This is a genomic window from Leisingera sp. ABM4_101, from assembly GCF_056158725.1.
The window spans coordinates 483,685-539,179 of sequence record NZ_JBSWTV010000002.1 but is presented as its reverse complement, the minus strand read 5'-3'; the positions used below and the strand labels follow the sequence as shown (position 1 = coordinate 539,179).

Below are 55,495 nucleotides of genomic sequence, written 5' to 3'. Positions count from 1 at the left end.
CCGGTGACCGTATACATCGTCTCTCTCCTGTTGTGTGCAGCTAAGATGAACTGCTCAGAGGAGCGGATCAAGGCAAGGCGGCCGGGTTAGCGGGCGCGACTCAGCATGGCAAGACGGATCAGGGCGCGCTCCATCAGAGCCAGCGCAGGGGCGGTCTGCCCCGCTGAACGTAGGGCAAGATCGGTGTCTGTGATGATCGTGAGCGCGGTTTCCAGACGGTTTGCACCCCAGTTTTGCGCTTGCCGCAGCATCCGGTCGCGGCGCTTTCCGTAGAGCGGCGGGCGCAGCTGGCCGATGCCTTGGGCCGGGCCGCCGGGGGCCGCGGCGATGGTGTACAGCGTGCGGAAATGCCGGGTGGCCCCGATACAGAGGGTCACCGCATTGGTGCCCTGCGCCTGCAGTCGGCGGATCAGCGGGCCGATTTCGGGGCTGCGTCCCTCGGCCACCACGTTCAGCACGTCATCCAGCGCGGCCTCGGTCGATTGCGGGGCCACGGCGCCGATGTCGTCCAGCGACAGCGGGCTGGTGTCGCCGTGTTTGTAGAGCGCCAGCTTCTCGATCATGCGGGAGAAATCGCCGGGACCGATGTCGTTCGCAATGTCTGACAGCGCCGACATGCTGTCGCCAGGAACATCGCGGATACCGACCTCTCCCAGGATCCGTTCGATTTCGGCGCGCGAGGGAGGGTCGTCATAGATCCCAACCGCATAGGCGTTGTTGTGGCCTTCAAACGCTTTGCGCAGCTTGGAGGTGGCCTTGAGCTGCCCGGCCGTGACCACGATCTGCGCGTCGCCCGGCTGCCATTCCTCCAGCGCCGCAGTGATCGCAGGTGTCGCGGTGTCATTGGCGCCTTCGACAAAGACCGCACGGACGCCAGGGAAGAAACCCACGGCCTTCACTGCATCCAACAGCTGCGCAGGGTCCTTGCGCAGGTCGCCGCCGGGCAGGCGGCTGAGGCGCATTTCCTCCTCGGCCCCAGGGCCAAGCAGGGCCGCCAGCACCTGCTGCCGCTTGAGTGACACGCGCATTGCATCGGCGCCATAGATCAGGATGCCGGTCTTGCCCGGATCGGGCTTGGCGAAATAGCCATCCGCCTCGCGCGGCGAGAGTTTCATTCGACAAGTGCGGAGAGATCCGCAGTTGCTAGGATCTGCGCAGTGATCTGATCGGCCAGAATCACCATCAGTCGCTCATGCGCGTCGCGTTCGCCCGCCAGGGTCTCCACGGTGGAGCCGGTGGCGGAATAGCCGGTGAAGTTCTGCACCGTGCCACTGGAGGCGACCTTGCCATCGGCCAGGCGGGTCAGCGAATAGCCAGCCGTTCCGATCACCGAATAGCGAGTAATCTCATTGTCTGCGGTAATCGCCTGGCCTTCTTCCTGCGTGCGCAGCGTCAGGTCGAGCTTGTATGCTGCGCTGCCGCCGCGGCCCAGGCGCTGTTCCAGGTTCTGCACCAGGAAATAGGCATCCGTTCCGCTGGCTGTCTTGACCTCTTCCGGCGCCTGAACCACGATCTGGCCATGCAGCGCGGCGCCGGTGCCGCCGGGGGCATACACCGGGGTAAAGCCGCAGGCCGCTGCCGTCAGGGGCAGGGCCAGCAGCAGGGTTCTGCGGTCAAGCAACGACATTCACAATCCGGCCCGGCACCACGATCACCTTCTTCGGCGCGCCGCCATTCAGCGCCTTTTGCACAGCTTCGTGCGCCAGAGCGAGTTTTTCAACCTCTGCCTTGTCCAGATCCTTAGCAACTTCGATTTCGCCGCGGCGTTTACCGTTGATCTGGATCGGCAGGGTGACGGTGTTCTCGACCAGCATCGCCTCATCCGCGACCGGCCAGGGCGCGGTGGCCACCAGGCCTTCGCCACCCTGATGGTTCCAGATATCCTCCGCCAGATGCGGTGTCATCGGCGCCATCAGCTGGGCCAGGGTCATGATCGCCTGTTTCTGCACCTTGGCGCTGGCCTTGGATTTGGCGAGCGTGTTGGTGAAGGCGTAAAGCTTGGCAATTGCCGCATTGAAGCCAAAGGAATCGACACCCAGGGTCACGTCGCGGATGCATTTGTGCATCTCGCGCAGCAGATCCTCGTCGCCTTGGCCTGCCGCTTCCGGATCCATCTCGCCAATCCGGTCGCACAGGTTCCAGACCCGGTTCAGGTGCTTGTAGGCCGCTTCGGCCCCGGCTGCGGTCCATTCCACATCGCGCTCGGGCGGCGAATCGGACAGAACGAACCAGCGCGCGGTGTCGGCGCCGAAGGACGAAATGATGTGCAGCGGGTCGACTACGTTGTTCTTGGACTTGGACATCTTGGCCGACGGGATGATCTCCACCTCGGTGCCGTCCTTCAGGAAGCCCTTGCCGTCGCGCAGCTCCACTTCCTCGGGGTAGTGGTAGACCGGGCGGTGGTTGTCGCCGGTGGTCTTGTAGATCGCGTGGGTCACCATGCCTTGCGTGAACAGTGCGTCGAAGGGTTCTACCGATTTCTGGGGCAGGTGGCCGCAGATCTGCATCGCGCGGGCAAAGAAGCGCGAATAAAGCAGGTGCAGAATCGCATGCTCAATGCCGCCGATGTATTGGTCGACGTTCATCCAGTATTCGGCATCGGCCATATCGGTCGGAGTTCCGGCGCGCGGGGCGGTGAACCGGGCAAAGTACCAGGACGAATCGACAAAGGTATCCATGGTGTCGGTTTCGCGCTGCGCAGGCTTGCCGCAGGAGGGGCAGGCGCAGTTGCGCCAGCTTGGGTGGCGGTCGAGCGGGTTGCCTGGCACCGAGAAGTCGATGGCTTTGCCATCTTCATCATAGGGCAGGGCGATCGGCAGGTTCTCTTTCCTCTCCGGCACCACGCCGCAGTCTTCGCAGTGGACCACGGGAATCGGGCAGCCCCAGTAGCGCTGGCGGGAAAGCCCCCAGTCGCGCAGGCGGTATTTAGTGACGCCCTGGCCCCAGCCGGCCTTTTCCGCAAAATCGACGGTGGCATTGATTGCTTCCTCGCCGGTTGCCTCGGTCAGCCCGGCAAAGTGGTCAACCCACCGGACCTTTTCGGTCTTCGGCGGGACAAAGGCCTCGTTTGCGACCGGGGAATCATTGTCCAGCGCAAAGAAAGTATCTGTGACCGGCAGGTTATACTTGCGGCAGAAATCCAGGTCGCGCTGGTCATGGGCCGGGCAGGCGAAGATTGCGCCGGTGCCATAGTCCATCAGGATGAAGTTGGCAATCCAGACCGGCAGCTCCCAATCCGGGTTCAGCGGGTGCTTCACGCGGATGCTGGTGTCATAGCCCAGCTTTTCAGCGGTCTCGATGGCTTCCTCGGTGGTGCCGCCCTTGCGGCACTCAGCAACAAAGGCTGCAACTTCTTCCAATTCGGCTTCCAGAGCCTTGGCAATCGGGTGGTCTGGCGAGATGCCGACAAAGGACGCGCCCATCAGCGTGTCGGGGCGGGTGGTATAGACTTCAATCGGCTCGCCGCCATCGGTGCGCTCAAACGAGAACTGCAACCCGCGCGACTTGCCGATCCAGTTTTCCTGCATCAGGCGGACCTTGGCAGGCCAGTTCTCAAGCGTATCCAGCGCCGACAACAGCTCCTCGGACATATCCGAGATCTTGAAGAACCATTGCGTGAGCTCGCGACGCTCCACCAGCGCGCCGGAACGCCAGCCGCGGCCGTTCTCGACCTGCTCGTTGGCCAGAACGGTCATGTCGACCGGGTCCCAGTTCACTACCGCGTTCTTGCGGTAGACCAGGCCCTTTTCCAGGAAATCGAGGAACAGCGCCTGCTGCTGGCCGTAATACTCCGGATCGCAGGTGGCAAACATCCGGGACCAATCAAGCGACAGGCCCAGCGGTTTCATCTGCTCGACCATGGTGTCGATGTTCGAATAGGTCCAGTCCTTCGGATGCCCGCCCGAGGCCATCGCGGCGTTTTCGGCCGGCATGCCAAAGGCGTCAAACCCCATTGGGTGCAGCACGTTATGGCCGGTCGACAGCTTGTAGCGCGCGATCACGTCGCCCATGGTGTAGTTGCGCACATGGCCCATGTGCAGCTTACCTGACGGGTAGGGGAACATCTCCAGCACATAATACTTTGGCTTATCGCCGGTGCGCTTGGCCTGGAAAATCCCGGCCTTGTCCCAGGCTTCCTGCCATTTAGCTTCGATTTCCGTGGCGGAGTAACGCGACATCAGAGCGGTCCTTTGCATGAAAACGCCGGGCTTCGGGCCCGGCGCTTCTGATAATGGGGTTTGGCTGGCGATTCCAGAGGGCAGCGGGTCAGAGGTTCTTATCCGCAATCCTTAGCTGCCGGGCACGGGAGAGAATCGCATCTTCAACCGCGCGTGTGGTGCTGGCGCTGACCGGGCCACCTTTGGACTGCAGGGCAACATTCAAAGACCGCGCATCCAGTGCTGGATCTTTAATGTGCACGGTCGCCCGGTAGGACTTGCCTCCGCCGGGCGGCGTGCCGTAGCCTGTGATGATGACACCTGTGAACGGATCCACGGATTGCACCGGGAGGAAGCTCAGAACGTCCAAGCTGGCGGTCCAAAGGTAGCGGTTCACCTGCACATTTTGATCAGGCTTGCCACGGAACACGTCCCAGATAGAGGATTGCTTGCCTTGGGCCGCGGCCTCATCAACCGGTAGGCGGTCCTTGCCTAGTTGCGTGCCGTCCGGGACCCGGTCTCCGCTGCCGCCGCACGCGGCCAGAGTGAAGCATAATGCGCCGGCCAAATTTGCCTGCAAGGTTTTTGTTCTGATCATAACCGCTCCCGGAGCCAATATCTGGATCTGGGCGAACACCTAGCGCAAGCGGCGCAGGCGGAGCAAGTGCCTTGCTCCTTATATGGATGCCGTGAGGCGGCCAGGTAAGCCAGGCCGCTGTTCAAAGGTGGTTTCAGGCAACTCCTCCACTGTTTGTACTGTCCTGAGGGAGTTGTGATGAGGTGGACTGTGGCAAAGCTGCACCATCCCGGACTGCATCGTTTACCTCAACTTTCCCAAGACTTGCCAAAACGGGGGCGAAAGAGCGAAACCCCTTGGCATACCCACGCCGGATTCCCCGGTTTGGGCTTACAGATTAGAAAACCGAGGGAAAAACTATGAAAAAGGTTCTCTTCGCGACCACCGCGCTGATCGCCACCGCTGGCATGGCTGCGGCTGAAGTCCGCCTGTCCGGCTACGCACGTTTTGGCCTGGACTACAACGAAGCCAACAAAAACGTTGTTGGTACCTCCGACACCAACATCACCAGCCGTTTCCGTCTGACCATCGACGCGTCGACCGAAACCGACAGCGGCGTGACCGTTGGTGCCCGTCTGCGTGCACAGAGCCGTGACCGTGACGGTGGCGATGCCCGTCGTCAGGCAACCTTCAACAACCCTCAGTTCTACGTTGCTTACGGCGGTCTGCGTGTGAACGCTGGCCAGCTCTGGGGCGCAGTTGACAGCGTTCGCGGCCTGTACATCAACAGCCTGTCTGTTGGCACCGGCATCGACGGCATGGACTTCAACTCGGTCGCAATCAAAGGCGCAGGCTGGGACTCCTTCACCTCCGCGGCGATCGGCCCGGTTGGTGTTGAAGCCATCTACTCCGCAGGCGGCTTCACCGGCCACATCTCGCACTCGCAGCGTAACGGCGGCACTGTTGCTGGTACCGCAGGCGGCGAATCGCGCACTGCAGTCGCTCTGTCCTACTCCTTCAACGATTTCTTCGTTTCCGGTGCATACCAGTCGTCCTCCGACGGCCCGACCATCACCAAGAACGGCGCAACTGTTGAAGCAAACGACGACGTTGTGTTCGTTGCAGCTGGCGCAGACTTCGGTCAGTTCGGCGCAACCGTTTCTTATGGTCAGACCGAGCGCGCAGACAGCGTTACCCTGGCTGGTGAAGCAGAGATCGGCGCTTCTTCGAACCTGATCGCATGGGTTAACTCCGCAGACGTTGACGCTGGTGTGGCAGCAGCTGACCAGACCGTGACCGATGGCACCTCCTTCGGCATCAACTACGAGTATGACCTGGGCGGCGGCGTGACCTTTGTTGCCGGCTATGTGAACTCGGCAGCTGACGACGACGATCAGCAGGTTCAGGCAGGTCTGCACTTCAGCTTCTAAGCTGAAGCACGCCTAGCGTGATTTGGGGCGGGTTCTTTCGGGGGCCCGCCCTTTTCTTTTGCCTCTTAACATTTCCTGGCAAACAGTGTTCTTTGCGGCCAAACAGATATGAGGCCCATCCAATGCCGCTTGAAGATATCAAATCCAAGATTGCCAAGGCTGAAGCGAAAGCCGGACGTGCTGCAGGCAGTGTTCAGCTGATTGCGGTATCCAAGGTGCAGCCGAATGAGCGTGTGGAATCCGTTTTGCAACAGGGACACCGCTGCTTTGGCGAGAATAAGGTGCAAGAGGCCGCAGGCAAATGGCCTGGCTTCGCACAGAATTTTGACGGGATTGACCTCCATCTGATCGGCCCCCTGCAGACCAATAAGGCCCGCCAGGCGATGGAGCTGTTCGATAGCATCCATTCGTTAGACAGGCCCAAGCTTGCAAAAACGCTGGCCCGGCTGGCGCAGGAACTAGGCAAATGCTCTGAGCTGTTTGTTCAGGTCAACACCGGTGAAGAAGAGCAGAAAGCGGGTGTCCTGCCTGCCGACGCAGATGCTTTCATTGCGGAGTGCCGTCAGCTGGGCCTGCCCGTCAAAGGGCTGATGTGCATTCCGCCTGTCGACGAGGAGCCGAGCCTGCATTTTGCCCTACTAGCCAAGATTGCTGAACGAAACGGGCTGCAAGGCTTATCCATGGGCATGAGCGGAGATTTCGAGAAAGCAATTGCCCTCGGTGCCACTCATGTGCGTGTCGGTTCTGCTATTTTCGGTGACCGCACGTATTGAGGCGCAAAACTCTTTGAAGAGTTTTGCCAAGACTTTTTAAAAAGTCTTGGTCCCGTCAGGCGCTGGCCAAGGGCGGCACAAGGACCCGGGTGCCGGGCTGCACCCAGGCAGCAAGCCAATGCAGATCGGCGCGGGAGAAGGCAATGCAGCCCTCAGTCGGGTAACCGGGCCGGCGCCATTGGTGGATGAAAATGGCTGAGCCCCTGCCAGGAACGGCATTTGGCCAGTTCCAATCAGTGAACAGAATGAGATCATACATCGGGTCTGCCCGGCGCAGGTGCTCATGGCTGAAGCCGTATGGTGCCCGTACATGCCGGTTGTAGTCCGTATCACTTTGATCATCGGACCAAAGATCCCTTGGGCCAATCGATTTGGCCCAAGCTGCGGGGCGCGCGAGCCTGTCAGGACGGTAGAACATGCCTGCTATGCGATGCAGGCCAACAGGAGTGGCGCCATCCCCTTCCCGCTTGCCGGCAGACAGCCCGCCTTTGCCGATCGTGCAGGGCAACAGCCGCCCCATGAAGCGCACGCCGCGCGGTGTCAGAACCAGATCCGCAGGCGATATCACAGCATATGGCCGGATTTACGGGCCTTTGTGGCCAGATAGTGCTGATTGTGAGCGTTCTCACCTACTTTCAGCGCCACACGCTCTGCCACCTTTACTCCGGTCTTTTTCATCATTGCGATCTTGTTGGGATTGTTGGTCAGCAGCCGGACCTGGGAAAAACCCAGCTTCTGAAGAATAGCGGCGCCTAGGCGGAAGTCACGCTCATCATCCTCAAATCCAAGCCGGTGATTGGCCTCCACCGTATCAAATCCCTGATCCTGCAGGGAATAGGCCCGCATTTTGTTGGCAAGGCCGATGCCCCGGCCCTCCTGGTTCAGATAGAGCAAAACGCCCGCACCTTCTTCACCCATCTGTGCTAAGGCACCGCGCAGCTGCGGCCCGCAATCGCATTTGAGGGAGCCGAGAACATCACCGGTGAAACAGGCGGAATGCAGCCTGGCCAGTACAGGTTTTGACCGGTCCGGACGGCCGATTTCCACCGCGTAGTGCTCTTCGGCGCCATCTTCCGGGCGATAGATATGCAACCGGCCTGCTTCGGCTGCGTCCATTGGCAGCCGGGCCGCAGCAACCGGATGAAGGGGCGAGCTTTCGCTGAGCAAGGGCCCTGCAGCAAGGCGCGACAGGGCAGTAAGCCCGTGAGCGGCGGCAAATCCGGATGCATCACTGATGGGAACAAGCGCGGCCGCAGGCAGCAAACGAGCAGACTTCACCAGAGCAATCGCCAGCCTATGCAGCTCGGCAGAACCGCCGCGAAGGCTGGAAACCGGGCCTTTCATCGGTGTGTTCAGATCGTCTGCCGGATCTGCCAAAGACTGAATCCACTTCAGATCTTCCGCGGCCGGAACCTCGATACGGGCAATGTCCTGGTCATATACACGTGCTTTCAGCGTTTCCGCCCGCCTGGCGGTCAGCGCCAGCGACAAGCTGCCCAACGCGCGCAAATCTGCAAGGCGCTGGCTGTTCAAGGCTTCCACACTGATCGCCAGAGCAGCCTCCTGCCCATCGGTCAGCACCACCGGAAGGCCCATACGCAGATCAACCCGGGCGCGGGCCAGCAGTTCGATCATAGTGGGCATCAGGCTCATGCGGGGAATCCGGTGTTATTTTGTAACAAAGGCTCGCTGTCTTTACGCCTAAATGCAACGGATGTGAAACATTTTCCATGCCATGGACACGTCGGCGTGAGAGTTTTGCAGCAAATCTTGCCGGCGGCGTGAAGGATACGCATGTGTGGTCAGGAGAACAGGAGGGCGAGCCGATGGCGCAACTGAAGAAAATTTTGCTGGTTGATGACGATGAGGACCTGCGTGAGGCCTTGAGCGAGCAGCTGGTGATGACCGAGGACTTCGATGTCTTCGAGGCCGAAAACGGCCAAAGTGCAATGGAGCGCGCCAAGGAAGCTCTTTATGACTTGATCATTCTTGATGTCGGCCTGCCGGACACCGATGGCCGCGAGCTGTGCCGCCTGATGCGCAAGCAGGGGGTGAAGGCGCCGATCCTGATGCTGACAGGCCACGACAGCGACGCTGACACCATCCTGGGGCTGGATGCAGGCGCCAACGACTATGTCTCCAAACCGTTCAAGTTCCCGGTGCTGCTGGCCCGTATCCGTGCCCAGCTGCGCCAGCATGAGCAATCGGAGGATGCGGTCTTTGCCCTGGGACCGTATACATTCAAACCGTCGATGAAGCTCCTGATCACCGAAGACGACCGCAAGATCCGGCTGACCGAGAAGGAGACCAACATCCTCAAGTTCCTCTACCGCTCCAGCGACGGGGTTGTGCCGCGCGATGTGCTGCTGCACGAGGTTTGGGGCTACAACGCGGGTGTCACCACCCACACGCTGGAAACACATATCTACAGGCTGCGGCAGAAGATTGAGCCCGATCCGTCGAATGCGCGCCTGCTGGTGACGGAATCAGGCGGATACCGCCTGGTGGCCTGAGCTATAGGCCTGTTGACGCAGATCAAAGAGGCAACTGCACCGCATCTTTAGACTGCACATGATCCCGCGCATATCCGGGTTACGGTATGCACCTCCCTGTTGGACTTGGCCGGGCTGCGTGCCCGGCCTCTTTTTTGCCAGGGGCACATGGAAAGTTCCGACCCGGGCGCATAATCGCCTCTGGCCCTTCCTTGCCCGGACAGGCAGTATCGCGCCGGAACCCGGAACACATGATGAGGCGCGCGATGCCATTTACCCTTGCCACCTGGAACATCAACTCGGTCCGCCTGCGCGAGCCGATCGTGCAGAAACTGCTGCAGGAAGAAGGCCCGGATGTGCTGTGCCTGCAGGAATGCAAGAGCCCGGTGGAGAAGATCCCGATGGAGGGGTTCGCGGCACTTGGCTACAGCCACATGATTGCCCGCGGGCAGAAGGGGTATAACGGGGTTGCCATCCTGTCGCGGCTGCCGATCGAGGATATCGGCGACAAGGATTTTGCTGGTCTCGGCCATGCCCGCCATGTGGCCGGGCGGTTGGAGAACGGTGTGGTGATCCACAATTTTTATGTGCCCGCAGGTGGCGATGTGCCGAACCGGGAGCAGAACGAGAAGTTCGGCCAGAAGCTCGACTACCTGACGGACATGCGCGACTGGTTCAAGGCAGAGAAGCCGGAGAAGTCGATCCTGGTGGGCGACCTCAACATTGCCCCGCGCGAGGACGATGTCTGGGACCACAAGAAGCTGCTCAAGGTTGTGAGCCACACACCTATCGAGGTCGAGCATTTTGCTGACGTGATGGAAGCGGGCGGCTGGTCCGACGTGACCCGGAACGACCTCCCCGACGGCCGCCTTTACAGCTGGTGGAGCTACCGGGCCAAGGATTGGGACGCTGCCGACAAAGGGCGCCGTCTGGACCATGTCTGGGCCACGCCGGACATCCGGAATGCGGCCCACTCCAGCCGGATTTTGCGCGATGCCCGCGGCTGGGAAAAGCCCAGCGACCATGCGCCAGTCTTTGCAACATTTGATCTGTGACGGCAGGTGGGGGGCTCCCGCCTGATCCTGGGTCTCCATAGGCGACCCGTCTCAGTTGGTCATGGTACTGCGCTGGCGCGCAGTGCGGGCACACCGCAAGGGTCCTGGCGCAGCCGGGACCCGCTGCCGGTGGCGAGAGCGCTTCGGCTAACGCAGCCAGCTTTTGTATTCCGGGTGCTGGTCCCGCATGTCCTGATAGAGCCCCACCATCCGGTCCACGAACCAGAGCTTGCCGCCTATCATCAGCACCAGCCCGCAAAGGGTCAGCCCCGGGTCAAACCGCCAAAGCCCCAGCAACCAGGGCAGGGCAGCCAGGCCTGAAATCCAGGCCAGCCCCTTTGCCCAGCGGATGTGATGCGCCGGAACCGGCACTTGCCGGCGGTTCAGGAAAACCCGCTCCCCGAATGTTCCGCGGGATGCCCAGCTATCCGTGCCCGCAGGCGGGCCAAAGGCGCGCGGGTTCCAGCACGTCCATGCTAGAACAAGTGCTACGGGCAGCAAAGCCCCCCAGCCAAACCAAACTCGCGACCAGATGGCCAGCGTCATCAGCGGCAGGATCGTCATGCGGCTGAAGACGCTCCAGGGGTTTGCGTGCCGCGCCCAGGCGGCCTCATCCATGCGCATCAGTCTTTCGGAGGCGGCAAAGAGATCGAACCGGCGGCAGGCCATTGGCAAACTCCTCTCTTGGTTTCCGGCGCGCAGGATTCCATATAGGGGGCAAGTTCCTAGCGGAGAACAATCTGATGAGCGAAATTCTTGGCAGTGCCGCACCGGCGGGCGACCTGATCAAAGACGTGACTGAAGCCACCTTTATGCAGGATGTCGTGGACGCATCCATGCAGGCCCCAGTGATCGTGGACTTCTGGGCACCCTGGTGCGGGCCCTGCAAAACACTGGGCCCGATGCTGGAGGCTGCTGTAACCAAAGCCAAGGGTGCGGCCACGATGGTCAAGGTCAATGTGGATGAGAACCAGCGCCTGGCACAGGCCTTGGCACAGCAAGGCCTGCCTCTGCAGTCGATCCCGACCGTTGTGGCCTTCGTTCAGGGGCGCCCGGTCGATATGTTTCAGGGCGCTCTGCCTGCCTCGGAAATTGATGCCTTCGTGAAGAAGGTGATCGAAGCGGCGGGTGGCTCTGCCGACGGAGGCTTTGGCGAAGCGCTTGAAGCGGCAGAACAGATGCTGGCCGAAGGTGCGGTGGCAGACGCGGTCCAGACCTTTGCCGCGATTCTGGGCGAGGACGGCAGCAACGCCGCAGCCTTTGGCGGGCTGGCCCGGGCGCATATCGCGCTGGGTGACTTGGATCAGGCCGAGGCGGTTCTTAACGGCGCGCCTGCAGAAATTGCAGGTGCTGCAGAGATTGAAGCGGTTTTTGCTCAAATCGAACTCGCCCGGCAGGCCGAGAATGCTGGTCCGGTAACCGAACTGCGGGCCGCTGTCGAAGCAAACCCGAATGACCTGCAGGCACGTTTCGATCTGGCGCAGGCGCTTCACGCGGCGGGGGATGCCGAGGCCGCCGTGACGGAATTGCTCGAGCTTTTCCGGCGTGATCGGGAGTGGAATGATGGTGCGGCGAAGGCCCAGCTGTTCACTATTTTCGACGCGCTCAAACCGAATGATCCGGTGGTTCTGAACGGGCGGCGCAAACTCAGCTCAATGATATTTGCCTAAGGCCGGGCCAGCACTACAGTCTGACCCATGATCCAGCCAGCTGATCTGCCGGACACGGTTGCCGTGTTTCCTTTGCCCGGGGCGCTTCTGCTGCCCCGGTCCCGGCTGCCCCTGCATATTTTTGAACCGCGATACCTACAGATGCTCGAAGACACGCTGAAAACGCGTCAGCGTTTGATTGGCATGGTGCAGCCCTGCCATGGCGGGCAGAGCGACGGTGAAAAGCTGCACAGCATAGGGTGCGCCGGGCGTGTGACCCAGTTTTCCGAGACAGAAGACGGGCGTTATCTGGTCACCCTTTCCGGTGTCTCCCGGTTCAGGATTATTCAGGAGGCTGACGGCTTTACTCCCTATCGGCGCTGCGATGTCAACTGGACTGGCTTTGAACGGGATCTTGGCCGGACAGAAGCGGACAAGAGCCTCGACCGTCCCGCGTTTCTGGATCTTCTGGAACGCTTCTTTTCTGCCCGCAGCCTGTCGACGGATTGGGAGGCGCTGAAAGAGGCGGACGATGAGCTGCTGATCAATTCATTGGCGATGCTTCTGGAATTCGATCCCGAGGACAAACAGGCCTTGCTCGAGGCGCCCTGCCTTGCCACAAGGCGGGAAACGCTTGTCACTTTGATCGAGTTTGCCCTGCGCGGCGGCTCCCAGGAGGAAACTCTGCAATGACCGAAACTCAGGCACCTGCCTTTGACCGCCGTATGCTGGAAGCGCTGGTCTGCCCGCTGACCCAGACGGTGCTGGAGTACGATGCCCAGGCGCAGGAACTGGTTTCGCGTGCGGCCAATTTAGCCTTTCCGATCCGCAACGGGATTCCGGTGATGCTGGTGGATGAGGCGCGCGCGTTGGATTAACCCGGCTGGCGCCGCAAATTTCCCCTAGATCGCCTGCCCTTTCAGCAGCCGCGGCAAATCGCCGGTAAGGCCGGCCGCCTCGCGCACGAAACCGCGGCGCAGGCCGGGGATGGCACCTGCGAGCCCCATGCCGATGTCCCGGCCCAGGCGCAGCAGCGGGTTGTCGTTGGAAAACAGCCGGTTGAACACGTCAGTCGCCGCTGCCAGTGAGGCAGTGTCGAAACGGCGCCATTGCTGATAGCGCTCCATCACCAGAGAGGAGCCGATGTCTTCGCCCCGCCGGGTGGCCTCGGTGATTACTTCTGCCAGTGCGCCAACATCGCGCAGGCCGGCGTTCAAGCCCTGGCCCGCAATCGGGTGCATCCCGTGCGCGGCATCGCCGATCAGCGCCATTCGCTCTCCGATGAAGCTGTTGGCGATGGTCAGGTTTAACGGGTAAGTGAAACGTTTCCCGGCCAGGGAAATCTGCCCTAGGAAATCACCGAACCGAGGCCGCAGCGCCTGAATGTAATCCGCGTCATCCAAGGTGTGGATCGCCCTAGCGGTCTCGGTCCGCTCGCTCCACACAATCGACGACCGGTTGCCCGGCAGCGGCAGGATCGCCAGCGGCCCGGGCGGCATGAAGAACTGATGGGCAATGCCGTGGTGCGGTCTTTCATGGTCGATGGCGCAGACCAGCGCGGTCTGGCCATAGTCCCAGCCGGAGCGCTTGATCCCCGCCCGTTGCGCGGTGCCGCTGCGGCGCCCGTCGGAGCCGACCAGAACCTGGCCGCGCAGCTCTCCGCCGTCATCCAGGGTGACTGTCACGCCGGTCTGATCCGGCGCCTGTGCGACCACGGTGCGTCCGGACACCAGAGTAATACCGGGCGCGTCCTCCATCGCCTGCAGGAAGGCGCGGCGCAGGAAACGATCCTCAACCATGTAACCCATCGGTCCTTCTTCCAGCTCAGCATGGTCGAAGTGGATGAAAAACGGCGATGACCCATGGCCCGCGTGGCCGTCGGTCACCTTGATCTCCAGCATGGGTTGCGCGCTGTCTCCAACGTGCTGCCACACACCTATCTGCCGCAGTAGCCGCTGCGAGGCCAGCGCCAGGGCGTAGCCGCGGCCGTCAAAGGCTTCATCAGCCAGCTTGTCCGGGGTCAGAGAGTCGACCACGGTTACGCTGTGGCCGGTTTGAGCCAGGGCCAGGGCCAGGGCCGGACCATTCAGCCCGCCGCCTACGATCAGGATATCGGACGCATTTTTCATGCCCCGCAATATGCGCTTGCTGACGGGATTGTCCATGCAGGAAGCGCGGGATTGTACCTGCGTCCTGCTGCCGCTACCGTCACCATCAGCTGCCAAGGGGAGAGATGCTGATGCAAGACTGGCTAACGATGACTGCCGCCGATCTGGGACGCGGGATTGAGGCCGGTGAGATTAGTCCGGTGGCACTGGTGCGTTGTTATCTGGATGCTATCGACGCGCACCCCCTGAAAGACCGGATCTACGCGCAAGTGACCTATGACCGCGCGCTGGCGGAGGCAGAAGCGGCTGAGCAGCGTGCTGGTCTGGGCTTGCGCCGCTCGCTCTTGGATGGGGTGCCGGTCAGCTGGAAGGACCTGTTCGACAGCGCCGGCACCGCAACCGAATCCGGTTCAGACCTGCTCAAGGGGCGGGTGCCGGATCAGGATGCCGCCGTTTTGACCAATGCAACGCTCATGGGCACGGTCTGCCTCGGCAAAACCCACATGAGCGAGTTGGCGTTCTCCGGTCTTGGCTTCAACCCGGTCAAGGAAACACCACCCTGCGTCAATGACCAGAACGCCGCCCCCGGCGGGTCGTCCTCGGGCGCGGCAGCCTCTGTGGCTTACGGGCTGGCAGCCGGCGGAATTGGCTCTGACACGGGCGGTTCCGTCCGCATCCCTTCCGCCTGGAACGATCTTGTGGGGCTCAAGACAACCTCCGGCCGGATAACGCTGGAGGGTGTTGTGCCCCTGTGCCTGAAGTTCGACACCGTCGGCCCGCTGGTCCGGTCTGTCGAAGATGCGGGGCTGCTGCTGGGCGTGCTGGAAGGGGTCGCGGGTCCAGACCTGCGCAACTCTGGATCCCTGAAAGGCCGCCGGTTTGCCGACTTGCAGAATGTGGCGCAGGAGGATCTCGATCCGAAAGTTGCTGCCGCCCACAGCGAAACGCTGCAAAGGCTGAAAGACTCCGGGGCGGAGATCGTGCCGCTGGAGGTGCCTGCGCTGGACGAGGCGATGGGCCTCAGCCCAATTCTCTACACGACCGAGGCCTATGGCCTGTGGAAGGACGTGATTGAGGCGTCGCCGCAACTGATGTTCCCGGAAATCCTGGAGCAATTCCGCACAGGGGCGCAGTTCAGCGGTTCGGATTATGTCGCCGCTTGGGCCAAGCTGGAGCAGTGCCGCATGACCTGGGATCATGCCGTGGCGGGGTTTGATGCAGTGCTCAGCCCCGTCTCTCCAATTCTGCCACCCAATCTGGACCGGCTGCAAAGCGACCACGACTATTACGTTCGCTCCAACCTGATGGCGCTTCGCAACACCCGGATTGGCAACCTGATGGGGCTGTGCGGCCTGTCGCTGCCCACTGGCACTCCCAGCTGCGGGCTGCAGGTGCTGGGGCAGCCGGACTGCGAGGAAGCTTTGCTGCGCACCGGCGCCGCGATCGAGGCCGCCTTGGCCTGAAAGCCACATTCGGACCAGCGGCCGCATCACCGGGTGGACGCATCCGCCCACCCCCTGTAACCTAAGGCGCAAACGGGGCGCCAATGATCCCGTGACCGAGGCACAAGATATGGACTTTCCTGAGCGGTTTTCGAACCTGCCAGCCTATGCGTTTCCGCGCCTGCGAGCGCTGTTGGACCATCACACCCCTGGCGGGGACGTGGTGCATATGACTATTGGCGAGCCGAAACATGCGTTTCCGGCCTGGGTCACTGATGTCATCGCGGAAAATGCCGCCGGGTTTAATCAGTATCCTAACAACGACGGCACGTCTGAGCTGCGCGGTGCGATTTCGGAGTGGATCCACCGCCGCTATGCTGTGAAAGCGGATCCGGAAACCCAGATCATGGCGTTGAACGGCACACGGGAGGGTCTGTACAATGCCGCCATGGCGCTATGCCCAGAGCAAAAGAATGGGCAAAGGCCGGTGGTGCTGATCCCGAACCCCTTCTACCAGGTCTATATGGTGGCGACGATTTCCGTCGGGGCAGAGCCTGTGTTTGTCCCCGCAACCGCCGCGACCGGCCATCTGCCGGACTATGAGAACCTGCCGGAGGATGTGCTGAACCGCACGACGGTCGCCTACATCTGTTCGCCCGCAAACCCGCAGGGCGCCGTGGCCTCGCGCGACTACTGGACCCGGCTGATTCAACTGGCAGAGAAATACGATTTCCGCATCTTCGCGGACGAGTGCTACTCCGAGATATACCGTGACGACGCCCCCGTCGGGGCGTTGACCGTTGCGCAGGAACTGGGCGCCGATCCCGAGCGGGTGGTGCTGTTCAACTCGCTCTCGAAACGCTCGAACCTGCCGGGGCTGCGATCCGGGCTGATTGCCGGCGGGCCGGAGACTATCAAGCGGGTTAAACAGTTGCGCGCCTATTCCGGTGCACCCCTGCCAGGCCCCTTGCAGGCCGCTGCGGCCAAGGTCTGGGCGGATGAAGCGCATGTAGCAGAGAACCGTGCGCTCTATCAGCAAAAATACAAAATTGCGGATGAGGTCTTTAACGGCCTCAACGGTTACCTGGCGCCCGAGGCGGGCTTCTTCCTTTGGCTCCCGGTGGAAAATGGCGAGCAGGCCGCACTGAAGCTGTGGAAGGAAACCGGGGTGCGGGTGCTGCCCGGCGCCTACCTGGCGCAAGGCGCACCCGGCCAGAACCCGGGCGAAACTTACATCCGGGTGGCGCTTGTCGCCCCTGCTGAGGACACCCGCAAAGCGCTGAGCACGCTGCGCGGCTGCCTTTACTGAATTCTGCTGAGCGGCCCTTGACTGGGGCCGCGCAGCCAAAACCAAGAACGGACAGGCCGGTGACCCCGCGGTGAACAGCGGGGCAGGGGCGAATGAAACGGAACTGAGGTAGGCATGGCATTTCAAACCCGCAGCCGCGATCCGCTGCTCGACAGCAATATGCAGGCGGCCATTGAAAAGCGCGGCAAGGAACTGATCGGGATTGCCCTGATTCTGGTGGGGCTGATGGTTGCGGCTATGCTCGGCTCGTACACGCCCGAAGATCCGAACTGGACGGTGTCCACCGACGCACCGGTGCAGAACTGGCTGGGCCGGCCGGGCGCCTCTGTCTCCTTCATACTGATCACTCTGTTCGGCAAGGCCAGCTGGGCGATGCCGCTGTTTCTGTGCGCCTGGGGTCTGCGGTTCGTGCTGCACAAGGGCGAGGACCGCGTGGTCTGGCCGCTTTTGCTGTCGGTGCCGTGGCTGCTGGTGGTGGCCCTGCACATGGAGACCCTGAATGCCAGCACCAGCTGGCAGCAGAATTATGATTTCGGACTTGGCGGCATGGTGGGCTACACCTTCCTGGGCGCTCTGCTGGCGCTGTTGCCTGTGGGCCTGCACTTCATGGTCAAGATCATGTCGCTGCTGAGCGCCGCAGGCATGCTGGCGCTTGGATGCGTGGTGCTGGGCTTTACCTGGCCCGAGGTTAAAAAGGGACTCCACAAGGTGATGATCGGCCTCATTCTTGGGTATGGAGCCGTCGCTGCCCTGCTTGGGCGTGGTGCCTCCAGCGGGCTGCAGGCCGCTATGACCTACCGGAAGGAACGGGCCGAACGTGCAGAGGGCGGCGACACTTATGCCAATGACGAAGCTGACCCGGACATGTTCGAGGATTACCCGGAAGACGCCTATTCCGCCGATACTTTCGATGAAGAGCCTGAGGCGCCGGCCAAGGGCGGTCTGCTGTCGCGCGTGCCAAGCCTGATCCGCCGTGCCACACCTGCTGTACCGGCACCTGAAGAGGCTTTTGCGGCCGAAACGGGTTATGCGGAGGTACAAGAACCCGTTGATGACAGCGAAGGCGGCGAAGACCGGATCTCCAAGAAGATCGCAAATGCGGTGCGGATCCGCCGTGCTGCCGACACACCGCCAGAGATGGATCCGAACCTGCCGCTGACCAAGGGCCGCGGGCAGCGCCCGGCACCGCTGATCTTTAATCCCGCAGAACAAGGTGGTCTCCCAGCCGAGCCGCCGTTGACCGCTGCACAAGTGGCGGTGCCGTCGATCGCAGAAGAGCCAGCACTGACCTGGCAGACCGCGGATCAAGAGGCATTTGTCCCGCCGGTGCCCGAAGTTCATGCGCCGAAACATAACGCCCAAGGCGAATTTGACGATGTGCCTCAGGTGCTGGCTCCGGACCATGTGGCGGCGGAAGCCTTGCCTGATACAGCGTTGCCGGTTGAGAAAGCTCCGCAACCGGCCACGGCACCGGGGCCGCGCCTTACAGTTGATCTGCCAGTTGCAGAACCGCGAAAGGCGGTGGTCGAAAAACCGGTGCGCAAGGCTGTCCAGCCCTCGGCGCGGGCTAAGGCCGAAGCCCAACCCAATCTAGCGTTTGAAGACAGCGGCAGTGATTTCGAACTGCCGCCGCTGAACCTGCTGACCAACCCGGTCAGCATCGAACGCCACCACCTGAGTGACGAGGCGCTGGAAGAAAACGCCCGGATGCTGGAGACAGTGCTGGATGACTATGGCGTGAAGGGAGAGATCGTCTCGGTCCGCCCGGGCCCGGTTGTCACCATGTATGAACTGGAGCCCGCACCGGGCCTCAAGGCCTCCCGCGTGATTGGACTGGCGGATGACATTGCCCGGTCCATGTCTGCGCTGTCAGCGCGGGTTTCGACTGTGCCCGGCCGCACCGTGATCGGCATCGAACTGCCGAATGAGAAACGCGAGAAGGTGGTTCTGCGTGAAATCCTGTCCTCCCGCGACTTCGGCGACGGTAACCACGCGCTGCCGTTGGCGCTGGGCAAGGACATCGGCGGTGATGCCATGGTCGCGAACCTGGCCAAGATGCCTCACCTGCTGATTGCGGGTACTACCGGCTCCGGTAAATCAGTGGCGATCAACACCATGATCCTGTCGCTGCTTTACAAGCTGACACCGGATGAATGCCGCCTGATCATGATCGATCCCAAGATGCTGGAACTCAGCGTTTATGACGGCATCCCGCATCTGCTCTCGCCGGTTGTGACTGACCCGAAGAAGGCGGTTGTTGCCCTGAAATGGGTGGTGGGTGAGATGGAGGACCGCTACCGCAAGATGTCCAAAATGGGTGTGCGCAACATCGCGGGCTACAACGGCCGGGTGAAGGAAGCGCTGGCCAAAGGCGAGATGTTCAGCCGTACGGTGCAGACCGGGTTTGACGATGACACGGGCGAGCCGGTGTTCGAGACCGAAGAGTTCGAACCCAAGGCACTGCCGTATATCGTCGTCATCGTCGACGAGATGGCCGATCTGATGATGGTTGCGGGTAAGGAAATTGAGGCCTGTATTCAGCGTTTGGCGCAGATGGCGCGGGCCTCGGGCATCCACCTGATCATGGCCACCCAGCGTCCGTCCGTGGACGTGATCACCGGCACTATCAAGGCAAACTTCCCGACCCGGATCTCCTTCCAGGTGACCTCAAAGGTCGACAGTCGCACCATTCTGGGCGAGATGGGCGCCGAGCAACTCCTGGGTATGGGTGACATGCTTTATATGGCAGGCGGGGCCAAGATCACCCGCTGCCACGGCCCGTTCTGTTCGGATGAAGAGGTCGAGGAAGTCGTGAATCACCTCAAGCAATTCGGTCCGCCGGACTACGTGGGAAGCGTTCTGGATGGCCCGGATGAGGACAAGGCCGACAATATCGATGCGGTTCTGGGGCTGAACACCGGCGGCAACACCGACACCGAGGACGCGCTCTATGACACGGCCGTCGCCATCGTCATCAAGGACCGCAAGTGCTCGACCTCCTATATTCAGCGCAAGCTGGCGATCGGCTACAACAAGGCCGCGCGCCTGGTAGAGCAGATGGAGGATGAGGGCGTTGTCTCAGCTGCCAACCACGTGGGTAAGCGGGAAATTCTGGTTCCAGAGCAATGAACTGACGGATTTCTGCCGATGCCGGTCCTTGTTGGGGCCGGCATCTTCACATCTGCAGCAGTGCACCTATGTTGTGCCCATGAAACGGATTGCACTTTCCCTTGCATTGATCCTCGCTGCCCCGGCCTCCTGGGCGGCAGAGCAGCTGAGCCTCAACGAGATTTCCCGCTATTTGAACGGGATCAGCACCGCGGCGTCGCCATTCACCCAGATCAATGACGACGGCAGCCTGTCGACAGGCAAATTGTACATGCACCGGCCTGGCCGGATGCGGTTCGAATACGACGGTCAGGGGGGCGGCACAGTTGTTGCTGGCAGCGGGGCGGTTGTAATTCATGACCCCAAGTCCAACCAGCCGCCGGAAACCTATCCGCTGAAACGCACTCCGCTGTCGATCATCCTGGACCGCAAGGTGGATTTAGGCCGCGCCAACATGGTGGTGGGTCATGCCTTTGACGGTACTTCCACCATTGTCAGAGCGCAAGACCCCGAGCATCCTGACTATGGCAGCATCGAAATGATGTTCACCGGTGATCCCGTTGAGTTGCGAAAATGGGTGATCCACGACAGTGCAGGCGGCCAGACCACGGTCATTCTCGGCGCGATGGAAACCGGCCTGCCGTTGTCATCCAGCCTGTTCAAAACAAGCGGGCGCGGCGCGTCACGCTGAACCTCTGGCTTTGCCCAGAGCTGCGGCAGTAGGTCCCCGAAGCAAGGCGCCAGCATTCTTTCTGGCACCCGCCCAGGCTTTGCCTCATTTGAGAATAGCCCGTAGGTTGGCACACAAGCTCCCCCTCATGAGAAACGAGGGGAGGGCAAGGCAAAGCTGCTGAAGATCACCGGAATTTGCGGCAGGTTGCCAGTTGCGCTTGATAGGTTTGCGCGCGGGCCTCGACCTGACCGGCCACCCGCATCAGCCAGGGTTTTGACCGGTAGCTGCCGCGGGCATAGCCATAGTGGCCTTCGTGGTACGCGAGGTACTGGTTGCGCGCGTCATACAACGGGATGCCGTTCTTTTCGCGGCTTTTGCGCATGTACCAGCCCATAAAATCGGCCGCATCACTGATCCTGTCGCGCTTGGCGCGCCGCCGCCCAGTGTCGCGGCGGTAGTCATCCCAAGTGCCGTCCAGGGCCTGGCTATAGCCATAAGCGCTGGATTGCCGCCCGACCGGGATCACTCCCAGCAGGAACTGATGCGGTGTGCGCGCATCGCCACGGAACCTGCTTTCATGATAGATTGTCGCCATTTGCACATGGACCGGAACACCCCAGCGGCGCTGTGAGGCCCGGAAGGCCTTCAGGTATTCCGGCCGCTGCTGAATAATGCTGCAGGCATTATCCAAATTACGCGGCGGCGCTTTGTGCCCGCCTCCGCAAGACGCAACCGCCAAGAGGAGAACGAGGGCGCTGATGAGTCTGCTCATTGCCTCTGCCCATTTTTTACTGGGTTTGTTTTGGGCGAGTTTAGCCGATTGCGGCAGATGTGAAAATCACAATTCCAGAATCAGTGTCAGAAGCAGCGGCAGCAGAACCGCGGACATCAAGGTCGAGACCACGACCAGGCCTGCAACTGCGCTGGAGTCGGCTTCGAATTTCTCTGCAAGCAAATACGCGGTTACGGCGACTGGCGTCGCCAGTTGTAGAATCAGCACGCCGGAAGCCGTCGGGTCCAAGCCAAAGACCATTGCCAGAAACCAGCCAGCGGTGGCGCTAAGGGCAAATTTTACCAAAGAAAGGGCGATGGCCTTTCCCGTCTTGCCCGGGGTCAGCCGGGCGACCGCCGTGCCCAGGGTGATCAGCATCAGCGGGACAGCCATTTGCCCGGCCAATTCCAGTGTGCTGGTCAGGAAGCGCGGGGTCTCCCAGTCCTGCCACAGAAACAGCCCGCCCAGCAACGTGGCCCACACCATTGGCTCCTTCACTGCCTTGCTGCCTGCGCTTTGGCCTGCAACCAGATAGATGCCGTATGTAAAGGACAGGATCGCCGAAACGGCCAGCATGACAACGGCATACCCAAGACCGGCCTCACCAAAGGCAAACAGCGACAGCGGGATGCCCAGGTTGCCGGTATTGCCGAAAATAAAAGGCGCCAGGTAGGTCCGCCTCTCAAGCCGCCCCATGCGGCACAGGAACTCTCCTGCTGCTGCCAGCAGTACATGGCCAGCCAGCGCCGCCAGGGTAAAGGCCCCAAGCGCCCCTTTGTCGAGGTCGGTGTTCATCAGCGCAGTAAAGATCAGGCAGGGCACGGCCAATGTCATCGCCAGCCGGGTGACAAACTGCGTCCGGTATTCGAAACCCAGCTTCACCCAGGTGAACCCGGCTAAGGCCAGCAGGAACACCGGGGTGGTGATTTCGAGCACTGTCAAAGCGAGGTTCACAGTCTGTTTCCCTGAAAATTTGCGTCAAGAGTTGGACAATTGCGTGGCGTGCGCGCTATTTACAAGGTACGGGGGCTAGCATGACCATGTTGAGAACACGAGCAAAATACAACCTTGGGCAGGTCGTCCGCCACCGGAAGCATCCCTTTCGCGGTGTCGTCTTTGACGTTGACCCGGAGTTCGCAAATACCGAGGAATGGTATGAGGCGATCCCAGAGGACAGCCGCCCGGTAAAGGATCAGCCGTTCTACCATCTGCTGGCAGAGAACGATCAGAGCTACTATGTAGCTTATGTGTCCGAACAGAATCTGGTCGCAGATTACTCCGGCGAGCCTGTCGGCCACCCGGACGTGCCGGAGATGTTCGGCAACTTCGACGGCGGCGCCTACGCTCTGCATTATCAGCTGAATTGACGCCTGTTATGGCCGCCGGCCAAGCGGCCGGCTGATCAATACCCCAGCGCACAGCCATCCTTGCGCGGATCGCTGGCCCCTTCCAGCACCCCGGAGGCATGGATCCGGATTGCCTGCGCACCGCCAAGCGGCGTGCCGGGCACCTCCACTTGGTGACCCATGTCCGCCAGTTCCTGAAGGACATCTGCAGCATAGCCGCGTTCTGCCTTCAAGACGCCGCCATCAGCGAAACAGCGGGGCGCATCTAGGGCGGATTGCAAATCCATCCCAAAGTCCGCCAGATTGGACACCAGCCGTGCGTGACCGGTGGGCTGATAACCGCCGCCCATTACGCCAAACGGCATGATGACAGCTCCCTCCTGTTGCAGCATGGCTGGGATGATTGTGTGCATCGGCTGCTTTCCGGGCCCCAGTTCATTCGGGTGGCCCTCTTCCAGAGTAAAACCTGCACCGCGGTTCTGGAGCAGAATGCCGAACTTCTCTGAGGCGATGCCGGAGCCGAAACCATGAAAGATGGAATAGATCAGCGAAACCGCCATGCGGTCTTGGTCTACAACCGTGATATAGACGGTGTCCTTGTGCACAGCCTCAGTCAACGGCGCGGCAGCAGCCATCGCGCTTTTGGGATCAATCAGTGCGGCGAGCTTCCCTGCCGTTTCTGGTGCCAGCATATGTTCAAGCCTTGCTGCATGGCTGGGATCGGCTAGGAAACGGTTGCGCGCATCATAGGCCAGCTTGGCGGCTTCTGCCTCGATATGGGCCCGCTCGGCGCCAAAGGGCTTCATGCTGGAAATGTCGAAGTGCTTGAGAATATTCAGTAGAAGTATCGCCGTTGCACCCTGGCCATTGGGCGGATGCTCTGCCAGGCTCAGGTCTTGATATTGGCCCAGGACGGGCTGCGCTGCAAAGCTGGCCGCCGCCGCAAAATCCTCCAGCTGGTGGCTGCCACCCAAAGCTGACAACGCGGAAACCATGTCTTCAGCAGCTTCACCTGTATAAAATGCGTCGCGTCCATGCCGGGCGATACGCCGCAGTATTTCAGCTTGTCCAGGGGCCCGGAACACATCGCCGCACTGCAAGGGTTTTCCGGCCTTCAAGTAGTGCCGCTGTGCTGTCCCCTGCAGGGTTGCCGCACTGTTTGCCCAGTCAAACGCAGTGCGCGGCGCAACAGGTACCCCGTCCTCGGCGTAGCGGATTGAAGGCTCTAGTAAAGTATCAAGACCCAGTCTCCCCTCTTGCTCAGACAGTCTGCTGAATGCATCAATCGCGCAAGGGACAGTGACCGCGTCCGGGCTTCCCAGCGGGATGGAAGAAAGACCTTGCGCCCGCAGTGCTGCCGGGTTTGCAGCCATCGGCGCCCGGCCAGAGCCGTTCAGGGCTTGAATGTCCTGGCCAGGGCGTGAAAACAGCACAAAGCAATCCCCGCCAATCCCTGTCATCTGAGGCTCGCAGATTCCCAGCAGAACTGCCCCGGCAATTGCTGCGTCCACAGCATTGCCGCCGCGTTTCAGGATGTCCACGGCCACGCCGGCCGCCAGCGGGTGCGACGTGGCACAGAGGCCGCCCTGCGCATAAACGGCTGACCGCCCCGGTAGATGGAAATCGCGCATAGAGCTGCTCCTTGTACTTCCGGGCAGAGCCTATGCGCAGGCGTCAATAAGGCAAATCAAATCCGCGCAGGCCGGGCGGAAACGGAGCGTCAGTGTACGGGGCAGGGGGGGGCGTATCCCCGGCGCCGCGCACTGGTGGGGGCTAGAACACGCGGCACCGGGGGAAGCTCTGTTTAGCTACAGGCAAGGTGTCGCATATGTATTTGGCTGCGGTTGGCCCGGATTGCGGCGCCAATGTGGCGGAGCGTTAAAATGCGGCAAAACTGTCTGAGCCAAGTCTGGTCATGCTTCCCGTTGCGTACTGGCAGAAGGGCTTGTCACTTGGATTTCGAAGCAGAGCGAAAGATTGTTGTTGCCTTCCGAGCGCTCATACTGCACCTGGCTGGCCAATTCACGTATCAGGAACCAGCCGAACCCGCCCTCAGGCAGACTGCCGGCGGGAACATTGATGTCGGCAGGTTTGCCTTCGGGCAGCTCTCCCTGGGGAAACGGCGCTCCGGTATCCTGGATGCTGATCCACAAACGTTCGGAATACAGTTCGCCCCTAATCCGCACATCGCCCGGCTGCGCGCCTTCATAGGCGTGCTCGACCACATTGTTCACGGCTTCGGTCAGGGCGATTTGCACCTCGTCCACGCGGGCGCCTGGGATCCCCAGGGACCGCAACTGGGCCACAATATCTGAAATGCCGGAACGGGCATCCAGGTTTGTGGCCGTGAACGAGCAGGCAAAGGTTTTTACCATCGAGTTCTCGCTTTGCGCCGGCAGCGCCTTTGTCTTCAGGAGTTTGCGTTTGCCGGAGCGGTTGCTTCGCTTAGCGAACTGTACAGATCAAAGACCGTGTCCATACGGGTCAGACGGAACACCTTTTCCACCATTGGGGTCAAGCCGGCCAGGTCCAGCTTGCGGGTGCCGCCCAACTGCTTCATTGCCGCGACAATTGCCCCCAATCCGCTTGAGTCGATGAATTGCACTTCGGAAAGATCCAGGATGACGCGGTCCGGCCCTGCTTCGGTTTCCGTGCGCATGTCCTCCTTGAACTGGATGGCCATGGCGGCATCAATGCGTTCCGCATTGACTTTGACGATCTGAGCATCGTCCGTCATGGTGGTGGTAAGGCTCATTGTAATCCCCCGGGATGTAACGTCATTAGGCAGCACTCTAGACCGCAAAGCTTACTATTCTGTAGGTATTATTTTGACGATTGGAGGAAAATTGCATGAAAGATGTTGTTGTCGCCGGAGCGGCCCGGACACCGATGGGCGGGTTTCAGGGCATGTATGACGGAGTGACGGCTGCAGAGCTGGGAGGTGCTGCGATCCGGGCGGCTTTGGACAGGGCCGGCACTGCCACCGTGGATGAGGTGCTGATGGGCTGTGTGCTGCCAGCAGGCCAGGGCCAGGCACCTGCACGCCAGGCCGGTTTTGCGGCAGGGTTGGGCGAAGATGTACCAGCTACGACCCTCAATAAGATGTGCGGATCCGGCATGAAGGCGGCAATGATCGCCTTTGACCAGATTGCGCTGGGCCACGCCGATACGATGATCGCCGGCGGCATGGAGAGCATGACAAATGCCCCCTATGTTCTGCCGAAGATGCGCGGCGGCGCCCGCATCGGTCACGGTCAGGTAATTGACCACATGTTCCTGGACGGGCTGGAAGATGCCTATGACAAGGGCCGCTTGATGGGCACTTTTGCAGAAGATTGCGCCGAAAAGTACCAGTTCACCCGCGAGGCACAGGATGAATACGCGCTGAAGTCGCTGTCCAACGCCTTGGAAGCGCAGGAAAGCGGTGCCTTTGATGGTGAAGTCGCGTCTGTGACTGTGAAGACCCGCAAGGGAGAAGTGGTCACCGATGCGGATGAACAGCCGAAATCCGCACGTCCGGAAAAAATCCCCACGCTAAAACCTGCCTTCCGAAAGAATGGCACGGTAACTGCGGCCAATGCCTCGTCTATCTCGGATGGTGCGGCGGCTCTGGTTCTTGCCTCAGCCGAAGCTGCCAAAGCGCAGGGCCTGCAGGTCCGTGCCCGCATTTTGGGCCACGCCAGCCACGCACAGGCTCCGGGCTGGTTCACCACAGCGCCGGTTCCGGCTGCCCAGAAACTGCTCAAGTCAATCGGCTGGACGGTCGAGGACGTAGACCTGTGGGAAGTGAACGAAGCTTTTGCCGTCGTGCCGATGGCCTTCATGCATGAAATGGGTATCCCCCGCGACAAGGTCAACGTGAATGGCGGTGCCTGTGCGCTGGGCCACCCGATTGGCGCGTCGGGCGCGCGGATCATGGTCACTTTGCTGAATGCTTTGGAAAAGCGCGGCCTGAAACGGGGGGTGGCCGCCATCTGCATTGGCGGCGGCGAAGGCACGGCGATTGCGATTGAGCGGGTCTGAGCCGCTTTCCTGTTGCCGCAAATATCCTCGGGGGTGAATTGACCGTGAGGTCAAGAGGGGGCAGACAGCCCCCTCAATACGTTGAAGGAGAGCTGTCCATGCCGGCTGATTATGAAACCCTCGCCAAGACCATCGCGGCACTCACCGAAGGCGAAACGGATGAAGTGGCGCTGATGGCAACCGTCACCTGCGAAGTGCACCATTCGGACAGCCGTTTCGACTGGACCGGATTTTACCGCGCGGTTGCTCCGGAACTGCTGAAGATCGGCCCCTACCAGGGCGGCCACGGCTGCCTGAAAATCCCGTTTTCCCGTGGCGTTTGCGGCGCTGCTGCGCGCACAGGCGAAGTGCAGCTGGTGCCGGATGTGGAGGCTTTCCCGGGCCATATCGCCTGTGCCTCCTCGACCCGCTCGGAGCTGGTGCTGCCGGTCTGGAACGGGCAGGGAAATCTGATCGGTGTCTTTGACATCGACAGCGATCAGCCGGATGCCTTCACTCAGGAGGATGCGGAGCAGCTGACGGCGATCCTGGCCCAAGTGTTCGGCCGGTTGTGATTCGGGACTGAAGGGCTTTGCCCCTCGGCCTGACGGCCTCACCCCAGGGTATTTGGAACCAGAAGGAAACAGCCCGGCGCCTTTATGCGCTGGGTTTTTTCATGGGATGTCCCGCCTCGTGAAAAAAAGCTTGGAAATTTCACGGATTCGGGGCATCGTGAAAAACGAGGAGATTTTTTCATGGACGGGAGAGAGCTGGTGAACGACCAGGCGCTGGCAGCGGCCACATTGGGAGCGGACATCCGTGCTCTGCGCAAGGCGCGCGGGCTGACGCTAGCGGATCTCGCCGCGGTGCTGAACCGCTCGGTCGGCTGGCTGAGCCAGGTTGAGCGGGATATGTCAGACCCTTCGATTTCCGACCTGCGCGAGCTGGCTGAGGCGCTGGGCGTGCCGATGTCGATGCTGTTTGCCCATTCCGAAGCACCGGCCGAGGAGCACGGCTATGTGGTGCGCGCTGGCAGCCGCCGCCCGATGGGCTCAGGCGAGGAGGGGCTGATCGAAGAATTGCTCTCCCCGGATCTGACCGATGACTTCGAGATGGTGCACTCCACCTTCCGGCCGAACTCCCGGATGCAGACGCCGGCACACCGGCCGACGCAGGAAGTCGGCTACATGATCTCGGGCAAGCTGGACCTCTTGATCGGCGGCCGCGCTTTTACCGTCGGTCCCGGCGACAGCTTCCGGATCAAGCATGAACCCTATCAGTGGTCGAACCCTTATGACGAACCCGCGGTGGCCGTCTGGGTCATCGCCCCGCCGGTTTACTAGGAGGCATGTGATGCACAAGGGATCCTGCCTGTGCGGTGCCGTGGCCTTTGAACTGCAGCCGCCCCTGCGGCCGGTCTATGCCTGCCATTGCACCCAGTGCCGCAAGACCTCCGGCCATTTCTGGGCCGCCACTTCGGTGCCTGATGAAGCCCTTGCGCTGACCCGGCAGGACGGCCTGCGCTGGTTCCAGTCGAGCGAAACCACCAGGCGGGGATTCTGCAGAGACTGCGGCTCCAGCCTATTCTGGGTGCCCGAGGGCGAGGGGCGCACAGTGGTGGCAGCGGGCGCCATCGACACTCCCTCGGATCTGCAAACCAAGGCGCATGTCTTCATGGCGGACAAGGGCGACTATTACGAGATCGCCGACGGGCTGCCGCAATGCGCCGGCTTCAAGGGAGACGAAGGTGCTTAAGGGATCCTGTCTTTGCGGCGACATCCGTTTTGAAACCGCGGCCCGCCCGCAAGGCGCCTCGATGTGCCATTGCAGCCAGTGCCGCAAGCAGTCGGGCGGCATCTGGTCCTCGGCCTATGTCAAGGACACGGAGTTGGCCATCACCGGCCCGGTGAGCTGGTTTGAGGCAACTCCGCAGGCCAAGCGCGGCAGCTGCCCGCGCTGCGGCTCCTTTCTGTTCTGGAAGGGGACGGGGGAAGGCACCACCAGTTTCGCTTTGGGCGCTGTCGACGGGAACACCGGTCTCAGCGTCGAAAAGCACATCTTTACCGCCTCCAAGGGCGACTACTACCGGATTGCGGACGACGTGCCGCAAGAAGACTGAGATTAGGGAGCGAACATGTCTGATTTTCCAACCAAGGCCCGTGTGGTCATCATCGGCGGCGGCGTTGTCGGCTGCTCGTCGCTATATCATCTGGCCAAGAAAGGCTGGACAGATTGTGTGCTGCTGGAGAAGAACGAGCTGACTGCCGGCTCAACCTGGCATGCGGCCGGCAATGTGCCGACCTTCTCGACCTCCTGGGCGATCATGAACATGCAGCGCTACTCGACCGAGCTGTATTCGGGCCTGGCCGAAGAAGTCGACTACCCGATGAACTACCATGTTTCAGGCTCGATCCGTCTGGCGCACAGCAAAGAGCGGATGCAGGAATTCGAACGTGCCATGTCCATGGGCCGCTACCAAGGTATCCCGATGGAGATGTGGACCCCGGAAGAAACCAAGGAACACTACCCCTTCCTGGAGACCCACGACCTGGCAGGGGTTCTTTATGACCCGACCGATGGCGACATCGACCCGGCGCAGCTGACCCAGGCTCTGGCCAAGGGTGCGCGCGATATGGGCGCGAAGATCCTGCGCTTCACCCCGGCGACCGGTGTGACCCAGCACGAAGACGGCACCTGGACCGTGCACACCGAAAAGGGCGATATCGACTGTGATTATGTGGTGAACGCCGCCGGTTACTATGCACAGCGCGTGGGCGAGATGTTCAAGCCTTATGGCGGCCGTACCGTGCCTGCCATGGTGATGGAGCACCAGTACCTGCTGACCGAACAAATCCCCGAAGTCGAAGCCTGGTCCAAGGAACACGGCGGCAAGCTGCCCCTGATCCGCGACGTGGACGTGTCCTACTACCTGCGTCAGGAAAAGCACGGCTACAACCTTGGCCCCTATGAGCCGAACTGCAAAGGCCACTGGCTGACCGAAGACGATCCGATGCCCGAGGATTTCTCGTTCCAGCTGTGGCAAGAAGATCTGGACCGGATCGAAGATATCGTTACCGACGCGATGGAGCGGGTGCCGCTGATGGCGTCCTCCGGTGTCTCCAGCGTCATCAACGGGCCGATCCCCTATGCTCCCGATGGCCTGCCGATGATCGGCCCGATGCCGGGTGTGAAAAACGCGTTTGAGGCGCATAGCTTCACCTTTGGTATTGCCCAGGGCGGCGGCGCCGGCAAGGTGCTGGCAGAATGGATCGTCGATGGCGCGACCGAGTGGGATATGTGGGCGGTCGATCCGCGCCGCTACACCGACTACACCGACCAGGACTACTGCAACCAGAAAGGCATGGAAGTCTACGGCAACGAATACGCCATGCACTTCCCGCATCACGAATGGCCGGCCGCACGCGACAAGAAGGTCAGCCAGGTCCACGCCAAGATCAAGGAACTGGGCGGCGTGATGGGCGCCTACAACGGCTGGGAACGCGCCAACTGGTTTGCGCAAGCCGGGGATGACACTTCGGAAGAGGCCACGCACACCTGGGGCCGTTCCGGCCCGTGGCAGCAGCGCATCAAGGAAGAATGCGAAGCGGTCCGCGACAGCGTCGGCGTGCTGGACCTGCCAGGCTTCTCCCGCTTCAACCTGGAAGGCGAAGGTGCAGCGGAATTCCTGCGCGGCCTGGTCACCGGCGGCCTGCCGAAAGTGGGCCGGATGAACCTGGTCTACTTCTCTGACGACCGCGGCCGCATCCTGACCGAGATGTCCTGTGTCCGTCATGGCGAAGACCACTTGACCATGATCACCGCAGGCTCGGCCCAGTGGCACGATTTCGAGATCCTGAAGAAGGCGCTGCCCGCAGGCCTCTCCCTGACCGACCGCACCACCGAATTCGCGACCATGATCGTCACAGGTCCGAAATCGCGTGAGCTGTTCGCAGGCATCTCCGACGCGGATCTGTCGCTTGGTTGGCTGACTTACCAGGAAGCAACTGTCGCGGGCAAGCCGGCCTTCCTGGCGCGCGTGTCCTACGCCGGTGAACTCGGCTGGGAAGTGCATTGCGCCAACGAGCATCAGGCAGAGATCTATGCGGCCCTGATCGAAGGCGGCGCCAAGCCGTTTGGCATGTACGCGCTGAACTCCCTGCGGATCGAAAAGGGCTACCGTACCTGGAAGGGCGATCTCAGCACCGATTACTCGCTGCTCGAAGGGGGCCTTGAGCGTTTCGTTAAACTGGACAAGCCGCAGGACTTCCCGGGCAAGGCCGCGATCCAGAACGAAAAGCAGCAGGGCGTGAAGAAGATCTTCGTCACCATGATCGTCGAAGCCGGCGATGCCGATGCGCCGTACATGTCCTGCATCTGGAAAGACGGCGAAATCGTGGGCGAGACCACCTCGGGCGACTGGGGCTACCGTGTGAACGCCTCCATCGCGCTGGGCATGGTGCGTCCTGAGCTGGCGGTGCCGGGCACCGAGCTGGAGGTTGAGATCTACGGGCAGAAATGCCGTGCGGTGGTTCAGAAGGACGAACCGCTGTGGGATCCGGCCAACGAGCGCCTGCGCGCCTGATAATGAGCAAAGGCCCGGGCTGTTACAGATCCGGGCCGATGCCTCAAAGAAACACAGCCTGCGCCGCCGGATCGTTTCATGTATCCTGGCGGCGCAGGCGCTCCAAGGAAAGGTCACTGTATTATGGCTGAGATCACGCTTCTGGATGGCTCGATCGGGCAGGAGGTTGTCAAACGCTCCGGCGACCGGGCGACGCCCTTGTGGTCCACGTCGGTGATGATCGAAAAACCCGAGGTGGTGGGCAGCGTTCACGCTGACTACTTCGCCGCCGGTGCCACTGTTGCGACGATGAACACCTATGCGGTGCTGCGCGACCGCCTGGTCCGCGCCGGCATCGAAACCCATTTCGAGGAACTGCTGGCCAAGGCTGCCACCCAGGCCGCCGCCGCCCGCGAAACTCATGGTTCAGGCCGCGTTGCTGCTGCGCTTGGCCCCTTGATTGCCTCCTACCGCCCCGACATCTGCCCGCCCGCGGAAGAGGCCAAACATGCTTACGCAGAACTGGTCCAGTTGCTGGCACCGCAGGCGGATTTGTTCCTGATCGAAACTGTTTCCTCGCTGGAGCAGGCCAAGGGCGCATTGATGGGCTGCGCGGGCACGGACAAACCCGTCTGGCTGGCCGCCTCCGTTTCCGATGAAGACGGCACCCTCTTGCGCTCCGGCGAGCCGCTGGCGGACCTTGCTTCTATAGTCGAGGAATTCCAGCCCCAAGCAGTACTGCTGAACTGCTCCCGCCCCGAAGTGATCGGCTCAGGCATGGAGATCGTGAAACGCTTCAGCAAGCCCTTCGGCGCCTATGCCAACGGCTTCACCCGGATTTCCGATGGCTTCCTGAAAGACGCCCCCACCGTGGACGCGCTGGAGCAGCGCCAAGACCTGGGGCCCAGGGCCTACGCGGAATTTGCGATGGGCTGGGTCGCCCAAGGCGCCACAATCGTGGGCGGCTGCTGCGAGGTCGGCCCGGACCACATCGCTGAACTGGCCCGCTGCTTGCGCGCGGCCGGGCATCGGATCGTCTGACCAGGAGAGGGGACCAGCATGGCAGCTCCGGAAAAACTCAAGGCAGCCGACCCGGCCCGGGTCTGGCACATTGACATCATTGTCACCGAAGGTTTTGTGCTGATCGAGATGTCAGCGATTCTGGAGGTGCTGCGGATTGCCAACCGCGTGCTGGCCCAGCCGCCGTTCAAATGGACCGTCCGCTCGCTGCAAGGCGGCCGGGTGGGCTGCCGGGCTGGCCTCAGCGTGGATACCGAACCCTTCGCGGTCAAGCCGGACGCGGATTTCGCCTTTTTCCTTGGCAACTCGGATCCGGACCATCCGGGCCTTAGCCTGGGTCGGGTGATCTCCAGCTACACCTGCCGCGACATCAAAGTCTATCTGCTGGCCGAGGCCGCGGCACGCTACATCCGCGATCAAGGGGGGGCATCTGGACGGCTGACGACCCATTGGGAAAACTCCGCCCTCTTGCGTGAGCGGATGGGGCTGAACGATTCCAGCCATGCGCTGGCCAGCGAGGACGGAATGGTCGTGACCTGCGCCGGCATGGGCTCTACCGTCGACATCGTGCTGGCACTGGTCGGGCGTCTCACCTCTGCCGCGGCGCAGATGACCGTGGCCAACATCATGCTGCATGAGCAGGTGCGCGACTTTTCCTCGCTGCAGCCTTTTGCAGGTGCCAAGCCGACCATTACCGGCGACAGTGATCTGGACCACTGTATCCGCATCATGCAGGACAACATCGAGGAGCCGGTGCCAATCAGCGACATCGTCGATGAACTGGGCATCTCCACCCGTTCGCTGGAGCGCAAATTCAAGACGTTTCTAGGGACAACCCCCAATGGGTTCTACCGGGAAATGCGGCTCTCCAAGGCCAACAATCTGTTGCTGAACACCACCATGAGTGTGCGGGAAATCGGTCTCGCCTGCGGGTTCCCAAACGGATTTTCCAGCCTCTACAAGAGCTTTTTCGGCATCACCCCTTTTGCTCTGCGCAAGCGCCGCAGGCTGGGGGAGGACGGCCCGGAAAAAATCTTGAAGGCTGGGGAATAGCTCCGGGAGTCTGGCGTTTTTCATGCATTTTTCGCCGCCTATTCGTGATAATCAGGCGCAAACCCTCACTCAGGAGCGATGATATGAGCGATCTTCCCAACAAGGCCCGCGTGGTCATTATCGGCGGCGGCGTGATTGGTTGCTCGGTGGCCTATCACCTGGCGAAGCTGGGCTGGAAGGATGTGGTGCTGCTGGAGCGCAAGCAGCTGACCTCCGGCACCACCTGGCACGCCGCGGGCCTGATCGCCCAGCTGCGCGCCACCGCCAACATGACTAAGCTGGCGAAATACAGCCAGGAACTCTACGGCTCGCTGGAAGAGGAAACCGGCGTCGCCACCGGCTTCAAGCGCTGCGGCTCGATCACCGTGGCTCTGACAGACGAGCGCAAGGAAGAGATCTTCCGCCAGGCCGCCATGGCGCGCGCCTTCGGCGTTGAGGTCGAGGAAATTTCCCCCGAGGAAGTCAAAGCCCGCTACGAGCACCTGAATGTCGGTGATGTGACCGGCGGCGTTTGGCTGCCCAAGGACGGGCAGGGCGACCCGGCCAACATCGCGCTGGCCCTGGCCAAAGGCGCCCGCCAGCGCGGCGCCCTGGTCAAGGAACGTATCAAGGTCACCAGCATCTCCAAGGAAGGCCGCCGCGTCACTGGCGTCGACTGGGTCAGCGACGACGGCCAGTCCCAAGGCCATATCGAGGCCGACATGGTGGTGAACTGCGCCGGGATGTGGGGCCACGAGGTCGGCCGCATGGCTGGCGTCAACGTGCCGCTGCACGCTTGCGAGCACTTCTACATCGTCACCGAAGGCATCGAAGGCCTGACTCAGATGCCGGTGCTGCGCGTGCCGGACGAATGCGCCTACTACAAGGAAGACGCAGGCAAAATCTTGCTCGGCGCTTTTGAGCCCAACGCCAAACCCTGGGCGATGAACGGCATCCCCGACAGCTTTGAATTCGACCAGCTGCCCGAGGATTTCGACCATTTCGAGCCCATTCTGGAGGCTGCCTGCAACCGGATGCCGATGCTGGCCGAGGCCGGTATCCATACCTTCTTCAACGGCCCGGAATCCTTCACGCCGGACGATGCCTACCACCTGGGCCTGGCGCCGGAGATGGACAACTTCTGGGTCGCCGCAGGCTTCAACTCGATCGGCATCCAGTCGGCTGGCGGCGCGGGCATGGCGCTGGCGCAGTGGATGGAAGACGGCCAGAAGCCGTTCGACTTGGGCGACGTGGACATCTCCCGCATGCACCCGTTCCAGGGCAACAAGCACTATCTCTTCGAACGCTCGAAAGAAACTCTCGGTCTTCTGTACGCTGACCACTTCCCCTACCGCCAGAAGGCCACCGCCCGGGGCGTGCGCCGCACCCCGTTCCATCACCACCTGCTGGAGCAGGGCGCGGTGATGGGCGAGATCGGCGGCTGGGAACGTGCCAACTGGTTTGCCAACGAAGGCCAGGAGCGTGAGTATCAGTACAGCTGGAAGCGCCAGAACTGGTTCGAGAATTCGGCGGTTGAACACAAGGCGGTCCGCGAAAATGTCGGCATGTACGACATGTCGTCCTTCGGCAAGATCCGCGTCGAGGGGCCGGATGCCGAAACCTTCCTGAACTACATCTGCGGCGCCAACCTTAGCGTCCCGGCGGGCAAGATCGTCTACACCCAGTTCCTGAACGCCCGCGGCGGCATCGAGGCGGACGTGACCGTCACCCGCCTGAGCGAGACCGCCTATCTGGTGGTAACCCCGGCGGTGACGCGTCTGGCCGATCAGACCTGGATGATGCGCCACGTGGGCGACCACCGCGTGGTGATCACCGATGTGACTGCGGGCGAAGGCGTGCTGGCTGTAATGGGCCCGAACGCGCGCAAGCTGCTGCAGAAGGTCTCGCCGAACGACTTCTCCAACGAGGTGAACGCCTTCGGTACCGCGCAGGAGATCGAGCTGGGCATGGGGCTCGCCCGTGTGCACCGCGTGACCTACGTTGGCGAACTCGGCTGGGAGATCTATGTCGGCGCCGACATGGCGGGCCACGCGTTTGAGACCCTGTGGGAAGCAGGCCAGGACATGGGGCTCAAGCTCTGCGGCATGCACATGATGGACAGCTGCCGGATCGAGAAGGGCTTCCGCCACTTCGGCCATGACATCACCTGCGAGGACAATGTGATCGACGCAGGCCTGGGCTTTGCGGTGAAGACCGACAAGGCGGATTTCATCGGCAAGGCGGCGGTGCTGGAGCGTAAGGAGAGCGGCCCCAAGAACCGCATGGTCCAGTTCAAGCTGACTGACCCTGAGCCGCTCTTGTTCCACAACGAGCCGATCATCCGCGACGGCGAATACGTGGGCTATCTCAGCTCCGGCAACTACGGCCACACCCTGGGTGCTGCCATCGGCATGGGTTACGTTCCTTGCGAAGGCGAAAGCGCAGCGGATGTGCTGGGTTCCACCTACGAGATCGACGTCTGCGGTGTGAAGGTGAAGGCTGAGGCTTCGCTGAAGCCGATGTACGATCCGAAATCGGAGCGGGTGAGAGCCTAAGCACCTCTCCAGTGCATTCACCTGCCCGTTTTACGCCCCGGCCCGCGCGCCGGGGCGTTTTCTTTTTCGTTTTCATGGGAACGGTCCCGGGTTCTGCTGCAACGTTTGCCCCGCTTTGGCCCCAATGCCGCGCAGCCCCTCTTGACCCCGCCGGAAATCCCTTGGAGAAATCCATAAAAAGCCTTGTGCGGCAGGGGTAAACAGGTAGGTTGCTTGTCCCGGCTACTGACACGGGCGCCTGACGAAGAGGATTTGGGACATGAAGATCAGCATCGAACGCGGCACGCTTCTCAAAGCTGTGGCTCAGGCACAGTCGGTGGTCGAGCGCCGCAACACCATTCCGATCCTCGCAAATGTGCTGATCGAAGCCGAAGGCGAGCACGTCCAGTTCCGCGCCACCGACCTGGATATCGAGGTGGTCGACAAGGCCCCCGCGCAGGTGGAGCGCGCCGGCGCCACCACTGTTGCCGCCACCACCCTGCACGAGATTGTCCGCAAGCTGCCCGACGGCGCCCTGGTCACCCTCAGCGCGGACGCCGCAACTGGCCGCCTGACCGTTGAGGCAGGCCGGTCGAACTTCTCTCTGGCCACTCTGCCGCGCGAGGACTTCCCGGTGATGGCCTCGTCGGAATATCACTCGAACTTCGCCGCCAAGGCCTCTGTGCTGCGGCGCCTCTTCGACAAGTCGAAATTTGCAATCTCCACCGAGGAGACCCGGTATTACCTGAACGGCGTTTACCTGCATGTATCGTCCGCCGACGGCGGCAAGGCGCTGCGTGCCGTTGCTACCGACGGCCACCGGCTGGCCCGTATCGACGCAGAGCTGCCGCTGGGTGCCGAGGATATGCCCGGCGTAATCGTACCGCGCAAAACCGTGGGCGAGCTGCGCAAGCTCCTGGACGACGACGATATGGACATTGCAGTTTCGGTCTCGGAAACCAAGGTGCGCTTTGCCACCCCGAACATCACCCTGACCTCCAAGGTGATCGACGGGACCTTCCCCGACTACACCCGCGTTATACCGGCCGGCAACACCCGCCGCCTGGAAGTGGACGCCGCCGAATTCGCGCAGGCCGTCGACCGGGTTGCAACGGTCTCGTCGGAACGCTCCCGCGCGGTGAAGCTGCAGTTGGAAGAGGACCGGCTGATCCTGTCGGTGAACGCCCCCGACAGCGGTGCTGCCGAGGAAGAGCTGGCGGTGGCCTATAACGACGAACGGCTGGAAATTGGCTTTAACGCCAAGTACTTGCTGGAGATCGCCAACCAGGTGGACCGCGAGAATGCGGTGTTCATGTTCAACTCCTCCGGCGATCCGACCCTGATGCGCGAAGGCAGTGACGAAAGCGCCGTCTACGTCGTGATGCCAATGCGGGTTTGAAGCGCCTGACGGCGCTGCCTCCGGCGGGGATATTTTAGGCCAGAAGAACTAGGGAGCTCCCGCGTGCTGGCTCTGACCTCACTTGTTTTGTCCCATTTCCGCTCGCATTTGCGGGCGGAATTGCATTTGGATGGGCGGCCGGTGGCCATTCACGGCAGCAACGGGGCGGGCAAGACCAACATTCTGGAAGCGGTGTCGCTGTTCTCCCCTGGCCGCGGCCTGCGCCGGGCTAGTGCAGCAGACATGGCGCGCCAGCCGGAGGCGCTGGGGTGGAAGCTGAAAGGCGAGCTGCGGGCGCCGTCGCAGGCCTATGAAGTGGAAACCTGGTCTGAGGGCGGCAATGCCCGGCAGGTGAAGATCGACAGCAAATCCGCCAGCCAACTGGCGCTGGGGCAGGTGTGCCGGGTGGTCTGGCTGATCCCGGCGATGGACCGGCTGTGGATCGAGGCCGCAGAGGGGCGGCGGCGGTTTCTGGACCGGATTGCGCTCAGTTTCGAACCCTCCCATGCCGAGGCCTCGCTGGCCTATGAAAAGGCAATGCGGGAACGCAACCGGCTGCTGAAAGAACAGATCCGCGATGCTGCCTGGTACCGGGTGCTGGAAGACCGTATGGCGGCTGCCGGGCACCGGATCCATGCAGCGCGGGTGCAGGCGGTGGATCTGCTGCAGCTGGCGCAGGCGGATGCGGAAACCGCCTTTCCGGCTGCCGAGCTGGAGCTGCTGCAGTCGGAAGGCAGTATGCCGTCCTCCGAAGAGGATTTCCGCGAGGCGCTGGAAGAAAGCCGGTTCCGGGACCTGGCGGCGGGGCGCACCCTGGTGGGGCCGCACCGCACCGATCTGATCGGCACCTACCGGGCCAAGGGGGTTCCGGCCAAGGATTGCTCTACTGGCGAGCAGAAGGCGCTGCTGGTGTCGCTGATTCTGGCCAACGCGCGGGCGCTGGCACAGCGCGAAGGGGCGCCCCCGATCCTGCTGCTGGACGAGGTGGCCGCGCATCTGGATGCCGACCGCCGGGCCGCGCTGTATGATGAGATATGCGCTCTGGGGACACAGGCCTGGATGACCGGCACGGGGCCGGAATTGTTTGCCGAATTGGGCAGCCGGGCGCAGGTGCTGGAAGTGTCCGACAGTGGCGGCACGTCAGAGGTGATCCCGCAATGACGGTTACTTCCTGGGACCTGCTGCTGTATGCGGGTGCATTGCTTATCCTGTTCCTGACCCCCGGCCCAGTGTGGCTGGCGCTGATGGCGCGCTCCGTTTCGGGCGGGTTTCAGGCGGCCTGGCCGCTGGCGGTGGGGGTGGCTTGCGGTGATATCCTGTGGCCGCTGATTGCCGTGGCGGGGATGTCCTGGGTGGTGTCGGAATTCACCGGCATCATGACCGCGCTGCGCTGGCTGGCCTGCCTGATGTTCCTGTGTATGGGCTATCTGCTTATCCGCCATGCGGGTGAGGCAGTGCAGGAGAACCGGGCGCTGACAAGGCCCGGCATCTGGGCCGGTTTCATGGCGGGGATTGCGGCGATCCTGGGCAATCCCAAGGCGATCCTGTTTTACATGGGGGTGCTGCCCGGCTTCTTTGACCTGTCCGGCACTTCCTGGCCGGATGTGGCGGCAATCGTGACCCTGTCCTTCGTGATTCCACTGGCCGGCAACTTGGCCTTGGCAGGCATGGTGCACCGGATGCGCAAGGCCATCACCTCGCCCCGGATCCTGCGCCGGATCAATCTGGTGTCTGGCGGGCTGCTGATTGGCGTAGGGCTGATCATACCCTTTACTTGAGGCATACTGCGGCGGGGCAGGGCCGGGTTTGCCGGGCTGATCCGGAGCGGCCTGATTCCACCAAGAAAAATAGGGCTCCGCGGGTGACATTCCGCCCGGGGTTTCGTATAAATTCCGGAAGCAAAGACAGGAAAATGTGAATGTCCGGAAACGAGCAGGCTCCCGCAGAATACGGTGCGGATTCCATCAAGGTTCTCAAAGGGTTGGAAGCGGTTCGCAAGCGCCCCGGCATGTACATCGGGGACACGGATGACGGCTCGGGCCTGCACCACATGGTCTATGAGGTTGTGGACAACGGCATCGACGAGGCGCTGGCAGGCCACGCCGACCATGTGACGGTGAAAATTCACGCCGATTCCAGCGTCTCGGTCAGCGACAACGGCCGCGGCATTCCGGTGGATATCCATGCCGAAGAGGGTGTCTCGGCGGCCGAGGTCATCATGACCCAGCTGCACGCAGGCGGTAAGTTTGACAGCAACTCCTATAAGGTATCGGGCGGCCTCCACGGGGTAGGTGTGTCCGTGGTGAACGCGCTCAGCGACTGGCTGGAACTGCGGATCTGGCGTAACGGCAAGGAACACGTAGCCCGGTTTGAACGCGGCGATACTGTCAAGCATCTGGAAGTGGTCGGCGATTGCGGCGACCAGACCGGCACCGAAGTCCGCTTCATGGCGTCGACGGATACCTTCTCGAATCTGGAATACTCTTTCGAGACACTGGAAAAGCGCCTGCGTGAACTCGCCTTCCTGAACTCCGGCGTGCGGATCATTCTGGAGGATGAACGCCCGGCAGAGAAACTCTCGGCTGAGCTGTTCTACGAGGGCGGCGTCAAGGAATTCGTCAAATACCTGGACCGGCACAAGACCCCGGTGATGGAGGCCCCGGTCTATATCGTGGGGGAAAAGGACGACATCGGCGTCGAGATCGCCATGTGGTGGAACGACAGCTACCACGAGACGGTTTTGCCCTTCACCAACAACATTCCGCAGCGCGATGGCGGCACCCATGTGGCGGGCTTCCGCGGCGCGCTGACCCGGACCATCAACAACTATGCTCAGACTTCGGGGATCGCCAAAAAAGAGAAGGTCTCCTTCACTGGTGACGACGCCCGCGAAGGCCTGACCTGTGTTTTGTCGGTCAAGGTGCCGGACCCGAAGTTCTCCAGCCAGACCAAGGATAAGCTGGTGTCCTCCGAGGTGCGCCCTGTGGTTGAAAGCCTGATGGGCGAAAAGCTGGCCGAATGGTTCGAGGAAAATCCCAACGAAGCCAAGCAGATCGTTGGCAAGATCGTCGAGGCGGCCCTGGCCCGCGAAGCTGCCCGCAAGGCGCGCGAGCTGACCCGCCGCAAGACCGCGATGGACGTGAACTACCTGGCGGGCAAGCTCAAGGACTGCTCCGAGAAAGACCCCTCCAAGACCGAAGTCTTCCTGGTCGAGGGTGACTTGGCCGGCGGCTCCGCCCAAACCGGGCGGGACCGGATGACCCAGGCGATCCTGCCCCTGCGCGGCAAGATCTTGAACGTGGAACGGGCGCGCTTTGACCGGATGCTGTCCTCCCAGGAGATCGGCAACCTGGTGATGGCGCTTGGTACTGGCATCGGCCGCGATGAATTCAACATCGAGAAGCTGCGCTACCACAAGATCGTCATCATGACCGACGCCGACGTTGACGGCGCCCACATCCGCACCCTGCTGCTTACCTTCTTCTACCGTCAGATGCCGGAGCTGATCGAGGGCGGTTACCTCTACATTGCCCAGCCGCCGCTTTACAAGGTCGCGCGCGGCAAGTCAGAGGTCTACCTCAAGGACCAGGCAGCACTGGACGACTATTTGATCAACCAGGGCGTTGATGGCGCGGTTCTGAAGCTGGGCGACGGGTCTGAAATGGCCGGCGCCGACCTCACCCGCGTAGTGGACGAGGCGCGACAGCTCAAACGCGTGCTGGATGCTTTCCCGACCCACTATCCGCGCCACATCCTGGAGCAGGCTGCCGTGGCCGGCGCCTTTGTGCCCGGTGCCGTAGATTCCGACCTGCAGGGCGTGGCCGACAAAGTTGCCCAACGGCTGGACCTGATCGCATTGGAATATGAACGCGGCTGGCAGGGCCGGATCACCCAGGACCACGGCATCCGCTTGGCCCGTATCCTGCGCGGCGTCGAGGAAGTCCGCACCCTGGATGGCCCGATGCTGCGCTCGGGCGAAGCCCGTAAGACCGGCAGTTTCACCAAAAGCCTGCAGGAAGTTTACGGCACCACCGCCCAGCTGGTCCGCCGCGACCGCAGCCAGGTAATCCATGGCCCGCTGGGCCTGTTGAAGGCGATCCTGGAAGAAGGCGAAAAGGGCCTCACTTTACAGCGTTACAAGGGCCTGGGTGAGATGAATCCGGACCAGCTGTGGGAAACCACCCTGGACCCGGATGCGCGGACTCTGCTGCAGGTGCGGATCGACGACATGGTCGAGGCGGATGATCTGTTCACCAAGCTAATGGGTGACGTGGTGGAACCGCGCCGCGAATTTATCCAGAAAAACGCTTTGAGCGTTGAAAACCTGGATTTCTAACGGCTTTGTAGGATCGCCCAAAAGCGTGTTTTAGACCCATACTTTTGCGCAAATTGCCCATAGTTTTGGTTCTCGCACATGTCGAGGGTGAGGTGGACGCTGGAAACCGCGAAATCCTCTTGCTTAAGTTGATCGCAGGGCTTCTTGCTCTACGGGCTTTTTCATGATTGCCGTTCCAGCTAACTGTACTCGCCATCAGCATGGTGAGCTGTGGGCTGTCGGCATAGAAGGTTCCAGGCGCAATGAAGGCCCTAGAGGGCTTCCAGAAAGCCTTGTGCAGCAGGGGATCATCGGCGGAATACGAGCGTTCGGGGCCCGGCTACCTAGTGGCTGCTGACGGGACAAAGTCGCCGTTCGCCGCAGTCGCAGCTTGGGTATTGGTCAGCGTCGGCATTGCGCAGAATACAGACTTTGCAAAGTTTCGTGGAAGGCACACAGGCGACATCTAGCAAGAGGCAGTGATGTTGCACCGCAGCTCGCCGAAAAAGGCATTCGATGCACGCACAAAACCTGCCTCCGCCTGAATTCGCACTATGCTAGTCACTTAGGCCGTGCCCTCACCGTTTTTGCCTCTTCGTCTTGAGGTTAGTGACCGAAAGTGGCCATTTGCGCCCGCATCAACGGAAACAGTTCCTCTTTCGGCAAAGCATCAACTGCCTTGGGCACAAGTTCATACTCCAAGAAGTGTTCACCCTTCGCCTTGGCCGTCATGTACGCTTTGATCTGATCAAGGACGAGCCTCCATATGCTCAGCGCATCATCAACATGAACACAAATAGCTTCGCCCTCGCCAGCCAGCATGCTTGAGTAGTAAAGGAGACGTTCGCCGCTCATACCGTCTCCGCTGCCACTCTCGCGAGCATGTTCGGCTATTAAGGCGTTTCGTGACTCGATCCGGTCATTTAGCTGCTGCATCATACCCATGGAGCGATGCACAAACAGCGATAGTGCGGGCATTTCTTTGCTGAGGGAGGAATACTCATCCACGTCCGGTGGTGGCATGACTGAGGTCTGGGGAAGGCTCAGATAGAAGTGCAGCAGTGACTCTGAAAGAACCTTAAGCGCAAGAAGCTTCTCAGTCCGGTCTGGCAGTGGTGTGTCAAAGATCTCTGTTGAGGCTTCCTTCATCTTGTCGACTTCGGGGCCCATGGCGCCGATAAGTTGCAGTTTGGCGTTGGCAAGCGCCTCGATGTTAGCCCCTGCGGCAACAGAAAGCCGATTCAGCGCGTCAAGTGCGTTTCTCCAATCGTCCTTCTGCTTGTTGGTTGCCTGTCGGCTTTGCTGATAGTGAAATGCGCCCAATCCAAGCAGGAAGCCTGATCCTCCCCCAATGAAGTGGTCCGCCGTTATGTTTAGGAAAACGGAGGATCAGAATGGGAACGAAGCGACACAAGCCGGAAGAGATTGTCACGAAGCTGCGGCAGGTTGAGGTGCTTGTCGGTCAGGGATTGCAGCGCGTGGATGCGATCCGCGAAGTGCGCATCACCGAGCAGACCTACTACCGCTGGCGCAAGCAATACGGCGGGATGGGAACCGACCAACTCAGAGAGCTCAAACGGCTGCAGAAAGAGAACGAGCGGCTGCGTCGCGCCGTTTCGGATCTGACCCTGGACAAGCTCATCCTGTCGGAGGCCGCAAAGGGAAACTTCTGAGCCCCGCTCGCCGCCGGGCCTGCATAGATCATGTGCGCAGTCGGTTCAGCGTGTCGGAACGGAAGGCCTGCCGTGTCCTGGGGCAGCACCGTTCCACGCAGAGAAAATTGCCACGAGGCCGGGTCGACGAGGCGCGCCTGATCGCGGACATGATTGAGCTGGCGCGCCAATACGGCCGCTACGGTTACCGGCGGATCGCGGCCCTGCTGAGGGATGCAGGCTGGCAAGTGAACGACAAGCGTGTCGAACGCCTGTGGCGGCGTGAGGGGCTGAAAGTGCCTGCGAAACAACCGAAGAAAGGACGGCTCTGGCTGAACGACGGCTCCTGTGTCCGGTTGCGGCCCGAATATCGCAACCACGTCTGGAGCTACGACTTCGTGCATTGCCGGACCGATGATGGGAAGGCCTTCCGCACGCTGAACATCCTCGACGAACATAGCCGGGAGTGCCTGGCTATCCGGGTGAAGCGGAAGCTGAACTCAGGTGACGTAATCGATGCCTTGAGTGACCTGTTCATCCTGCGGGGCGTCCCGGCCTACATCCGGTCCGACAACGGTCCTGAGTTCGTGGCACAGGCTGTCCGGGACTGGATTGCTGCGGTCGGCTCCAAGACCGCCTACATTGAGCCGGGATCCCCCTGGGAGAACGGATACTGTGAAAGCTTCAACGCCCGGTTCCGCGATGAACTGCTCAACGGAGAAATCTTCTACAGCCTGCGCGAGGCTCAGATCCTGATCGAACAATGGAGGAAGCACTACAACACAAAAAGACCACACAGCGCCTTGCGCTATCGCCCACCGGCTCCGGAAACACTCGTCCCGATGGACCCGAGGCCGGTCATGCACTAACAATCAAACCGGACCACTCAGGTGGGGCTGATCAAGTTCGCAGCCAGATCTCTCAAGACAGTGAGTTTTTTGCCCTATTCCTGGTCCAAGGAAGAGGATCGGCAGTCCTTCAATGAGGCTGTGCAGGCTGCTTTCATGTGTCTCGAAGAGGCGGGTCTGCCAATTGACTTGGACCCTGATGACGCGGTGCGGCGGTTGTACGGGGTCTCAGGCGGCCGTGTGGGTGTCGTGCTGAAAGTGCTGAGAACCTCTGCCAATGGCTCGGACCTGCAGCAGTTATCGATGAAGCAGATTGCTGACGCGGCCCTGGCTACGGTGCAATCTCATGTTCCTCCAAAGATCTATTTCGAAGAAACGCCGCCATCGGACCGTGAACTGGTCAACTCATACTTCGACGTTATGACCGACGCTGGCCTGGATGTCGAATTGAGTTCTCCCCACGATCTCGCCGCTGCTCAGGGGGTGTGATGTCCGGCCAATACCTCCTGTGTAAGCCACAAGAAAATGAAAGCCTGCTTGGGTTCCTGCGCAGGCTGGCCACGCTTAACGCATATCCTGAGACTTCAAGTTTCCTGGCGCGTCTAAACGTCAGGTATGGTCGACCGCTTATTGAAGAACTCCAATTGGTATCTGATCAACTCGGCATACCGGAGAAAGAACTCTCCCGGTTGGCGCCGTCAGCTCAACCAGCAACACCTCCACTGGATTGGCAGTTTGAGCGAGGTCATTCAGATCCTATTTGCCCAACCTGCTGTGAGGAAGGTGGGAGGCATCATGTGTCGTGGCGGCATGCTCTTGTCTCTGCTTGTCATGTACACGGAGTTCGATTGCAGGACGGTTGCCCCGTTTGCTTTGAGCGCCGGTCTCCACGAAATGGCGGCTTAGAAACTTGTTCATGTGGGCACAGCCTCAGCAAGTTTCCTCAGGAGGAGGCAGAGCCGCACGAGGTTGCCATAGCCCGGTTGATTGCCCGCGACATCAGTGGGGTGATCAAGGGCGTTCCAGCTACTTTGGCCAAAGAGGCCCCGGTGAGCGTGGGCAGGTTCATCCAGTTTCTTGCTTCTGGTTTCCAGCAAAACCGAACGGGAAAGGAGGGCAAGACAGCAACTCCAAAGACGGTCGCTGAAACGGTAGCGCTCCTGAAGCCTGTTGCGCCCTTGCTGGAGAATTGGCCACATGGGTTCAGAGGCCATGTTGAAGAACGGCTTGCTGCCGGCGATCAGGATCTGAATTCAGCACCTGCCAGGCTCGGCAATTGGTATCAAAGGCTCATGAGCTTCAAAGAGCCTGCCTACCAGCCATACAAAGACTGTGTGGCCGACGTGATCGCGCAAAACTTCGACGGCACATATTCAGGAGCGCTTTCCACTTCCCAGCCGCGAGAGTGGCTGACGGCGAAAGAGGCCGCTTCACAGATCGGGGTGTCGTCTCAGCGCCTTGTGGAAGCCGTCTCGAGTGGACAGGTATTGGGCAAGATGGCCAATAGCGGGCTCGGCCACCGGCACACTGTTGTGCCTGCTTCTGCGGTTGTGGAGATCAAGTCAAACCGGTCGTTGTTCAGAGACGGCAAGTTTGTCCGTGATCGCCTGGGTATTTCCCGTGGCCAGTTTGACCTGCTCAAGGTTGCAGGTGTCATCAAGGAAGTGTTTAAGCAGGATCGTCCCCCATTGGTAGATGGTGGGTTTGATGTCAGCGTCATCGATGCCAGCGTCGAATTCATTAGAAACTCGGCTCAGGAGCGAGAGGGGGACACGATTGCCTTCAAGGACCTGTCGCTAAGGCGCACGACAGACCGCGCGACACTGACAAGGCTCTTGGAGAGCATCTTTGCTGGAGAAACTAAAGCGGTTGTGGCAGAGACCGGCCTTCTCTTGGCTGAGTTCCGCTTTCTGGAGGCTGACGTTAAGCGGGAGCTCAGGTCAGGCCGTCATTCGCTTGACTGGACGGCCCACGACGTTGCGGAGATCACCGGTTGGAAGCCACAGTGTGTGACCCACTGGTGCAAACTCGGGCTGCTGGAGGCTCGATCTGTACCGCATGGACGAGGTGTTGGGTTTCTGATCAGCCCGGCGAGCCTTGCGAAGTTTCAGGGGGAATTCGTACCTGTTGCGACATTGGCGAAAGCACGCGGTTCGTCTTCCCGAAAGTTGCTTGAGGAGTTCGCAAACCGCGGGATCGAAACATGTGGTGCGGAAAAGGAAGGTAAGGCAAGCCGAGGACACTTAGTCAGTCTTTCCGACCTGCTTCCCTGGTTTCTACGTAACGAGAAGAGTGTTTCCCTTAGCTCGCGCACAATTCAGCGTGGCTGCGATAATGAGCTAAAGAAATTTAGCTATAGCTAGACAGGAGCATGTGAATGCACTATATTACAAACAAGGATGATCACTCAGGTGAGGAGTTGAGGGATGTTTTGCGGAACAGGGAGATCGCTTTTGACGAGCGCAGTTCCTTCCTGCAGGCACTTCTTAGCGTTGATGGGAGGCTCATGGCTCCCGATGCTTTGGGAGTTGAGGATGATGAACAGCCAGGGCTCTTTGTATATCGAAGTTCCGAAGGTGCGGACTGGCCTGGCGGTTTCGGCATTTGGGCGGCATTCAGCTACGACAGCAATGGCGTGCTGGTCGTCCTGGTTGCTAAAGAGTTTTCGGGGTCGGACGTCGAACATGGCGTACTTCTGAGTGCTGCAAAGAGACGTATAGAAGAAGGCGCCCGAGTAGTTGGAGAGGATGTGGAATTATGAAGCTCAGTGAACTTAAAAACGATGTGAAAAGCCGTGCCCAACTTCTTGGAGCTTCTGAGCAAGAAGTTGAGCTTGGAGATGCTGCAATCGCCTTGGTAGACACTATTGGAATGCTTCTAACAGAAATGCGTGAGAAGGAAGGTGTCACGCAAGCCGATCTAGCTGAAATGATTGGATTAAGTGGAGCGGGTAGAATTTCGCAATTTGAGTCAGGCCAGCTTCGGCATGCAATCAATCTCAAATCGCTAGCAAAGATAGCTGCTGTGCTGGGATACGATCTGCGGATTGAGGCAACGAAGACCAAGGATGCGGGATCAATCAATGTCGAAGTCGGCGTCTCTGATGGTGACAGATCTTACCATGGTAGAGAAAGCAAGATCTTAGCCATAGGGTAATTTGCGTGCTTACACAAAATTCTCTACGCCCTGGGAAGAAGTTTTGGGCAGCCGTCATTGCTTTGTCAATCGCATGTGTCGCGTTCTTCTATTTTACAGAGATAGCGAGCACTGCGTTTGGAAAAATTGCCTCTGATTTTCTGGGAATGTCAGGCGCAATAGTCCTACTCTTTGCGGCTGCCCAATCTTTACCTACGCGAGCGCGAGTGGAAAATCTTGTGCAATTGGCATCAAGTGAAGATGATCAAGTTGTTGAAGAGATTAGAAAGATCTTTGCTGTTGAGGTGTCTGAAATGACTAAGTCAGATATCAAGAAAGAATGGCGATACTCGATTATTGGGGCGGGAATGTTGTGCGCGAGCTTTGGAATTGCCATGTCGGAAGTTCTATTGCGGCTTAGTTGAGCAACCTGGCACAGCTCACCAAGATTCACTGCCGATTTGCGTCAGTCACTACATTGGTGAGCATGTAGGATCCTTCCAAGCAAACGTTGCTACAAGAGTTCGCAGAAAGTGAGGTTGAACCCGCGGGCCGGGTGCTAATCTCACGTTTCCACCAAGCGTTGATTGAGGGAACGTATTACGCCACGGGACGGTTTGAGAAGAGCATTGGCTCTGGAACTCTTGAAGGAGATCGGTTCTCGTTTGAGAGAAAGGTGGTGTGCGGCTGCCAGATAGAAGTGTCGATGTTGCCGGTCACGAGGCGCTCTCTGGGCGGTTTCGTAGTTGGACAGGTGCCCGGTTAGCTCACCTGAGCGCCTGCAGTGATTGACCAAGACAACCAACTTTGCTTACGATGAGGGCATGTCCTATGCCTTCTATACGCTGCATCGAATATCCGCCTGATCTGAATTCCAGACAGCGGAAGCGGCGTAGTGCGGGACGGGCCTTATACCCCCAGTAGCTCCAGATCAGAGTGTACCCTCGGGTGCAAATCCCGACGTTTCCACCAAGATTTATTGGAGGAAAGAGGTATGTCACGAGACGATTTGAGAAGCGCGACGGCTCGCGAGCTTTTGAAGGAGATCAGTTCCCGTTTGAGGGAAACACACTCAGATCCCGGCGGCTTCATCTGGTCACGCTTGTTTCCGGACATTCAGTATGATCCGTCCAACCAGGAACACCGCAAGCTGGTGGAAACAGCGTCAGACTGGCTCGAAGCTGAGCTGTCTCTTCATCATCGCTCCTTGAATGCAGATCGCCCTTTTAGTGTCGATGATGCAACCTCCATGCTTCGTGCCCGCGTGAATTACATCGAGAAATCAATAACTCATCCAAAGCGTGGACACTCTGGGAGTGGGCACAATGACAGCTGAAGAACGCGTAATCATCAAGATGATCGTGGCTTGGTCCGAAAGCCCCAAGTACGCCCGAAGTTGGCTGATAAAGAAACATCACGCATTCGATGGCAGACGGCCGATTGACCTCTGTAACAGTGGTGGGGTGTTTCGCGTTGCCCGCTACATTCGCGAATTGAAACACGGAGATTGGACCATGTGAACAGTACGGCTGCTATGAGCTAGGATGGCTCCGCCTCCCAAGAGGCAATCAGTCCAGGCCGACAGGCGTCCCCATGCAAGGTAAGGCACGGCCTCAATCGGCAGTGCCGTGCTTGGTGTAGACGAGATTGCCTCCAGCATCGAGGCCAACTCCGCGGCCGAGTGATTGGCGTCGGCAAAAGAAATCCTCTTCAGCTTCCGTCGGATGCCCCATCTTTTCGGTGAATGTATCCAGCCACGCATTTTCCTCCTCATCATGCGGTCGTGTGGAGGTATGATTGCCTTCGAGCACGGTGGAGATGCGGGCGTAGTCGAAACTGCTGGAGCGCTCGACTACCCGGCCAATTTTCAGCCAGTGGGTGACCTGATCAGTCAATGAGCGGCCACTCAGTTGTGCTTCGTGGCGGACCAAGGCCATGATGTCATCGGCAAGCTTCACGGATTGAGCCATATTTGCCTCCTGAACTGCAAAATGAGTAGCGACATGAAGGTATAAAGTCAAAGTTCGGACATCATCATCTTGCGAGCAGCGCGTTCGAAGGCGGCGACTGGAGGAGCTCATTGCAAACTATCGACGACGCTCGAAGCGCTCGGTAACGCAGCATGAAACGCCCACCCAATCCGGCCTTTGATCAGGGTCTATGTGACGCAGAATGTGTGCACTTCCTCCTTGTTCATGAGTTTCGAACAAAATTCAATCACCCGTCGTGAGCCTAACGGCTTTGGACCGTGGCAGACGCTATCTCCTTTGTCAGGTCGTGCCTGAGTGGACTGTGTCACAAGAATTAGTGACCTCAGCAACAAGAAGCTCTTCCGGCTTCAGCCTAATCTCCCTCCGCACCAATGAGGTCATCGTAAGTCCTCAAGCACCGGTGTGCTGTGAAAGAGCAACCGCTCTGAACGAAATTCTGGGAGGAACCCACATGTTGAACAAGCTGAAGATTGCAGCAACAGCTATTGCCGCACTGGCATCCACGGCAGTTGCCGCACAAGAGGAAATTCGGTGGAAGGTTCCGAATGCTTTCCCTTCGCACCTGCCTGCTTTGGGTGAAAATGCTGAAGTGATCGGCGATATGCTGAAGGCTGTTTCCGGCGGGAAAATCCAATTCAAGATCTTTGAGCCGGGCAATCTTGTGCCTCCGCTGGAATTGACCGATGCCGTTCAGAACGGCTCGATTGAAGCAGGCTACACTTGGCTGGGCTATGATTCCGGCAAGATCCCCGCGGCCCCGCTGTTTGCTGCACGCCCCTTCGGAATGGAGCCATGGGAGTATACTTCCTGGTGGTACGAAGGCGGCGGGAAGGAGCTTGGAGAAGAGGTCTATGGCTCCCGTGGTGTTCATCCCATCCTTTGCGGAATCAATGGCCCGGAAACCGCCGGTTGGTTTAACAAGGAAATCAACTCCATGGCTGACCTGGAGGGCTTGAAGATCCGCTTTGCCGGACTCGGCGGGCAAGTGATGCAGGATGCCGGCGCTTCAGTTACTGTGCTTCCAGGTTCCGAAATCTTCCAGGCGCTGGAAAAAGGTGCAATCGATGCAACTGAATTTTCGATGCCTGCCGTCGATGAGCTTCTTGGTTTCCACAAGATCGTGAAAATCAACTATTTCCCGGGCTGGCACCAGACCTACACCGCTTTCCACCTGATCGTGAACAAAGATATCTGGGATGGCTTTGACGACCAGACAAAGTCGCTGTTTGATGTGAGTTGCACTGCGACCACGCTGCGCGCCCTGTCACGCGGGGAGTCCATTCAAGGCGCAGTTCTGCGCGGCTTTGCCGAAAAGGGTGTCGAGACAAAAACGATCCCGGATGAGATGCTGCAGGAGCTCAAATCGTTGTCCGATGCTTTGATGGAAACGCAGGCAGCCGCTGATGCGGACTTCAAGAAGGTTTTCGAAAGCCAGGAAGCCTTTGTCGAAGACTATCAGACCTGGAAGGGAGTTGCCTACCTGCCGCGGGATTTCGGAAAATCCGAATGATCGGCTGAACACCAAATTTAGTCGCTTCGCAAACATAGTTTTGCGGAGCGGCATTTTGGATGAAGCGGAACTGGCATGGCGGAGGCAACCTCTGTGTCATGCCGTCCTTCTCTTCAGGCGATCAGGCACAAAACGGTGCATGAAACCCGCCTGAAACTCAGCGTTGAACAGCTTTGGCGAAGATCCAAGCACCAGTCGGCGGAAGCGGAAGTTAGCCTTGGGCTTTTCTCCATCAGCAAAGCTCAGCCAAAGGTTCAATCCCGCACTATGGAGACTCTGATGGAGAAAAAAGAGAACGAGTTTGACGTAACTGCAACGTCGCCTGACGAACCTGATGACCTCCAGTATGTCGTGCATCATGCCGCCTTGCCAGAAACCGGGTTTTCGAAAGCGGTGGATACAACCATCAAAAAGATCGGAGAGCTGGTTTCTTGGTTCTGGGTGCTGCTGATTGCCGTAATTTGCGTCAACGTCTTCATGAAGAACGTACTAGCGCAAGGCAGCGTTCAGGCAGAAGAAATTCAATGGCACATCTACGCTGCATTGTTCTTGTTGGGCTTGTCCTTCACGATGGTCTATGACGACCATGTCCGGGTCGATCTGCTCTACGAAAACATGTCTTTGAAAAGAAAGGCGCTGGTCGATTTCTTTGGGATACTCCTGTTCCTGATTCCGTTCCTGCTTATGCTGCTCTACTTCACTTTCCCCTTTGTTCTGAAGGCGATTGAGGATGGTGAGCGCTCCACATCTCCGGCAGGCCTTTCGCATTACTGGATCATCAAAAGCGCACTTGCTGTCGGGCTGCTGTTGTTGCTGCTGGCCGCGCTCAGCCGGTTGCACAGATGCATCGCCTACCTGTTTTTGGGTGCCAACTCGCCTTCGGACCAGGAGAACTGATCATGGCTTTCGAGTTTTACGAAATCATGTGCATGACCATGTTTGGTGGTTTTATCCTGCTGCTGTTTACAGGGTTTCCTGTTGCCTGGGTTCTGGGGGGCGTTTCGCTGACAACAGCGCTGGCCGCTGCGTTTGTATTCGACGCACAGCTCTCAGACGGGTTTTACAGCATCTCATTCCAGCAAATGTCCATCGTCGTTCAGCGAATGTGGACGATCATGACCAACTGGGTTCTGGTCGCCTTGCCCATGTTTGTCTTCATGGGGCTGATGCTGGACCGTTCGGGCATTGCCAACAGCCTGATGGAGAACTTCGTCAAGATCTTTGGCCGCGTACCGGGCGGCTATGCGCTGACAGTTACTCTGATCGGTGTTCTGCTGGCCGCATCAACCGGAATCATCGGCGCTTCGGTTGTGCTTCTTGCGCTGCTGGGCATGCCGGTGATGATGAAAAACCACTATAGCCCAGCCTTCGCATCCGGCGTGGTCTGCGCGACCGGTGCCTTAGGGATCATCATCCCGCCGTCGATTATGCTGGTTCTGATGGCGGACCGGACCGCAGGCGTCGATACCGGCGGCCTGTTTATGGGCGCGCTGATTCCCGGCGTGATGCTCGGCTTTCTATATATCACCTATGAGTTGCTGGTTTCCCGTCTCTCACCTTCGGCGACCCCTGTGCCTGACGATGCAAAAGCCATGGAGGTGTCGGATATCTTCGGCGTTATGATTGCCATTCTACCCCCGGCGGCATTGATCATCACGGTTTTGGGGTCGATCTTCGCGGGTGTGGCAACGCCGACCGAAGCAGCGGGTATCGGAGCATTGGGCGCGACCATTCTTGCGATCCTGAACCGGAAGTTCGACATGCAGGTCCTCAAAGAGGTCTGCACTCAGACGACGCGCACCACGTCGTTCATCTTCGCGATCTTCCTGGGAGCAACGGCGTTTTCTTTCGTGTTCCAGTCTCTGGGCGGAGAAGACTTCATTGAGCACTCACTGAAGAGCTTGCCCTTCAACGACAATGGGGTTCTGATTTCGATCCTGCTGCTAATCTTTGTCCTTGGGTTTTTCCTGGACTGGATCGAGATTACGCTGATCGTTCTGCCCTTCGTGTCTCTCGTCGTGCCGGATCTGGATGTTGGCCCTGCGGACGAAGGTGCCCGGATGATCTGGTTCGTCGTTCTGGTGGCCGTGTGCTTGCAAACCTCGTTCCTGACGCCTCCAGTGGGATTCGCGTTGTTCTATCTGAAAGGGGTGGCACCTGAGGGCGTGACCGTTGGTCATATCTACAAAGGGGTTCTTCCCTTCATCGGTCTGCAGATTTTTGGCCTAGTGCTGGTGTATGTATTCCCGGTGCTTGCAACCTGGCTGCCCGAGGTTGCTTACGGGCCGTAGCCTCGTGTGGCGGAGCAACAGCCGGATTTATTAAATATGCTCTCGGCTCATCAGGTCGAGAGCATTACTTTTCCATACCTCTGCCAACTACGGCTAGGATTTTACTGAACTCGGTCTGAAAGTTCCCGCTAATCTCAGCTAAGCCCGCTTGGCGAGCAGCATCTTTCACATGCGGGCGTTGCAAGGTCATCGGCCACAGGCCAGCCAGCACGACGTGAGCGTTGCGAATAAAGGAAACGGCAGTATCTCGGTCTTTCACGATTTCCGCATCAAGCAATGCTTCCGACCAGCGCCCCAATACACGCGCAAACTCGACTTTGATTTTCACCAGCCGATCTTGCGAAATATTGCGCTCCAAAGTGCGGGTCAGGTCGCTCGCCAACGCGCAGAACAGCGGGTGATCAGCGAAAACCTTTGCAAATACGTCCGCCAGTTGCGGCAAGCCCCTGCAAACCTTAATTCCTGCGACCAGAATGTCAGAGATTTTGTCCGCTTCAGCCACTAGGAGATGTGCCAGAATTTCTTCTTTGCTTCCAAAATAGCGGTAAAAAGCAGATTGAGAGATGCCGGCCTCTTTCGCCATATCGGCCATTGTGCTCGCGTCCACACCTAATCGTTCGATCACACAGCGGGCTGCTTCAAGCAGCTGCTCTTGACGCTGCGACTTCTGAACCGCGCTGCGCGCGCGAATGAACTTTTCTGACATACGACCTCCCTTGCGAGTTCAAATAAGTCACAGGCTTCTTACCCACAAGCAGCTTGAAGTTCCGTGTATACGCGGATAAGTGAATGCCATTCTCTTATGGCAATGAGCGGGAGTCTAAGGTGCATAGTTGGAGGCTAGACGACATTCCGGATCTGTCCGGCAAGCGGGCCATTGTAACCGGCGGCAATGTAGGGCTCGGGTTTAAGTCCGCCCTTGAGTTGGCTCGAAACGGAGCTGACGTTGTCATAGCCTGCCGCAGGCCTAGTAGTGGAGAGGAAGCCATCAAGCGCGTTAAGCAGGAAGTGCCAAGCGCATCCCTGTCTTGCATCCGCCTTGACTTGACTGATTTTGCCTCGATTGCAGAATTTGCTGCCACTTACCGTGACAACCAGAACCAACTCGACATTCTCTTGAACAACGCCGGAGTGGTTAATCTTGAGACCTTGCGACGTACGGAGTTCGGTCACGAGATGCAAATGGCAACAAACCACTATGGTCATTTTGCGCTTACCGCACATCTGTTTGACGTTTTGTGTAAAACACCCGGTGCAAGAGTTGTAACCGTTTCAAGTGGCTCAGCCCGGATTGGTGAAATCCGTTTTGATGACATGGACTGGCAAAAACGCCCTTATTCGCGCTTCCAGGCCTATGGTGACAGCAAACTAGCTAACCTACTGTTCATGCACACACTGCAATCACGCTTTGATGCAGCTGGCGCGGATGCACTGTCGGTCGCAGCCCATCCAGGATTGGCAGCGACCGAACGGCAGCAAACGACCGGGGTGGGAGGTTTACTCTCGAAATTGATGGCGGCGTCTGTTTCGACAGGAGTTGCGCCGCAGCTTCGAGCCGCCACTGATCCCGGGATCGGCAAGCGCGACTACTACGGTCCTCGGTTCGGCATACGTGGTCCAGCCTGGAAACTTCAAGTCAAGCCGCCGATAGATGAGGCGATTGCTGAAAAGCTTTGGAGCTTCACTGAAGAATTGACAGGACTTCACTACGATACCGCTTAGGCCATGAGACACTCAAAATATGATAGGTGCGGACCCGGGCTGGGTTAGCGCCATACTTTCTCCCTGTGTCACAGGCAGCTAGAAGCTGAGAGCCTCAGGAAGGCGATGTTGCAGCATCAGAAGTTCCAGGAGATTTGATCCGAGAGGCATGTTCGAAGTTCTATGGTGTATGGGCGTTGCGCGATCCATTTGGATTTAATGGAGTTCCAACCGCGGTCATCACCTAAACTGCAAAAATCTGTCAGCACGATGTCACTACCTTTCGTCGAATACGACAAAGTAGGAAGAGCATTGGGAAGGAGAAGGCGCAGCCCTCTCGTTCCGGAATAGGCAAGCTACAGCTTGCTTGGAGCGACGCCGAACTCTTTCTTAAACAAGCGTGAAAACTCGCTTGAGCTTGAAAAGCCCGTCGTCATCGCAACCTCCGTCATCGAAAGACTGCACTTGGGCTGTTCGATTAAGCTGCGAGCTGCATCCAATCGGCGAACTTTAATCCTCTCCATGACTGACTGTCCATCTGCGAACACTTTGTACAAGTAGCTGCGCGATATACCGCAAGCTTGCGCGATGGCTTTGGGAGTCAGGTCTGGATCGCGAAAACAGGCGTCGATGTACGCTATTACTCTGGCCCGGGCAGACTGCACAGCCAGGC

General features: G+C 59.9%; 55 protein-coding genes and 1 pseudogene (2 of these 56 running past the window's edge). 38 read left to right on the top strand and 18 right to left on the bottom strand.

What is annotated here, in order from left to right:
- The 5 genes from ACXAEK_RS03645 to ACXAEK_RS03625 all read right to left on the bottom strand — a co-directional run.
- On the bottom strand, nucleotides 1-17 hold the 5' end (the start) of the coding sequence (locus ACXAEK_RS03645; RefSeq protein WP_475039978.1) for a glutathione S-transferase family protein. The gene continues 574 nt to the left of window position 1, outside the view; the window shows 17 of its 591 coding nt (coding positions 1-17); its start codon is at nucleotides 15-17; its stop codon lies off the left edge, out of view.
- Nucleotides 18-86: 69 nt separating this feature from the next.
- Nucleotides 87-1,115 carry a DNA polymerase III subunit delta gene (holA, locus tag ACXAEK_RS03640; RefSeq protein ID WP_475039977.1) on the bottom strand — a complete coding sequence of 343 codons (1,029 nt, stop codon included), beginning with the start codon at nucleotides 1,113-1,115 and terminating at the stop codon, nucleotides 87-89.
- On the bottom strand, nucleotides 1,112-1,627 hold the full coding sequence (lptE, locus tag ACXAEK_RS03635; protein WP_475039976.1) for an LPS assembly lipoprotein LptE: 516 nt from the start codon (nucleotides 1,625-1,627) through the stop codon (nucleotides 1,112-1,114). Before lptE ends, holA begins: the two co-directional genes overlap by 4 nt.
- Nucleotides 1,614-4,178, bottom strand: a complete 2,565-nt coding sequence (gene leuS, locus ACXAEK_RS03630; RefSeq protein WP_475039975.1) for a leucine--tRNA ligase — start codon at nucleotides 4,176-4,178, stop codon at nucleotides 1,614-1,616. The genes lptE and leuS overlap by 14 nt, the downstream gene beginning before the upstream one ends.
- A gap of 88 nt (nucleotides 4,179-4,266) precedes the next feature.
- Entirely contained in the window at nucleotides 4,267-4,755 is a 489-nt protein-coding gene (locus ACXAEK_RS03625) for a DUF3576 domain-containing protein (protein ID WP_475039974.1), read from the bottom strand.
- A gap of 338 nt (nucleotides 4,756-5,093) precedes the next feature.
- Between ACXAEK_RS03625 and ACXAEK_RS03620 the strand changes: the two genes are divergently transcribed.
- Complete coding sequence (locus ACXAEK_RS03620) at nucleotides 5,094-6,104, top strand: porin (RefSeq protein WP_475039973.1); 1,011 nt, start codon at nucleotides 5,094-5,096, stop codon at nucleotides 6,102-6,104.
- 122 nt (nucleotides 6,105-6,226) lie between these two features.
- On the top strand, nucleotides 6,227-6,877 hold the full coding sequence (locus tag ACXAEK_RS03615; RefSeq protein ID WP_475039972.1) for a YggS family pyridoxal phosphate-dependent enzyme: 651 nt from the start codon (nucleotides 6,227-6,229) through the stop codon (nucleotides 6,875-6,877).
- Between the two features lie 55 nt (nucleotides 6,878-6,932).
- Here the strand turns inward: ACXAEK_RS03615 and ACXAEK_RS03610 are convergent, their stop codons facing one another.
- Nucleotides 6,933-7,442, bottom strand: coding sequence for a L,D-transpeptidase family protein (locus ACXAEK_RS03610; protein ID WP_475045176.1), 510 nt, complete (start codon nucleotides 7,440-7,442; stop codon nucleotides 6,933-6,935).
- Entirely contained in the window at nucleotides 7,442-8,530 is a 1,089-nt protein-coding gene (gene ribA, locus ACXAEK_RS03605; protein WP_475039971.1) for a GTP cyclohydrolase II, read from the bottom strand. The genes ACXAEK_RS03610 and ribA overlap by 1 nt, the downstream gene beginning before the upstream one ends.
- 173 nt (nucleotides 8,531-8,703) lie before the next feature.
- Between ribA and ACXAEK_RS03600 the strand changes: the two genes are divergently transcribed.
- On the top strand, nucleotides 8,704-9,390 hold the full coding sequence (locus ACXAEK_RS03600) for a response regulator transcription factor (RefSeq protein WP_039164198.1): 687 nt from the start codon (nucleotides 8,704-8,706) through the stop codon (nucleotides 9,388-9,390).
- Nucleotides 9,391-9,635: 245 nt separating this feature from the next.
- Nucleotides 9,636-10,424, top strand: coding sequence for an exodeoxyribonuclease III (locus ACXAEK_RS03595; protein WP_475039970.1), 789 nt, complete (start codon nucleotides 9,636-9,638; stop codon nucleotides 10,422-10,424).
- Between the two features lie 147 nt (nucleotides 10,425-10,571).
- On the opposite strand, the gene ACXAEK_RS03590 is transcribed toward ACXAEK_RS03595, so the two are convergent.
- The gene (locus tag ACXAEK_RS03590; protein WP_475039969.1) at nucleotides 10,572-11,093 is read right to left on the bottom strand and encodes a DUF6653 family protein; all 522 of its coding nucleotides are present in this window, start codon (nucleotides 11,091-11,093) and stop codon (nucleotides 10,572-10,574) included.
- A 74-nt stretch (nucleotides 11,094-11,167) separates the two neighbouring features.
- On the opposite strand from ACXAEK_RS03590, the gene ACXAEK_RS03585 reads away from it, so the two are divergent.
- Genes ACXAEK_RS03585 through ACXAEK_RS03575 form a run of 3 tightly spaced genes read left to right on the top strand, consistent with a single transcriptional unit; the run spans nucleotide 11,168 to nucleotide 12,951 of the window.
- Complete coding sequence (locus ACXAEK_RS03585) at nucleotides 11,168-12,094, top strand: tetratricopeptide repeat protein (protein ID WP_475039968.1); 927 nt, start codon at nucleotides 11,168-11,170, stop codon at nucleotides 12,092-12,094.
- A gap of 27 nt (nucleotides 12,095-12,121) precedes the next feature.
- On the top strand, nucleotides 12,122-12,766 hold the full coding sequence (locus ACXAEK_RS03580; protein ID WP_475039967.1) for an LON peptidase substrate-binding domain-containing protein: 645 nt from the start codon (nucleotides 12,122-12,124) through the stop codon (nucleotides 12,764-12,766).
- A complete protein-coding gene (locus tag ACXAEK_RS03575; protein WP_475039966.1) occupies nucleotides 12,763-12,951 on the top strand; it encodes a Trm112 family protein in 189 nt (62 codons plus the stop codon). The genes ACXAEK_RS03580 and ACXAEK_RS03575 overlap by 4 nt, the downstream gene beginning before the upstream one ends.
- Before the next feature lie 24 nt (nucleotides 12,952-12,975).
- Here the strand turns inward: ACXAEK_RS03575 and ACXAEK_RS03570 are convergent, their stop codons facing one another.
- Nucleotides 12,976-14,202, bottom strand: a complete 1,227-nt coding sequence (locus ACXAEK_RS03570) for an FAD-dependent monooxygenase (RefSeq protein ID WP_475039965.1) — start codon at nucleotides 14,200-14,202, stop codon at nucleotides 12,976-12,978.
- A gap of 110 nt (nucleotides 14,203-14,312) precedes the next feature.
- On the opposite strand from ACXAEK_RS03570, the gene ACXAEK_RS03565 reads away from it, so the two are divergent.
- From ACXAEK_RS03565 to ACXAEK_RS03550, 4 genes are all read left to right on the top strand, one after another.
- Nucleotides 14,313-15,644 carry an amidase gene (locus ACXAEK_RS03565; RefSeq protein ID WP_475039964.1) on the top strand — a complete coding sequence of 444 codons (1,332 nt, stop codon included), beginning with the start codon at nucleotides 14,313-14,315 and terminating at the stop codon, nucleotides 15,642-15,644.
- 109 nt (nucleotides 15,645-15,753) lie between these two features.
- The gene (locus tag ACXAEK_RS03560) at nucleotides 15,754-16,932 is read left to right on the top strand and encodes an aminotransferase class I/II-fold pyridoxal phosphate-dependent enzyme (RefSeq protein WP_475039963.1); all 1,179 of its coding nucleotides are present in this window, start codon (nucleotides 15,754-15,756) and stop codon (nucleotides 16,930-16,932) included.
- 114 nt (nucleotides 16,933-17,046) lie between these two features.
- On the top strand, nucleotides 17,047-20,061 hold the full coding sequence (locus tag ACXAEK_RS03555; protein WP_475039962.1) for a DNA translocase FtsK: 3,015 nt from the start codon (nucleotides 17,047-17,049) through the stop codon (nucleotides 20,059-20,061).
- A 79-nt stretch (nucleotides 20,062-20,140) separates the two neighbouring features.
- Entirely contained in the window at nucleotides 20,141-20,731 is a 591-nt protein-coding gene (locus ACXAEK_RS03550) for a LolA family protein (RefSeq protein WP_475039961.1), read from the top strand.
- 166 nt (nucleotides 20,732-20,897) lie between these two features.
- Here the strand turns inward: ACXAEK_RS03550 and ACXAEK_RS03545 are convergent, their stop codons facing one another.
- Both ACXAEK_RS03545 and ACXAEK_RS03540 read right to left on the bottom strand, forming a co-directional pair.
- Nucleotides 20,898-21,485 carry a transglycosylase SLT domain-containing protein gene (locus tag ACXAEK_RS03545; protein WP_475039960.1) on the bottom strand — a complete coding sequence of 196 codons (588 nt, stop codon included), beginning with the start codon at nucleotides 21,483-21,485 and terminating at the stop codon, nucleotides 20,898-20,900.
- A gap of 66 nt (nucleotides 21,486-21,551) precedes the next feature.
- On the bottom strand, nucleotides 21,552-22,439 hold the full coding sequence (locus tag ACXAEK_RS03540; RefSeq protein ID WP_475039959.1) for an AEC family transporter: 888 nt from the start codon (nucleotides 22,437-22,439) through the stop codon (nucleotides 21,552-21,554).
- Nucleotides 22,440-22,525: 86 nt separating this feature from the next.
- Here ACXAEK_RS03540 and hspQ point away from each other — a divergent pair, with 86 nt between their 5' ends.
- Entirely contained in the window at nucleotides 22,526-22,852 is a 327-nt protein-coding gene (gene hspQ, locus ACXAEK_RS03535) for a heat shock protein HspQ (RefSeq protein WP_475045174.1), read from the top strand.
- 35 nt (nucleotides 22,853-22,887) lie between these two features.
- On the opposite strand, the gene ACXAEK_RS03530 is transcribed toward hspQ, so the two are convergent.
- The 3 genes from ACXAEK_RS03530 to ACXAEK_RS03520 all read right to left on the bottom strand — a co-directional run bounded on the left by ACXAEK_RS03530 (nucleotide 22,888) and on the right by ACXAEK_RS03520 (nucleotide 25,586).
- The gene (locus tag ACXAEK_RS03530) at nucleotides 22,888-24,462 is read right to left on the bottom strand and encodes a gamma-glutamyltransferase family protein (RefSeq protein ID WP_475039958.1); all 1,575 of its coding nucleotides are present in this window, start codon (nucleotides 24,460-24,462) and stop codon (nucleotides 22,888-22,890) included.
- A 282-nt stretch (nucleotides 24,463-24,744) separates the two neighbouring features.
- A complete protein-coding gene (locus ACXAEK_RS03525) occupies nucleotides 24,745-25,206 on the bottom strand; it encodes an ATP-binding protein (RefSeq protein ID WP_475039957.1) in 462 nt (153 codons plus the stop codon).
- Nucleotides 25,207-25,241: 35 nt separating this feature from the next.
- Nucleotides 25,242-25,586, bottom strand: a complete 345-nt coding sequence (locus tag ACXAEK_RS03520) for an STAS domain-containing protein (RefSeq protein WP_475039956.1) — start codon at nucleotides 25,584-25,586, stop codon at nucleotides 25,242-25,244.
- A gap of 95 nt (nucleotides 25,587-25,681) precedes the next feature.
- Between ACXAEK_RS03520 and ACXAEK_RS03515 the strand changes: the two genes are divergently transcribed.
- The 13 genes from ACXAEK_RS03515 (at nucleotide 25,682) to gyrB (ending at nucleotide 41,715) form a co-directional block, all read left to right on the top strand.
- Nucleotides 25,682-26,854, top strand: a complete 1,173-nt coding sequence (locus tag ACXAEK_RS03515; protein WP_475039955.1) for a thiolase family protein — start codon at nucleotides 25,682-25,684, stop codon at nucleotides 26,852-26,854.
- A 98-nt stretch (nucleotides 26,855-26,952) separates the two neighbouring features.
- Entirely contained in the window at nucleotides 26,953-27,408 is a 456-nt protein-coding gene (locus ACXAEK_RS03510; protein WP_475039954.1) for a GAF domain-containing protein, read from the top strand.
- Between the two features lie 180 nt (nucleotides 27,409-27,588).
- Complete coding sequence (locus tag ACXAEK_RS03505) at nucleotides 27,589-28,176, top strand: helix-turn-helix domain-containing protein (RefSeq protein ID WP_475039953.1); 588 nt, start codon at nucleotides 27,589-27,591, stop codon at nucleotides 28,174-28,176.
- A gap of 10 nt (nucleotides 28,177-28,186) precedes the next feature.
- On the top strand, nucleotides 28,187-28,588 hold the full coding sequence (locus ACXAEK_RS03500; RefSeq protein WP_475039952.1) for a GFA family protein: 402 nt from the start codon (nucleotides 28,187-28,189) through the stop codon (nucleotides 28,586-28,588).
- The gene (locus ACXAEK_RS03495) at nucleotides 28,581-28,952 is read left to right on the top strand and encodes a GFA family protein (protein ID WP_475039951.1); all 372 of its coding nucleotides are present in this window, start codon (nucleotides 28,581-28,583) and stop codon (nucleotides 28,950-28,952) included. The genes ACXAEK_RS03500 and ACXAEK_RS03495 overlap by 8 nt, the downstream gene beginning before the upstream one ends.
- A 15-nt stretch (nucleotides 28,953-28,967) precedes the next feature.
- Nucleotides 28,968-31,415 carry a GcvT family protein gene (locus ACXAEK_RS03490; protein WP_475039950.1) on the top strand — a complete coding sequence of 816 codons (2,448 nt, stop codon included), beginning with the start codon at nucleotides 28,968-28,970 and terminating at the stop codon, nucleotides 31,413-31,415.
- 123 nt (nucleotides 31,416-31,538) lie between these two features.
- On the top strand, nucleotides 31,539-32,435 hold the full coding sequence (locus tag ACXAEK_RS03485) for a homocysteine S-methyltransferase family protein (RefSeq protein WP_475039949.1): 897 nt from the start codon (nucleotides 31,539-31,541) through the stop codon (nucleotides 32,433-32,435).
- A gap of 18 nt (nucleotides 32,436-32,453) precedes the next feature.
- The gene (locus ACXAEK_RS03480) at nucleotides 32,454-33,467 is read left to right on the top strand and encodes a GlxA family transcriptional regulator (RefSeq protein WP_475039948.1); all 1,014 of its coding nucleotides are present in this window, start codon (nucleotides 32,454-32,456) and stop codon (nucleotides 33,465-33,467) included.
- 83 nt (nucleotides 33,468-33,550) lie between these two features.
- Complete coding sequence (locus tag ACXAEK_RS03475) at nucleotides 33,551-36,001, top strand: GcvT family protein (protein WP_475039947.1); 2,451 nt, start codon at nucleotides 33,551-33,553, stop codon at nucleotides 35,999-36,001.
- 259 nt (nucleotides 36,002-36,260) lie between these two features.
- Nucleotides 36,261-37,379, top strand: coding sequence for a DNA polymerase III subunit beta (gene dnaN, locus ACXAEK_RS03470; RefSeq protein ID WP_475039946.1), 1,119 nt, complete (start codon nucleotides 36,261-36,263; stop codon nucleotides 37,377-37,379).
- A gap of 63 nt (nucleotides 37,380-37,442) precedes the next feature.
- A complete protein-coding gene (recF, locus tag ACXAEK_RS03465; protein WP_475039945.1) occupies nucleotides 37,443-38,540 on the top strand; it encodes a DNA replication/repair protein RecF in 1,098 nt (365 codons plus the stop codon).
- A complete protein-coding gene (locus ACXAEK_RS03460) occupies nucleotides 38,537-39,157 on the top strand; it encodes a LysE family translocator (RefSeq protein WP_475039944.1) in 621 nt (206 codons plus the stop codon). The genes recF and ACXAEK_RS03460 overlap by 4 nt, the downstream gene beginning before the upstream one ends.
- Nucleotides 39,158-39,297: 140 nt before the next feature.
- Nucleotides 39,298-41,715: a DNA topoisomerase (ATP-hydrolyzing) subunit B gene (gyrB, locus tag ACXAEK_RS03455; RefSeq protein WP_475039943.1), complete on the top strand. Its 2,418-nt coding sequence runs from the start codon at nucleotides 39,298-39,300 to the stop codon at nucleotides 41,713-41,715.
- A 585-nt stretch (nucleotides 41,716-42,300) separates the two neighbouring features.
- Here the strand turns inward: gyrB and ACXAEK_RS03450 are convergent.
- Complete coding sequence (locus ACXAEK_RS03450; protein WP_475039942.1) at nucleotides 42,301-43,017, bottom strand: hypothetical protein; 717 nt, start codon at nucleotides 43,015-43,017, stop codon at nucleotides 42,301-42,303.
- Nucleotides 43,018-43,088: 71 nt separating this feature from the next.
- On the opposite strand from ACXAEK_RS03450, the gene ACXAEK_RS03445 reads away from it, so the two are divergent.
- From ACXAEK_RS03445 to ACXAEK_RS03405, 9 genes and pseudogenes are all read left to right on the top strand, one after another.
- A protein-coding gene (locus ACXAEK_RS03445; protein WP_475038988.1) for an IS3 family transposase occupies nucleotides 43,089-44,215 on the top strand; the annotation gives its coding sequence in 2 pieces (ribosomal slippage) (nucleotides 43,089-43,353 and nucleotides 43,353-44,215; 1,128 coding nt in all).
- Nucleotides 44,216-44,236: 21 nt separating this feature from the next.
- Complete coding sequence (locus ACXAEK_RS03440; protein WP_475039941.1) at nucleotides 44,237-44,683, top strand: hypothetical protein; 447 nt, start codon at nucleotides 44,237-44,239, stop codon at nucleotides 44,681-44,683.
- Nucleotides 44,683-45,033 (top strand): annotated as a pseudogene (locus tag ACXAEK_RS03435) (TniQ family protein); the annotation flags it as partial. The gene ACXAEK_RS03440 and the pseudogene ACXAEK_RS03435, both read left to right, overlap by 1 nt.
- A 144-nt stretch (nucleotides 45,034-45,177) precedes the next feature.
- A complete protein-coding gene (locus ACXAEK_RS03430; RefSeq protein ID WP_475045346.1) occupies nucleotides 45,178-46,557 on the top strand; it encodes a hypothetical protein in 1,380 nt (459 codons plus the stop codon).
- A 14-nt stretch (nucleotides 46,558-46,571) separates the two neighbouring features.
- Nucleotides 46,572-46,955, top strand: coding sequence for a hypothetical protein (locus tag ACXAEK_RS03425; RefSeq protein ID WP_475039940.1), 384 nt, complete (start codon nucleotides 46,572-46,574; stop codon nucleotides 46,953-46,955).
- Nucleotides 46,952-47,350, top strand: a complete 399-nt coding sequence (locus tag ACXAEK_RS03420; protein WP_475039939.1) for a helix-turn-helix domain-containing protein — start codon at nucleotides 46,952-46,954, stop codon at nucleotides 47,348-47,350. Before ACXAEK_RS03425 ends, ACXAEK_RS03420 begins: the two co-directional genes overlap by 4 nt.
- 5 nt (nucleotides 47,351-47,355) lie before the next feature.
- A complete protein-coding gene (locus ACXAEK_RS03415; RefSeq protein ID WP_475039938.1) occupies nucleotides 47,356-47,754 on the top strand; it encodes a hypothetical protein in 399 nt (132 codons plus the stop codon).
- Nucleotides 47,755-48,323: 569 nt separating this feature from the next.
- Nucleotides 48,324-48,665, top strand: coding sequence for a hypothetical protein (locus ACXAEK_RS03410; protein WP_475039937.1), 342 nt, complete (start codon nucleotides 48,324-48,326; stop codon nucleotides 48,663-48,665).
- The gene (locus tag ACXAEK_RS03405; protein WP_475039936.1) at nucleotides 48,655-48,849 is read left to right on the top strand and encodes an MbcA/ParS/Xre antitoxin family protein; all 195 of its coding nucleotides are present in this window, start codon (nucleotides 48,655-48,657) and stop codon (nucleotides 48,847-48,849) included. Before ACXAEK_RS03410 ends, ACXAEK_RS03405 begins: the two co-directional genes overlap by 11 nt.
- A 93-nt stretch (nucleotides 48,850-48,942) precedes the next feature.
- On the opposite strand, the gene ACXAEK_RS03400 is transcribed toward ACXAEK_RS03405, so the two are convergent.
- On the bottom strand, nucleotides 48,943-49,299 hold the full coding sequence (locus ACXAEK_RS03400; RefSeq protein ID WP_475039935.1) for a TA system antitoxin ParD family protein: 357 nt from the start codon (nucleotides 49,297-49,299) through the stop codon (nucleotides 48,943-48,945).
- A 472-nt stretch (nucleotides 49,300-49,771) separates the two neighbouring features.
- Here ACXAEK_RS03400 and ACXAEK_RS03395 point away from each other — a divergent pair, with 472 nt between their 5' ends.
- From ACXAEK_RS03395 to ACXAEK_RS03385, 3 genes are all read left to right on the top strand, one after another.
- Nucleotides 49,772-50,830 (top strand): TRAP transporter substrate-binding protein, encoded by a 1,059-nt coding sequence (locus ACXAEK_RS03395; RefSeq protein WP_475039934.1) that lies wholly within the window; start codon nucleotides 49,772-49,774, stop codon nucleotides 50,828-50,830.
- A 75-nt stretch (nucleotides 50,831-50,905) separates the two neighbouring features.
- Complete coding sequence (locus ACXAEK_RS03390) at nucleotides 50,906-51,727, top strand: TRAP transporter small permease subunit (RefSeq protein WP_475039933.1); 822 nt, start codon at nucleotides 50,906-50,908, stop codon at nucleotides 51,725-51,727.
- 2 nt (nucleotides 51,728-51,729) lie between these two features.
- Nucleotides 51,730-53,121 carry a TRAP transporter large permease gene (locus ACXAEK_RS03385; RefSeq protein WP_475039932.1) on the top strand — a complete coding sequence of 464 codons (1,392 nt, stop codon included), beginning with the start codon at nucleotides 51,730-51,732 and terminating at the stop codon, nucleotides 53,119-53,121.
- 64 nt (nucleotides 53,122-53,185) lie between these two features.
- On the opposite strand, the gene ACXAEK_RS03380 is transcribed toward ACXAEK_RS03385, so the two are convergent.
- Nucleotides 53,186-53,827, bottom strand: a complete 642-nt coding sequence (locus tag ACXAEK_RS03380) for a TetR/AcrR family transcriptional regulator (RefSeq protein WP_475039931.1) — start codon at nucleotides 53,825-53,827, stop codon at nucleotides 53,186-53,188.
- 83 nt (nucleotides 53,828-53,910) lie between these two features.
- On the opposite strand from ACXAEK_RS03380, the gene ACXAEK_RS03375 reads away from it, so the two are divergent.
- The gene (locus ACXAEK_RS03375) at nucleotides 53,911-54,843 is read left to right on the top strand and encodes an oxidoreductase (RefSeq protein ID WP_475039930.1); all 933 of its coding nucleotides are present in this window, start codon (nucleotides 53,911-53,913) and stop codon (nucleotides 54,841-54,843) included.
- Nucleotides 54,844-55,178: 335 nt separating this feature from the next.
- Here the strand turns inward: ACXAEK_RS03375 and ACXAEK_RS03370 are convergent, their stop codons facing one another.
- Nucleotides 55,179-55,495, bottom strand: partial view of an AraC family transcriptional regulator gene (locus tag ACXAEK_RS03370; RefSeq protein WP_475039929.1) — the 3' end only. It continues 640 nt past the right edge of the window; 317 of the gene's 957 nt are visible here — the last part of the coding sequence; its start codon lies off the right edge, out of view — the gene reads right to left on this strand; the stop codon is at nucleotides 55,179-55,181.

What these genes read in the sequence shown, in the direction of transcription:
- holA (WP_475039977.1), bottom strand. Translation starts at nt 1,115, where the DNA reads ATGAAACTCTCGCCGCGCGAGGCGGATGGCTATTTCGCCAAGCCCGAT.
- lptE (WP_475039976.1), bottom strand. Translation starts at nt 1,627, where the DNA reads ATGTCGTTGCTTGACCGCAGAACCCTGCTGCTGGCCCTGCCCCTGACG.
- leuS (WP_475039975.1), bottom strand. Translation starts at nt 4,178, where the DNA reads ATGTCGCGTTACTCCGCCACGGAAATCGAAGCTAAATGGCAGGAAGCC.
- ACXAEK_RS03625 (WP_475039974.1), bottom strand. Translation starts at nt 4,755, where the DNA reads ATGATCAGAACAAAAACCTTGCAGGCAAATTTGGCCGGCGCATTATGC.
- ACXAEK_RS03620 (WP_475039973.1), top strand. Translation starts at nt 5,094, where the DNA reads ATGAAAAAGGTTCTCTTCGCGACCACCGCGCTGATCGCCACCGCTGGC.
- ACXAEK_RS03615 (WP_475039972.1), top strand. Translation starts at nt 6,227, where the DNA reads ATGCCGCTTGAAGATATCAAATCCAAGATTGCCAAGGCTGAAGCGAAA.
- ribA (WP_475039971.1), bottom strand. Translation starts at nt 8,530, where the DNA reads ATGAGCCTGATGCCCACTATGATCGAACTGCTGGCCCGCGCCCGGGTT.
- ACXAEK_RS03600 (WP_039164198.1), top strand. Translation starts at nt 8,704, where the DNA reads ATGGCGCAACTGAAGAAAATTTTGCTGGTTGATGACGATGAGGACCTG.
- ACXAEK_RS03595 (WP_475039970.1), top strand. Translation starts at nt 9,636, where the DNA reads ATGCCATTTACCCTTGCCACCTGGAACATCAACTCGGTCCGCCTGCGC.
- ACXAEK_RS03590 (WP_475039969.1), bottom strand. Translation starts at nt 11,093, where the DNA reads ATGGCCTGCCGCCGGTTCGATCTCTTTGCCGCCTCCGAAAGACTGATG.
- ACXAEK_RS03585 (WP_475039968.1), top strand. Translation starts at nt 11,168, where the DNA reads ATGAGCGAAATTCTTGGCAGTGCCGCACCGGCGGGCGACCTGATCAAA.
- ACXAEK_RS03580 (WP_475039967.1), top strand. Translation starts at nt 12,122, where the DNA reads ATGATCCAGCCAGCTGATCTGCCGGACACGGTTGCCGTGTTTCCTTTG.
- ACXAEK_RS03575 (WP_475039966.1), top strand. Translation starts at nt 12,763, where the DNA reads ATGACCGAAACTCAGGCACCTGCCTTTGACCGCCGTATGCTGGAAGCG.
- ACXAEK_RS03570 (WP_475039965.1), bottom strand. Translation starts at nt 14,202, where the DNA reads ATGAAAAATGCGTCCGATATCCTGATCGTAGGCGGCGGGCTGAATGGT.
- ACXAEK_RS03565 (WP_475039964.1), top strand. Translation starts at nt 14,313, where the DNA reads ATGCAAGACTGGCTAACGATGACTGCCGCCGATCTGGGACGCGGGATT.
- ACXAEK_RS03560 (WP_475039963.1), top strand. Translation starts at nt 15,754, where the DNA reads ATGGACTTTCCTGAGCGGTTTTCGAACCTGCCAGCCTATGCGTTTCCG.
- ACXAEK_RS03555 (WP_475039962.1), top strand. Translation starts at nt 17,047, where the DNA reads ATGGCATTTCAAACCCGCAGCCGCGATCCGCTGCTCGACAGCAATATG.
- ACXAEK_RS03550 (WP_475039961.1), top strand. Translation starts at nt 20,141, where the DNA reads ATGAAACGGATTGCACTTTCCCTTGCATTGATCCTCGCTGCCCCGGCC.
- ACXAEK_RS03545 (WP_475039960.1), bottom strand. Translation starts at nt 21,485, where the DNA reads ATGAGCAGACTCATCAGCGCCCTCGTTCTCCTCTTGGCGGTTGCGTCT.
- hspQ (WP_475045174.1), top strand. Translation starts at nt 22,526, where the DNA reads ATGTTGAGAACACGAGCAAAATACAACCTTGGGCAGGTCGTCCGCCAC.
- ACXAEK_RS03530 (WP_475039958.1), bottom strand. Translation starts at nt 24,462, where the DNA reads ATGCGCGATTTCCATCTACCGGGGCGGTCAGCCGTTTATGCGCAGGGC.
- ACXAEK_RS03525 (WP_475039957.1), bottom strand. Translation starts at nt 25,206, where the DNA reads ATGGTAAAAACCTTTGCCTGCTCGTTCACGGCCACAAACCTGGATGCC.
- ACXAEK_RS03520 (WP_475039956.1), bottom strand. Translation starts at nt 25,586, where the DNA reads ATGAGCCTTACCACCACCATGACGGACGATGCTCAGATCGTCAAAGTC.
- ACXAEK_RS03515 (WP_475039955.1), top strand. Translation starts at nt 25,682, where the DNA reads ATGAAAGATGTTGTTGTCGCCGGAGCGGCCCGGACACCGATGGGCGGG.
- ACXAEK_RS03510 (WP_475039954.1), top strand. Translation starts at nt 26,953, where the DNA reads ATGCCGGCTGATTATGAAACCCTCGCCAAGACCATCGCGGCACTCACC.
- ACXAEK_RS03505 (WP_475039953.1), top strand. Translation starts at nt 27,589, where the DNA reads ATGGACGGGAGAGAGCTGGTGAACGACCAGGCGCTGGCAGCGGCCACA.
- ACXAEK_RS03500 (WP_475039952.1), top strand. Translation starts at nt 28,187, where the DNA reads ATGCACAAGGGATCCTGCCTGTGCGGTGCCGTGGCCTTTGAACTGCAG.
- ACXAEK_RS03490 (WP_475039950.1), top strand. Translation starts at nt 28,968, where the DNA reads ATGTCTGATTTTCCAACCAAGGCCCGTGTGGTCATCATCGGCGGCGGC.
- ACXAEK_RS03485 (WP_475039949.1), top strand. Translation starts at nt 31,539, where the DNA reads ATGGCTGAGATCACGCTTCTGGATGGCTCGATCGGGCAGGAGGTTGTC.
- ACXAEK_RS03480 (WP_475039948.1), top strand. Translation starts at nt 32,454, where the DNA reads ATGGCAGCTCCGGAAAAACTCAAGGCAGCCGACCCGGCCCGGGTCTGG.
- ACXAEK_RS03475 (WP_475039947.1), top strand. Translation starts at nt 33,551, where the DNA reads ATGAGCGATCTTCCCAACAAGGCCCGCGTGGTCATTATCGGCGGCGGC.
- dnaN (WP_475039946.1), top strand. Translation starts at nt 36,261, where the DNA reads ATGAAGATCAGCATCGAACGCGGCACGCTTCTCAAAGCTGTGGCTCAG.
- ACXAEK_RS03460 (WP_475039944.1), top strand. Translation starts at nt 38,537, where the DNA reads ATGACGGTTACTTCCTGGGACCTGCTGCTGTATGCGGGTGCATTGCTT.
- gyrB (WP_475039943.1), top strand. Translation starts at nt 39,298, where the DNA reads ATGTCCGGAAACGAGCAGGCTCCCGCAGAATACGGTGCGGATTCCATC.
- ACXAEK_RS03425 (WP_475039940.1), top strand. Translation starts at nt 46,572, where the DNA reads ATGCACTATATTACAAACAAGGATGATCACTCAGGTGAGGAGTTGAGG.
- ACXAEK_RS03420 (WP_475039939.1), top strand. Translation starts at nt 46,952, where the DNA reads ATGAAGCTCAGTGAACTTAAAAACGATGTGAAAAGCCGTGCCCAACTT.
- ACXAEK_RS03410 (WP_475039937.1), top strand. Translation starts at nt 48,324, where the DNA reads ATGTCACGAGACGATTTGAGAAGCGCGACGGCTCGCGAGCTTTTGAAG.
- ACXAEK_RS03405 (WP_475039936.1), top strand. Translation starts at nt 48,655, where the DNA reads ATGACAGCTGAAGAACGCGTAATCATCAAGATGATCGTGGCTTGGTCC.
- ACXAEK_RS03400 (WP_475039935.1), bottom strand. Translation starts at nt 49,299, where the DNA reads ATGGCTCAATCCGTGAAGCTTGCCGATGACATCATGGCCTTGGTCCGC.
- ACXAEK_RS03395 (WP_475039934.1), top strand. Translation starts at nt 49,772, where the DNA reads ATGTTGAACAAGCTGAAGATTGCAGCAACAGCTATTGCCGCACTGGCA.
- ACXAEK_RS03390 (WP_475039933.1), top strand. Translation starts at nt 50,906, where the DNA reads ATGGCGGAGGCAACCTCTGTGTCATGCCGTCCTTCTCTTCAGGCGATC.
- ACXAEK_RS03385 (WP_475039932.1), top strand. Translation starts at nt 51,730, where the DNA reads ATGGCTTTCGAGTTTTACGAAATCATGTGCATGACCATGTTTGGTGGT.
- ACXAEK_RS03380 (WP_475039931.1), bottom strand. Translation starts at nt 53,827, where the DNA reads ATGTCAGAAAAGTTCATTCGCGCGCGCAGCGCGGTTCAGAAGTCGCAG.
- ACXAEK_RS03375 (WP_475039930.1), top strand. Translation starts at nt 53,911, where the DNA reads ATGCCATTCTCTTATGGCAATGAGCGGGAGTCTAAGGTGCATAGTTGG.